Consider the following 57,671-nt stretch of genomic DNA (forward strand, 5'->3'; position numbering starts at 1 on the left):
TATACTACGATTCAAGTTATATTCAGTATGGTGTACAATAGAGTGGAAATAAAAGGTATCTCTTCAGAGGTACCTTTTATTAAAAATATACAACTTTTACAAAGTCTATATCGAAACCATAGTATACTATAATAGATATATTTATAAAAAATAATCGAAAATGAAATAAAGGAGTAAAAATATGAATTATGTGCTAATAGGTGCGATTTTAATATTATTAGCTGTAGCATTTGTGCTGTTTTATAAAAATAAACAGCTAGAATCAGAGAGTCAGCAAGTAGAATTTGAAAAGAAACAAGCAATTGAAACGTATGAAAATGAAATTGCAGCTGCGGTTACAGAACATAAAGAGCAGCAAAATACATTAAAAAATATGGAACAGAAAAAATACAATGATTTACAAATAAGTGCAGCTAGAGAACTTGAAAATATGCGTATGATGAAAAATCAATTAGCTGTGCAACATAGTAAAGAACGCAGTGAAATGCAAGAAAAACATAGTAATGAAATACATATGTTTCAAAAGTTAATTGCAGATTTGAGAGAGTATACGAAAAATGGAGCTGAAATGAGTACACACGAAACATTACAATATATGAAGCGTGGTTTCGTAGAGCAAGGCATAATACAAGATCATGAATTTCATATTATGCCGAATGTTTTTATTAAAAATCAACAAGGTGGAAATGATTTTCGAATTCATCATCTTGTTTTAAGTAAAACGGGTATGTATGTACTTGAGACGAAAGAATGGACAGGGAAATTAATTCATGGCTTAACGAAAGAAAATGCTAGTACATATTCATTTATGATTGATGAAATTGGCAAGTATCAAAAAGAGATAGAGAAAGAAGAGACGTTTGAATATATTACAGGTGAAGATTCATTAACGATACAAGTGAAAAATGAAGGGAACCCAGTATATAGAGCGAAGAAACTATCTCATATTCTATACAATTGTTTGAAAGAAATGCAAGTTGATATTGTAAAGGAAAACATAAAACCGATTGTATATTTTTATAATGAGAATGGGAAAGAAGTGCTAGATCTTTCTAAAGAAAAAACGCCGAGATTAAAAGATAGAGAGCAAATTGTATCGTTCTTCAGAAATGAATTCTTAACGGGGAAAGTAATATATACAGGTCAAGAGTTAGAAAAACTTCGAGAAACCATTAATCGAATGAATTATATAATGAATTAAAAAGAGGTGGGCTTTCTGAGTGCTATATTAAGGGGTATTTTGTATGTTTATATTTGTTTGTATATACTCATGTATCTTGCTTTTATGTTTATTATTGGTATGGCTCATACGTCATTAAGTGTAACGAGCATTTTTATAATAGTCATGCCATTTGTTTTATTAGTTATGATTCAAAAGTCGATCTTATATGTTGCTAAAAATCGTAATGAAGAAAAGAAGCAAATGTCGGGAGTGTTAATAGTAGCACTTATTCCATTAGTAGTATGTACGGCACAATTAAGTATGAATACGTACACTTCCAAGTTTAACCAAGATCGGTGGTTACATGCTGAAGATAAACGGGTACATATGGTAGATGATCTATTGCAAAAATATAAATTAACAGGAAAATCAAATGAAGAAATTACACAATTATTAGGAACGCCTACTGAAACGAGAAATGGAGAAAACGGGGTTATCACTTCGTACTATCTTGGAACTGAACGTGGCTTTATTCCCATAGATAGTGAACATCTTGTTTTACAATTTGATAGAGATGGTAAAGTTGTGGAATATAAGGTGCATAACGATTGAAGAAACGTAGAGAGAAGCTATATATTATAGCTTCTTTTTATATTCCAATATAGTAAATGTAGGCAAATAGTAGTCATTCCTATCTATACGAATTGAAAGGAGTCTGTTATATTGTATATGGTTATGTTGCTTAATAGTTTAGTAGATAATCTATATTTTGGTTGAGGAGGGGAATTTTAACACGAATTTAATGATATGCGTGTTAAGTATTTATGATGAAAAAAGGATTTTATAATGTTTTAGCTGCATCAATTGTATTTAGTATGGTAACGATTCCAAATTATTCCTATGCTAATGAGCTTGGAAAAACTGTTACAGTTTCATCTGATGAACAAGCTTTAAAAAGTATTGAAAACCATATGAAAGATGAAGATGGTCGAGGGGAAGATAAAGGAGTAAAAAGTGAAGTGCAAGGTGAGTTTCTTGTACATATAGTGAAAGAAGTACCTTTATACGATTCTAGTAATTTTCAAAAAGCGACAGGGATTCGTATTTCGAATCAAGTCGTAAAAGCTGAGAAGAGAAAAGGAAACGCTTACTATGTTCAAACTTCATCGGGAACGGGATGGATACAAAATAGTGATGGAAATGTAGAGGTTAAAGAAATTCACCCGTTATTAAGTGAAAAGTTAGTTATTAATGAAGAAAGCTCTACTTACTCTGAACCATTTACTTCATACAAAGAAGAAAATGTACTGGAGCCGCAAACTATTCAAGCAATTGGACAGACGGGAGAATGGTTCCAAGTAAAAATAAATAATGAGATAAAATGGATTCATTCACCTTCAGCAAAATTTGAAGGAACAAAAGCTTCACTTTTACAAGATGCAGCACCAATACGTACAAAACGTGCAGCAGCTATGTATGCAGCGCCAATAGAAGAGAAAACAACGGATATTTATGGTGTACCTTTAAAAGAAATGATTGTACCAAAAGGAAATGAAAATATTCGTCCAGGTTATGCGATGAACCCGAAGTATATTACGATTCATGAGACCGATAATTATAGTGTTGGGGCAAATGCTAGAAACCATGCGATATATTTATATAACCAAGCAACGGGAACGGAAGATCGTTCAGCCTCTTGGCACTTTACAGTAGACGATAAAGAGATTTATCAACACCTGCCATTAAACGAAAATGCTTGGCATGCAGGAGATGGAGCAGAAGGAACTGGGAATCGAGAGTCAATTGCGATTGAAATTGCTGTAAACGAAGATGGTGATTATAATAAAGCTGTTGAAAATGCTCGTAAACTAGCAGCTTATTTAATGGGGGAATTAAATATCCCTTTAGAAAATGTGAAGAAGCATCAATTTTGGAGCGGTAAAAATTGTCCAGCCATTATGATTAAAAACAATGGTTGGGAACCATTCTTACAAGGAACAAAAGTTTATTATGATGCGAACCATAAAGATGATATAACGGGTGGTTGGTATGAAGCAGACATTCGTGAATTAGATAAGCGCGGTATTATGGTTGGAGATGGAAAAGGTTCTTATTGGCCAGAGCGCCTTGTGACACGTGGTGAATTTGCAAATTTAATATCAAGATCATTGCAGCTACCTGAAGGATCATCGAATTTTAATGACTTAAATACAGCACATCCATCGCTAATAGATGGTATTAATCGTGCAGCAAGTGCTGGGATAATAAGTGGTAGAGGAAATGGTATATTTGCTCCAAACGATACGATTAAACGAGATGAAGCTGTTATTATGATTGACCGTGCACTACAATATAAAAAAATTAAAGGTAACTTAGTCTCGTTACCATTCTCAGATCAAGATTTAGCATATGATAAACAAGCTGTACAACGTGTTTATGGATTAGGTATTGTAAAAGGAAATGAAAATAATGAATTTATGCCGAAAGGTTCTGCAACGCGTGGAGAATCGGCAGCATTTATTAATAGAATGTTAAAAGTAATAGAAAGTAAATAATAAAAAAGCATTCGCGATTGCGAGTGCTTTTTTATTTTTCAATACGTTACGGAAGGGAGATAAGGGTTTTGAAGGGAATAAGGAATGAAAGCGGAGGTGATGCATATATATAGATGCGTTAAGTTGTTTTTGGCATATTGTATAAATGAAAAGGAGGTAAGACGGTGAAAGCTATACCGACTGATGTCCTGAGTAAAGAATTGATGGAAAGAGAAGGCGTTATATCTATTACAGTAAAGGAATTTGAAAAAATCGAAGTAGCTGGAGTAGTAGTCGCTGGCCCCGCGGTTATTTTGATTAATCAAGATTAAGTACATAGTATTGAAATAAAAAGTATCCTAGATGGATGCTTTTTATTTGTGTAGAAGAAAGAATATGGTGGATAATTGCCTTACTGGAGGGAGAGTATGTGGCAATTATTATAACGATGTTAGTAATGGGAATTTTATTAGGGTTTGTTGGAGCTGGGGGAGCCGGGTTTATTATCGCGATACTCACTTTAGTATTCCATATTCCTATTCACGTTGCACTTGCAACGTCTTTAACTGCTATGGCATTTACGACATTATCTGGGGTTATAAGTCATTATCGTGAAGGAAATGTAGTACTTACTATAGGCGGGATTGTTGGGGGATGTGGAGCGCTTGGTTCTTATATCGGTTCAAAAATTGGTTCACTTATACCAGGACATCTTCTTCATTGGTTTACAGCTGGGATGTTATTTTTATCTGCAATTTTTATGTTTATTAAATTAATTAAGTTTCAAAATAGGGAAGAGTTACTTTTAGCAGAGATTAAAGATTTTTCGAAAGAGAACATAATGAAATGTATATGTCTTGGATTAGTCACTGGAATGATGGCTGGTTCATTCGGGATTGGTTCTGCACCATTTATTCAACTTGGATTAATGGTTCTATTAGGATTAACGATCCAGCAATCTGTAGGAACAACAATGCTGGTTATATTGCCAATTGCGATTGGAGGTGGGCTAGGATATAGTTCAGAAGGCTACCTAGATCATATATTATTATTGCAAGTATTAATTGGGACGATGTTAGGAGCGTATATTGGGGCGAAGTTTACAAATTATGCACCAAGTATGCTTTTGAAGTTTTCAATGATTATGACACCAGTTCTAGCTGGATGTATGTTATTCATGGAATAAAAATAATATAGCAAACTAATATGTTTTACGAATGAATTATGTAAGTAATTCATATTTCCCATATAAAAGGATTTGCTTTAATATAATGAGTGTAAAGTTCGAGTATTCGAAGTACTACTTGAATTATATCCCTATCCCTTTTCTAAAAATGCGAACAAGTTTTGCCCTATTCTATTCAATATTTAATTGTATAGAAATATATTGTTCGATGACCATTATGGAACGTACATAATGGGAAAATCCCGATCCTTAAAGAGGATGCCCCTAATCTTCATGTGAAAATATGATCGGATATGAAAGCTGACCAATTTATGGTCAGCTTTCTTTTTGTTCAAAAACTATTTCTTCTTTAATTTCAGTTTGTAATAATAAAGCTTTTCCGAAACGACGTTTACATTCTGCACGCACTTTTTCAATAGCTAGTAGCTGAGTAGTAGCTGGAACTGTGACGATAGCCTGGCGAGGTTTTCGATTTTCTTCGCAAAAGACACATTCCACAACATATTTAGAAATCATGCTTTCATCCTTCCGTTTTTAATTTCTAAGAAGGAATTGCCTATGAAGTTGATGTAAATTTTCGTCATCGTTTTCCTTTTTCCCTCTTTTTTCAAGGAGAAAAGGAAAAAAGAACCGAATAGTAGTAGGGGAGGGATGTATATGGAAAGATGGATAGGCTGTGCAGCAGTATGTGTAAATGAAAGAAATGAAGTTTTAATGGTATTACAAGGACAAAAGGATGAAGAAAAAAGGTGGTCCGTCCCAAGTGGAGGACTTGAAAAAGGAGAAACATTAGAGGAATGTTGTATCTGAGAGGTTTGGGAAGAAACAGGCTACAATGTGGAAGTTGTAAGTAAAATATACGAAAAAGAAGCGATTACATATGGGGTTCCTGTATACGTTCATTATTATGTCGTAAAAAGAATAGGCGGTAGTATGAAAATCCAAGATCCTGATGAGTTAATACATGAAATTGCTTGGAAGGGGATAGATGAAATGAAGGAATTAACGCTATCTTTCCCGGAGGATTATGAGATTTTAAACAAATACATTGAAAAAGCGAGTGTGTAAACACTTGCTTTTTCAATGTATCCACGATAAGAAAAGCGGAACGATAACTAAACTAGCTCCTGCAGTTAAAAGCATAGATAAACTTGCGATCGTTCCCTCTACAGGACCGATTTCGAATGCTTTTGATGTGCCGGTTCCATTTGCGCTTGTTCCTAACATAATACCTTTTGCAATTGCTGTTTTAATACGGCATATACGAATGAGAGAAGGTCCGAGCAATGCTCCTGTTAACGCAGTTAAAACAACAAATACTGCTGTTAATTGTGACATACCACCAATCATTTCTGAAATGGCCATTGCAATTGGCGTCGTTACAATATGAGGTGCTAAACTATGTTCTAACGATGAATCAATTTGAAAATAATTTGCTAGTAGTGCTGAAGTGATAACTGATAGAAACGAACCGACAATGACATTAAGTAAAATAGCCATTCCATGTTTCTTGAGTAAATCAAAGTATTTATAGATTGGCCATGCAAAAGCAACTGTTGCAGGTTTTAATAATTCTGTTAACCATTGGCCTCCAGTTTCATACGTTTCATAAGATGTGTCTAGTCCGAGTAATAAAGCGATTAAAATAATAGGACAGACGAGAAGAGGAGAGAGTAAGCTCCAATTCCAGCGTTGATACATTTTCTTCGATATCCAATATGTGAATAGTGTTAATAGTAAACAAAGAAAACCGATCATTGCACGGATCCTTTCCGCTTTAGTAGCAATTCTGTTAAGAGTCCTGTAACGAGAGTGACACAAAGTGTACTAATCATAATAATTAAGATGAGATCGATTCCATATTGTGATAGTGTATCTTTGTAGCGTATGACAGCGACTGCAGAAGGAATGAAAAATAAAATAAGTTCTTTTAATAAAAAGTCTGCACCGTCCTGTATCCACTCTTTTTTCACTAGGTTAAATTTTAATGAAATTAACAATAAAAAAATACCGATAATACTTCCTGGAACTGGGAGGTGTGCCTGTTTTGCAATCCATTCACCTGTCCAAGCGAAACAAAATAATAGTAAAATTTGTCCGCTTAATTTCCACCATTTCATACAGTAACCACCTCTTTCTTTTTTTACATAAAAATTGTAAAAAAGAATTAACAATTTCTACTATACGTTCATTCAAAAAATTTGTCTAATATATAAATTATATGTTATTAATATATTAGACGTATTAATTGAAATGGAAAAGGGTGTCCAAAATGGAATTACGGCATTTGCAATATTTTGTTGTAGTGGCAGAGGAGTTACACTTTGGACGGGCGGCTGCTCGTTTACAAATGACACAACCACCGCTTAGTCAACAAATTCAGCAATTAGAAAAAGAAATGGGAGTTATGTTATTTTCAAGAACGAAGAGAAAGGTTGAATTAACAGAAGCTGGAGAAATGTTTTTGAAAGAAGTAAAAAAAGCGTTCGAACAAATTGAAAAAGCGGTAGAAATTGCACAAAGTGCCCAAAGGGGAGAAGTGGGCTCACTTTCAATTGGTTTTGTAGGTGCGGCGATATATGATATTTTACCATCTATCGTAAGGGAGTATAGAAAGAAATTTCCGAGGGTGTCTGTTGCATTACATGAATTATCTACTCCAGATCAAGTCCATGCGCTTCATGATAATCGTATTGATATTGGATTTTTACGTCCACCAATCCCAACACAATTATTAGAGTTAGAGCCAATACAAAAACTATCTTGTACTTTATGTTTACCGAAGGCTCATCCACTTGCAGAGAAAGATGAAATACATATAGAAGATTTACGGGATGAACCGTTTGTATTTATTACGAGACCAGTATGGCCAGCGTTATACGATACAATTTTATCACTTTGCCGCGACGTCGGGTTTAGTCCGCGTATCGTACAAGAAGCGACGGAATATCAAACAGTTATGGGACTTGTAGCAGCGGGGATTGGAATTACAGTCATACCCGTATCGGCAAATAAATTATATAAAACAGAAGTTGTATATAAAGAGCTATATGATTCTAATTTTGTTGCAGAAATGTCAGTAGCTTACAAAAAAATGAATAGCAATCCAGAGCTACTAGAGTTTTTAAAAATTGCAAGAGAGAAGAAAAGAATAGAAGTTGAGGATGAGATTAATTAAGTTATTAAAAAGTACACCTCATTAAACACTAAAGCGGAAAGGCAATACTATTGCCTTTCCGCTTTAGTGTTCTTTTTTTAGTTCTATACTAAAGATATAAACATGTTCATTTTTGTTTTCTAGGACTAAAGACTTAGAGGAAATTCCGATTGTAGTGCGATGTTTAAAATGTCATATTTTTATACACTAGTAGTATAGAATGCGTATGTAATAAGGTAGGGGAAGAATTTTATGTCTTTATGTCGGTTAGCGAGAAAAAATATAAGAACATTTGCTGCCAAAAGGATGAAGCAATTCATGTGGGTTGCTATAAGTACTATGATTTTGTTTTTTATGGTATCGCTCCAGTGTAATAAAGGAGCTATTGGGGAGTTAGGGACTATACTTTTATTTCAAATATGTTTTTACACGCTGTTTATTTTACTTATTTTTATATGTATTTTTACTACATATAAAATTACATTTTCTCTTCTGCAAGTGAGGAAAGAAGAAATGAAATCTCATGTAGCAGAGAATATGAAGAGAAATGATGTACTATGTTTATTATGTCAGGAGCAATTATTTATTTATGGAGCAGCGTTTGTTTTTGGATTAGTTAATGGGATGTTATTTTTAAAATTATTTACGATTATCTTTATAAGAATAGCAGGAATACAAGGGATAAATAGTGCACCGATTACAATATATGCAATCGTAGTCGTTAGTATAATTATGATCGTTATCCTTCTATTATCGATGGTGCAATGTTTTCGATTTGTTCAAAGTTTACAAGATAAAAATTCGTTTCATTTCAAGGAAAAGGCATGAGGAATCATGCCTTTTTCTATCATGCCTTTCGAGAGGACTCCCACCTCTAAACGTAAGTGAAGGTGGTGAGGTGAATCGAAAGAAATATTTTACGAAAAGTAATCCCAAATGCATGGACAAATGGGATAGAGGGGTTAAGCGTGAAACAGCTCGCTAATGTGTTAACTTCCCTGACGTTAATCGTCCGTTAGGTCGAAACGTTAGAAACCCCCACTTCAAGCTTTGCTAAGTGAGGGAGTGTTCATTTTACACAGAAAAATAATCATGTTACAGTGTAAAGACCTGACAAAGAATGGGAAGGAAAGGTTGTATAGAATGACAAATGAACAATCAATTGTAAAGGTCGAGCGGTTAACGAAGCGAATCGGTTCAAAGACACTTGTAGAAAATATTAGTTTTGAAGTTAAAAAGGGTGAAGTAGTTGGTTTGCTCGGACCAAATGGCGCTGGAAAAACGACTTTAATGAGAATGATGGTCGGCATGATTCGTATGACAGAGGGCGAAGTTTGGATTGATGGTCAATCTGTAAAACAACAATTTGAAAGTACTGCTTCGAAAATTGGAGCAGTAATTGAGGCACCGGAATTTTATCCTTTCTTGAGTGGCTATGAAAATTTAACATATTTCGGACGCATGAATGGGAACGTGACAGAAGAACGTATCGATGAAGTAGTGAAATTGTTAGGAATGGGACAAGTAATTGACCGCAAAGTAAAAGCATATTCACTCGGCATGAGACAACGTTTAGGAATTGCTCAAGCGCTTATTCATGATCCGGATGTATTAATATTAGACGAACCAACGAATGGATTAGATCCTAGTGGAATACATGAAATGAGAATGTACATAAAGAAAATTGCACATGAACAAGGAAAAGCTGTTCTTGTATCTAGTCACTTACTTTCAGAAGTTGAATTAATGTGTGATAGAGTTATCATTATTCAGCACGGAGAATATGTCGCGACGCAAAATATTCAGCATAATCAAAGTGAAGAGATGGAGACAATCCGTATACGCGTAGATGATGCGAATAAAGCGGCAGAAATGTTAGACCAAGATGTTTTAATAAAAGGTAATGATTTACTTATTCATGTAAAAGATGAAGAAATCCCAAATGTTATTCGTACATTGCTTGAGAAAAACATTCAAGTGTATCGTGTATATGAAGAAAGAAAAACGTTAGAAGAGCAATTTTTAGAATTAACAGGGGGAAAAGATATTGTTTAATTTAGTGTATAACGAATTGTATAAAATATTTAAGCGAAAGCGAACGATTATTCCATTTGCAGTTATTGCAGTATTAATAATCGGATTAGGATGGGTTACTGTAAAGTATTTGGAGCCGGAAACAAAAGGATGGAAAGCTGATTATACAGAACGAACTGTAGAAATTGAGAAAAAGCTAGGTATGGAAAAAGAAGCAATTTTAGCGGAACGATCTGGGGATGAGCTTGTAAAGGAATATCAACTTAAGATGAAGCATTTAGATAGGGATACAGCACCGGCAAGTAGTTCTCCACTTTCTTTCATGAGAGATACAGGCTTTATCGTATTTCCAATATTACTTCCGTTTATCCTCGTGTATGCAAGTACAATTTTTGCGAATGAATATAGCTGGGGAACATATAAATTTTTAACAATACGACCAGCGAGTCGCTTTAAAATTTTGACAGCTAAGTTTTTAGCAATTGTCATATTTGCAGCGTTATTGTTTATATTTAATATGATTTTTTCCATTTTATGTGGGCTTGTTATTTATAAATTCCAGCAGCCTGCATGGAGCGAATTTATTTTCCAAGATGGAAATATTATAAAACAAAATATTTTTGTAGAGGCTAGTAAGTATTATATTTTATCGTGGTTGCCAACGATTGTGTATGCAGCGTTTGCATTTATGATTTCTGTGCTAACAAGATCTAGTGGAGGTGCGATTGGTATTTCACTGTTTCTTGCTTTATCAGGGAATATTGCATTACTAGCAGCAACTAGATATGATTGGGCGAAATATTTATTGCCAGCAAACACAGATTTATACAGTATTTCAAAGAATGGAAGTTTTATTGATGGAGTAACGTTCCCGTTTGCATCATGTATGTTATTACTGTATTTATTTGTATTTTTAATCATTTCCTATACAGTATTTTTAAAACGTGATTTAACTTAAAAAAGGAGCCGTTAAGCATTTCTTAACGGCTCCTTTTTTTAGGAAAAGTGTTTAAGTGCTTTTTCAGCTAATAAAGCGAAGTATTCTGCACTTATAGGTAACGCTCGCTCATCTACTGTAAAGCTTGGATGATGCCATTCATGTGTACCACTCGTTCCCATAAAAATGAATGATCCTGGTATGTGTTGTTGATAAAAAGAGAAATCTTCGCCAGCCATGGAAGGAGTAGGGGTAATCACGTCTAGTGACATTTCCTGTGCAGTTTGTGTACATAAATGAGTAAGAATTTCATCATTATGAACGGCAGGAGGACCTGAATGAAAATGGAATTCTGTTTTTACACCTAGTGCATCAGAAACGCCCTTAATGATACGTTCCATTAAGGCTGGAATTTTTTCGCGTGTTTCAGCTTGGAAAGTACGAACAGTACCTTCTAATATTGCTTTTTCAGGAATAACGTTCCACGTATTTCCTGAATGGATGTTTGTGACGCTAACAACTGCATTATGAGATGAACTTATATTTCGGCTTACAATAGTTTGTAGTGCCATCACAATTTGAGAGGATGCGACAATTGGATCGACCCCAGCATCTGGTACAGCTGCATGTGTACCAACTCCGTGAATTTCAATTTCAAATCGATCAACTCCGGCCATAAGTGGACCATCTTTAATACCGATTGTACCTACTGGTAAATCGGGTTTGTTATGCATACCGAAAATAGCTTGTACGCCATGTAAATGCCCAGCTTCAATAACTTTGCAAGCGCCATTACTACTCTCTTCAGCCGGCTGGAATATAAAGCGAACAGTTCCATTTAGGGAAGGTTCTCTTTCTTTTAATAAATAAGCGGCACCTATAATAGCAGCTGTATGAAAATCATGCCCACAAGCGTGCATTTTTCCATGGATTTTTGAAGCGTAGGATAAATTTGTTTCTTCCTGAATAGGAAGGGCATCAATATCAGCACGGATTGCTATAAGCGGTCCGTTACTATTCCCCGAAATTTCAGCAATAACGCCCGTTTCTAAACTAGAATTGATAATTGTAATGTTTTTTTCTTCTAACCAATTCTTTATAGCTTTCGTCGTTTCGAATTCTTCGTAGGATAATTCTGGATTCTCATGTAAATTTCTACGAATAGAAATAAGTTGATCAGTTAACTGTTCTAGATTTGATGCCACTTATAATGCCCTCTTTCTTAAATAAAGTATTTACTATAAGTATACAATAATAAAAGAGAGGATTCTCAAATGAAAATCCTCTCTCGTTTATCTTGTATAAGTCTTCACTTTATGCAGCAACTTTTTTATGTGTATGATGTTTACGATAACGTCCACGCATTGCATAGGCAATTTGCGGGATTGCAATGCCGATTAAAATAAGTGATACACCGAACCATTGTGAAGATAGTACAGCTTCTTTTAAAACGAATACAGACATAATTGTTGTAACTGGTAGTTCCGCAGCGCCAAGAATAGTCGCTAAGCCAGAACCAATCTTTGGAATACCAATTGTAAAGGCGATAGAAGGAATGACGATACTGAATGTTCCTAAACCTAAACCGTATTTCCAAAGTCCTTCAGAAATGGCACCGTTAAAAATAAATGTTGGAGGGAATACGATCATTACTAAAGTTAAAGCACCAGCCATTAAAAGAACACCGCGTGGTAATGAAGGTACTTCAACAGCAACTTTTCCGCTCACGAAAATGTATGTTGCAAATGTAACAGCAGATAATAGGCCTAATATAATTCCAGTCGTATCGAAATCACCTGCTGATTTTTCTAGTAAACCACTTGATAAAAATGTACCTGCAAGTAAGAGGATAACAGAAATAACTTTTTCTCTTGAAGGAAAAGTTTTTGTTGCGACTGCTTCAATAATAATTCCGACCCAAACGAATTGGAATAAAAGTATAATGGCGATAGATGCTGGTACAGTTTTTAATGAAGCATAATAAAAAATTCCAGTGAAACTTGCAGATGTACCTGCAACGAATAAAATTAAAGCTTGTTTTAATGGAACACGATGTCTAGAAAATAGAAGTGTAATAGCAAGCAAAATAATCCAACCGAACAAATATTGGCTGCCAATTACCTCTCCAAGTGAAAATCCTTCTGCATATGCAAGTTTAACGAAAATAGCTAAAATCCCATAACTACACGCTCCTAATAAAACTAAAAGAGAATAACGAAGCATGAAATATTCCTCCCATCTATATGAAATTGTTCCGTAACGGACATATATAACTAGAGGGAAGTATACAAAATTAAAAATGGAGGGTCAAATAAAAGAAAAGTGTGACATTTTATAGAATAATAATAAAAGTATGATATTTATGCATAATCTTGAAATTAGTAATAATAGAAGTATTGTAAAATCAAGTTTGTATTGTATAAAGACAGCATTTGAAAAAAATATTTTTTAATCAATATGTATATAAACATACGAATAACATGCTAATCATTTGAGAAACTATATTACCTTTGTTATGTTAATAACATTAGAGAGGTTTTGTAGTGTAATTGAGATTTTTCTATATAAATAGAAGGAAATGAAAACGTTTTTTAGAAAAAGTGTGAAAGGGTAGTTTTTCTTATTATCACGTTGGAAAAGTGATTTCACGAATTGTTCATAGTATTTTTATATGTTTTTGCTACAATATGTAAGGAGAGGAGTGGAATAATGCAAGATATTAGTATTTTTTTAGCGTTTGGTGCTGGGTTTTTATCATTTATTTCCCCATGTTGCTTACCGCTTTATCCGGCATTTTTATCGTACATAACAGGTATGTCGGTTTCTGAGTTGAAAGAAGAAAATGCAATGCTTCGGAAAAGAAGTATGATACATACAGCGTTTTTCTTACTTGGATTTTCAATTATATTTATTGCAATTGGATTTGGTACAAGCTTTATTGGAGGTATCTTTACAAATTATAAAGATTTAATTAGACAGTTAGGTGGTATATTTATCATCGTATTCGGTTTAATTATTGTCGGTGTATTTAAGCCGAAGTTTTTAATGCAAGATCGTAAATTCACGTTTAAAAATCGTCCGAGTGGTTATTTTGGATCTGTTCTAATTGGATTGGCATTTGCGGCAGGATGGACACCTTGTACAGGACCTATTTTAGTATCGGTTATTGGATTAGCGGCAACAAATCCAGAATCAGCAATGATTTATATGATCGCATACATACTTGGATTTGCTATCCCGTTCTTCGTACTATCATTCTTTATTACGAAAATGTCTTGGATTAAAAGAAACAGTATGAAGTTCATGAAAATCGGGGGATACATTATGATTATCATGGGTATCTTCTTATACTTTAACTGGATGACAAAAATTATCGTATATTTCTCAAGTTTATTTGGTGGTTTTACGGGTTTTTAGTATTATTCTGTGAAAATGTTGGAAATACTAACGGAAAAGCATATAATGAAAGTATATTTTGCATATAGCCACAAAAAAGGATGAGAAAATATGAACATAGTTGTTTTATCCAGTATCGTTGCTGTTTGTATGGCTGTTGGTGCGATGTTTATTCGTTTAAAAGCAGCTAAGAAACCTGCAACATTGAAAAAAATTATACTTCCACCATTTTTTATGAGTACGGGAGCGTTGATGTATGTTTTTCCTGAATTTCGATTAACTCTAGCAGAAATGTTAGAAGCAATTGGCGTCGGTTTGTTTTTCTCTATTTTTCTTATTAAAACATCTAAATTTGAAATTAGAGGACAAGAGATTTATTTGAAGCGTTCCAAAGCATTTGTTTTTATATTAATTGGATTACTTGTCGTGCGGATTGTATTTAAAACATACTTAAGCCAATCTCTTGATTTAGGACAACTTAGTGGTATGTTCTTCTTACTGGCATTTGCGATGATTGTGTCATGGAGAATTGCGATGTACCGTTCCTTTACGAAATTACAGAAGGAAATGGAAAAAGAAGATGGGTTTTATAATGAAAAAGATATGAAATTAACTTAAAAACTGTATATGTATAAAATAAAAAGACAGCGTCAAAGGCGCTGTCTTTTTATTTTATATTGCTAACATCTTCTATTCCAACCGCGCCGGATAAAACGTTCCCCATTAAAGAAACAATTTAAATTTGGCGAGACGAACGGACCGATAAACGGAATAATGTTTGGCTCTGAAGTTTCATCAACGGAAATCGGTGGTTTAGTAGGATCTGGTCTGAGTGTATAGCGAATGCGGGCGGTATTTCGAATGAGACCATTTCGTGGCTCTGCTGTTACTTGAACGATAAAACGAACAACAACGGATTCACTTGGATTAACAGTATTGATAAGAATACCGATAGTCGGGTTAGTTCCGGGACGTGCTACTCCATTTACTGTTACTGAATTTAGATAGAAAGTAACTTCAGGAGGAAGTGGGTCGGTAATGAGTACGTTATTTACTGGGATGGTGCCATTGTTAGTAAAGGTAAGTGTATATGTGATGAAATCACCGAGATGGGCGCTATTTACATTTGCGGTCTTAGTAAATGTGTTTGGCTCATTAGGGTTTACTTCTATCGTAATTGGTGGTGTTGTAGTCGTTGTTGTGATAGGTGGTCTAGTCGGGTCGGGTTGAGAAGTATACGTAATGGATGCGATATTTGTAATCATTCTATTAGCTGGAAGTGTAATAACCTGTACTTGGAATGAAATAGTTACGGATTCTGTTGGATTAAGAGTTCCGACTGGAATGCCTGTGGATGGATTTGCGTTTGGAACGGGAATGTTATTAATTGTGACACTATTTGGAACGAATGATGTGCCGACAGGAAGTGAGTCTGTAACAGAAATGTCAGTGACAGGAATCGTACCTTCATTTTGGAATGTGATAGTAAATGTAATCGTATCACCTACTGAAACGATGGATTTATCAGCGGTTTTTATCGGATTAATAGTCCCAACGTTTACAGGAGTAATTGTAGTAGGTGTAGGCGTAGTAACGGATACAGGTGGTTTAGTAGGATCGGGTTGGTACTGGAAGGAAACGTTACCTTGGTTTTGAATTTCTCCGCTTGGTGGAATTGAAGTAACTAGGACACGGAAAGAAATCGTTGCGGATTCAGAAGGAGCAAGTGTTGAAATTGGGATGCCTGCTGATGGATTTGCAGTTGGTTGCGGCACGTTGTTAATTGTTACACTATTTTGGATGAACGAAGTACCGATAGGAATTGTATCAGTTACAAGTATATGATTAGCAGGAATGGTACCTGTATTTTGGAGAGAAATCGTATACGTAATGATATCACCTAAAGTAACTGTTTCCGGCGTGGCTGTTTTTTTCGGATTTAATATAGCTGTATTTACATTCGTTGTGTTAATTGGAGTAGGGTCTGTAATTGTAATAGGAGGTTCACCAGGACCTGGTTCATATGTGAAAGTAACAGTTGCTTGATTTCGAATAATACCACCAGGTGGTACACTTGTGACTCTTGCTTGGAATTGAACAGTAATTGTATCGTTTGGATTGACTGTTCCAACAGGTATACCTACAACAGGATTTGCTCCAAGATCTGGAATGCCATTTATTACAACAGTACCTGGAAGAAACGTTAACCCATTTGCTAACGGATCAGTAATGATAACGGAAGTTGCAGGGACTGATCCGCGATTTTGGAAGGTTACAGTATACGTTATGATTTCATTTATATCTACAATTTGTTTGTCTGCTAGTTTATTTGGGTTAGGTGTAGGTGTAATAACGGCTACTTCAACAGTTGGAGTAGGATCTGTAATAGTAATAGGGGGTTCGCTAGGGTTTGGCTGGAATGTGTAAGTGACAGTTGCAGTGTTTTTAATAATACCGTCTGGTGGGAGTTCAGTTACAGTAACTTGATAAGTTAATGTAACAATTTGTCCTGGAGTTACAGTCCCAACGTTTACACCATTATTTGGATTTGTTCCAGGTTGCGTGACGCCATTAATCGTAACGCTGTTCGGAATGAAAGTAGTACCAGATGGAGTAGGGTCTGTAATAATAACATCTGTCGCATTAATATTCCCGACATTTTGGAACGTAATTGTATATGTGACAGTATCACCGAGATTAATAACTTGAGGGTTAGCTTGTTTGTTAGGATTAATAGTAACTTCACTTACTTGCGTCTTTGTAGTAGGTGTAGGTGTAGTAACAGATACAGGCGGTCTAGTAGGGTCTGGCTGATATTGGAATGAAACGATCCCTTCATTTTCAATAAAACCTGTCGGTGGTATCGAAGTTACTTGAACTTGGAAAGTTACGACGGCTGAAGTGTTAGGTTCTAATGTACCGATAAGAATTCCGGAACTAGGAACGATATCTGGTTGTGGAATGCCGTTTATCGTAACGCTATTCGGAATGAAAGTAGTACCAGCTGGAATAGGATCGGTTACAAGTACATTTGTTGCAGGGACAGTTCCTGTATTTTGTAAGGAGATTGTATAGGTGATTGTGTCACCTAATAAAGCAAATACTTTATCAGCGGATTTTGTAGGGTTCGTTGTTGCGGTATTGACATTTGTAGTAGTAGGTGGAGTCGGTGTAGTTACTGTTACTGGGGGTTCTCCAGGATTAGGTTGGAATGTGTAGGTGATAGTAGCTTCATTTATAAGAATTCCGTTTTGGGGTATTGAAACAACACGAACTTGGAAAGTTACAATGATCGAATCACTAGGGTTTAATGTGCCAAGAGGTATGCCAAGAGCTGGATCTACATTACTAGTTGGAGTGCCGTTAATTGTAACGCTATTTGGAATGAAAGTAGCCCCTGTTGGGATTGGGTCTGTAAAAACGATGTCTGTCAGTTGTACTGTTTGTAAGTTTTGGAATGTAACAGTGTACGTAATAATATCACCTATATCAACATTGTTACGATCAGCTGCTTTTGCTGGATTAATAATGGTGTTAATGATTTCAGTATTAACTGGTGGTGTTTCTTCTGTTTCTGTAATAGGAGGTTCATTTGGATTAGGCTGAGAGGTAAAGTTGATTGAACCAACATTTGTAACAACTCCGTTAGGGGGTATATTCGTAATCGTTACTTGGAACGTAATGGTTATTATTTGATTTGGTTGTATTGTACCAATGAGTATCCCAATGCTTGGATCAACACCTGGTTGTGAAAGGCCATTTACTGTAACAGAATCTACAATAAATTGTGTGCCTACTGGTGATTGATCAATGACAGATACATTTGTCATAGGAATATTTCCAGTGTTTTCAAGGGTGATTGTATAAGTGAGTGCATCGCCAATGTTAGCGATTGGCAAATCTACTGTTTTTGTTGACTCTAATTCTGCATTTTGTACAATTGTTTCTGCGATTGGAGTCGGTGTGGTTGTTGTAATAGGCGGGAGTGTCGGATCTGGTTGAGATGTGTAAGTGACATTTGCTTCATTTGAGATAATGCCATTTGGTGGTAAAGCTGTTATTTGTACTTCTAAAGTAACAGTCACTATTTGTCTAGGGGTTAATGTGCCAACTGGGATTCCTGTTTCAGGGGTCAAATTAGGTTGTGGAATGCCATTAATCGTAACGCTACCAAGGATAAATGTAGTTCCAGTAGGGACAGAATCTGTAATAATGACACCAGTTGCAGGTATATTACCAGTATTTTGAAGGGTGATTGTATAAGTGAGCGTATCACCAATGCTTGCAAACTCACGATCCACTGTTTTTTGCGGGTTCGGGTTAGCGGTACGAACAGGTAAAGTTACGGTAGGAGTCGTTTCTGTTGTTGTAATAGGAGGTTCGCTTGGATTAGGCTGAGAAGTGTAGGTAACACTTGCTGTATTTTCTATTTTTCCATTAGGAGGAATAGCGTTTATTTGAATCTGAAATGTAACAGTAACTGTCTCGCCGGGATTAACTGTTCCAACAGGAATTCCAGTGACTGGACTTACGCCGGGTTGAGCGACATTGTTTACAGTAACACTATTCGTAATAAAAGTTGTACCCGGTGGCAAAGAATCTGTAATGGTTACACCAGTAGCAGGTATAGTTCCTTGGTTTGTAAATATGACAGTATAAGTTACAATATCGCCAATTTCTGCAAACGTAAGGTTTGCCGTTTTTGTTGGACTTATGACTACAGTTTGGATAGGAGTCGTTGTTTCAGGAGTTGTTTCTGTTTTTGTGACTGGAGGTAAATTTGGATCCGGTTGATAATTAAATGTTGCACTACCTTGATTTCGGATTTCGCCGCTAGCAGGGATGTTTATTACTCGTACTTGGAAAGTAATCGTTGCGCGTTCGGATGGCGCTAAAGTTCCAAGTGAAATTCCTGATGATGGATTTGTTCCTGCTTGAGGAATGCCATTAATCGTAACACTATCTGGAATAAATACAGTACCGGCAGGGATAGAATCTATTACTGTTATATTCGTAGCAGGAACAGTACCGGTGTTTTGAAATGAGAGAGTATAGGTAATGACATCATTTAATGCAACAAAGGAGCGATCTGCTGTTTTTTGTGGATTTAGTGTAGCGGTATTAACTGCTGTTTCTGTTTCAGGAGTTGTAATAGTTGTCGTAACGGGAGGTTCATTTGGATTTGGCTCGTATGTGAATGTAATATTTGCTTGATTTCTAATAACTCCTCCGGGCGGGATACTATTTACTACACCTTGGAACGTAACTGTAATACTTTGACCGGGATTTACAGTGCCGACGGGTATACCAATTTCAGGGTTTTCTCCAAGTTGTGATGTGCCATTTACGACAACGCTACCTGGAACGAAAGAAACACCAGATGGAAGTGCATCTTTTATAATAACATTTGTAGCGGGGACGGTCCCTCTATTTTGGAATGTTACAGTAAAAGTAATCGTATCCCCTATATCAGCAACTTGTCGATCAGCAGATTTTGTAGTCGTTGGATTAGGATTATTAATTGGAATGTTTACACTTGGAGTGGTAGTAGTTGTTGTAACAGGAGGCTCACTTGGGTTCGGTTGATATTGGTAAGTGAAGGATGCTTGGTTTCTAATTATTCCATCAGGTGGTAAGTTTGTAACGACAACTTGATACGTGATTGTTTTCGTTTCTCCGACAGAAATGGTACCAAGTGGTATGCCAAGTGATGGGGCTGCTCCTGGCGTTGTAATGCCATCGATTGTAACACTATTTGGAACGAAAATAGTCCCGTTAGGTGTAGGGTCTGTAACGACTACATTTGTAGCCGGAACGGTCCCGTTATTTGTAAATGTGACTGTGTAGGTAATCGTATCCCCTAAATCAGCAACTTGTTTGTCGGCAGATTTTGTAGGCGCTGTAATAACGGTCCCAACTTGAGTTTCTGTTTTAGGAGTTGGGGTAGTTGTTGTAACAGGAGGCTCATTTGGATTAACAATATAATTAAATGATACACTGCCTTGGTTTTCTATAATTCCATTTGGTGGGACACTTGTAACTTGAACTTGGAATGTAATTGTTTTTGCTTGATTTGGATTTAAAGTACCGATTGATATACCGTTTTCAGGATTACTGTTAGGTTGTGAGACACCATCAATCGTAACGCTATTTGGAATAAATGTTGTACCGTTTGGAATTGGATCTGTTAGTACAATATTTGTTGAGGGAACAGTGCCGTTATTTTGTAAACTAATTGTATACGTAATAACATCACCAATATCAACGAAAGTACGATTAGCAGATTTTGTAGGGTTAACTGTAGCGGTATTAACAGAGACTGTAGTAGGTGCTGTCGGTTCGGTTGTGGTAACCGGCGGTCTTGTTGGATCTGGCTGGTACGTATATGTCGTTGAAGCTTCGTTTGTAATAAAACCGCCAGCTGGAATTTGTGTAACAAGAACTTGGAAAGATAGTGTTTTGGTTTCACCGGGATTAATTGTTCCAACCGGGATTCCTAGTGCGGGATTTGAATTTGGAACCGGTACATTATTTAAGACTACGCTATTCGGAATGAATGTTGTACCGGTAGGAATGGTATCAGTAAAAACTACATTTGTAGCAGGGATCGTACCATCATTAGTGAAAGTAATCGTATACGTAATAACATCACCAATATCAACAGTAGTTTTATCCGCCGTTTTAACAGGGTTTGTAATAGCGGTGTTAACAGGAGTAGTAGTAGGTGGTGTAGGGTTTGTTGTTGTAATAGCTGGTTTTGTTGGATCCGGTTGATACGTAAATGTTGTGGTTCCGATATTTTGGATTAGGCCATTCTCTGGGAGAGAGGTAACTTGAACTTGGAAAGTGATAGTGACAGTATTACCAGCTGCGATTGTTCCAATTTGTATACCACCAGAAGGGGTTACGCCAGGTTGTGAAGTACCGTTAATTGTGACGCTATTCGGAATAAATGTAGTGCTACTTGGAATTGGATCAGTTACAATAACGTTCGTTGCGGCGATGTTTCCTGTATTTGGAACAGTAATCGTATACGTAATAATATCACCGATATCAGCAATTTGTGGACTAGCAGTTTTTGTTGGATTTACAATTGCAGTTCGTACAGAAGTAGTTGTTGGAGGTGGTGTTATCGTAGTGGTTGTTGGGGGTTCAGCCGGATTCGGTTGCGACGTAAATGTTACATTTGCTTCGTTAGTAATCGTTCCGTTAGCTGGAAGGGAAGTGACTTGGACTTGAAATGTGACAGTTGTAGTTTGACCAGCAGGAATTGTACCTAGCGGAATATTTGTTGGAGTTACGCCAGATTGTGCCGTTCCATTAACTGTAACACTGTTTGGAATAAAAGTAGTGCCAGTAGGGATAGGGTCGGTGATGGAAGCATTTGTTGCTGAAATATTACCGTTATTTGGAACAGTAATCGTATACGTAATGATGTCACCAATATTCACAATTTGTTGGTTTGCACTTTTAGTTGGATTAATGATAGTAGCATTAATTTGTGTTTCAACTATATTACTTGTAGAGTTTCTGTTAATTGGTGGTTGGTTTGGTGGATTATATTGAAAGCTTGAAGTTGCACTATTTGGAATAGGGTTTGGTGTAGGGAGAGTATTAACTTGAACTTGAAACGTAATTGTAGCATTCCCGTTTGCAGCAATCGTTCCTACATTTATTCCAGTAGCAGGATTATCTGTAGTAGAAGTACCATTAACTGTAACGCTACCCGGTACGAACGATGTGCCGGCAGGAGGCGTGTCTGTAATGATAACACTATTAGCAGCTAATGGGGCTTGATTTGTGGCCGTAATTGTATACGTAATCGTATCACCGATAGTAGCAATTGTTTTATCTACTGCTTTTGTTAATGCGACATTAGCTGTGAAAATATCTGTATTAACTATATTGCTTGTTGTTGTACGTGTGATAGTGGGTGCGTTAGGTGCAGGTTGAAATTCGTAACCAAATGATGCTACGTTACTGGCGACAGGTGGGGTAGGAATACTTGTTACATCTACTTGAAAAGTAATTGTAACAGAGCCACCAGCAGGAATATTATTAATAGGAATTCCAGTTGAAGGATTGCCGGCTGTTGGAGTACCATTAACAGTTACACTGTTTGGAACGAAAGTGGTGCCAGCAGGTATAGGGTCTGTAAATGTAACGTTTTGGGCAGGTAGTGTTCCGGTATTTTGGACAACGATTGTATAGGTTAAACGACTTCCTATTGTTGCTATTGCCATTAGATTCGTCCTTTCTAGATGAATTTAAATCCGATCAATAGTTAGGCATTTACAAATAGCATCCATTTAAAATTGAAAGCTGGTTCTATTTGTAAAAAAATATGAAAAATGAGCTCGTCATTGCATCCTATTCAAATATAAATGAATAGGAATAGGCAAAGGCTTTTTTTTTGCCTAAATTAGCTCGTACGTATATAAATGGAACTTTTTCGTTTTGCTCGCATTAAATGAAATAGCGAGAAAATATTACTTTTAATAGAAAGGAAGTGAGGCTGTTGGCCTTTGTACAAACATATACAAAAACAGATTCGCTATTTATGGTGCATACAGGAAATACGTTAGGGATGCGCGGTATTACGACAGCTACTGCATATCAATATAACGCATTAATTTCCACAAATACAAATTTGAGTTTTGCTGGGGTGCCGTCTTCCACAGATGCGAATACCTTTGCAGGAACGACGAATGATTGGACATTAAATGGTTCCTGGGCAAGGTTAAATCCTTCACTAACAGACGTACCAGCAACAGCAACTGTAGATTTTGCGATGTTAGTTTGGCAAGGAACATTGGGAGGTACTGTTACAGAAGCGGTAGTAAATGCGAATACTCCAACATTCAGAACTCCGGATGATGTGACTCACACTATTACAAGTACGCCTGCGTGGGGAGAAACAAGGTCGAGTGGGACATTTCAAGGTACGATTTATACACGTGTAGCTAATGTGACGAGTATTCTTCAAGGACTTCCTAATCGTGCTGTAGGTGATTATTTTGTAGAACGTGTTCCAACGGCAAATCCACCTTTGCAAGGAACGGGAGTAGGGTGGGCACTAGTTGTTGTGTATCGTGATAATTCATATCCTGTTAGGAATGTTAGTTTATATACTGGGTTACTCATTTCTACATTGGGTGAGACGGCGACGATTTCAAATTTTATCACTCCTGCTGTAGCACCAGTTAATGCTCGTGTATTTACAATGGCGATAAATGGTGATACAGATGCGACAGGTGATAGATTTAACTTAAATGGTACGGGACTTTCAGGACCTAATAATTTAATAAACAACTTTTTTGCTTCACAAGTAAATAATTATTTGGGGAATTTAAATACAGTCGGAAGTTTTGGGGATAGAAATATGCCCATTGGTACTTCTGCGACTAATCGGCGTGCAGAATTTGATGTGACAAATGTACCTGCAAATGGGGTGTTAACAGCTGGATCAACTTCTACGACAGTGAATATCCCAAATACATTTGACTATCTTTATGCTGGTGCTGTAGGTTTGCAAATAGATTTAGGAGAGGCACGTCTAACTGCTACAAAATCAGTAACTGTAAGTTAAATTGATAGAAAAATTCTCGTAAATTAATAGGGAGGAATTCTTTTGGCTTTCGTTCAAGCTTACGGTAAAAATGATAACTTATTTATGATGCATACGGGTAATACGATGGGAATGCGCGGTACTGCAAATACAAACTTTGCTTACAATGCACTTATAACATTAAATACAGATTCTACTTTTGGAGGAGTTCCTTCATCGACAGATCCGAATACATTTGGAGGTACAACAAATGATTGGACATTAGATGGCTCATGGGCTGAATTAAATCCATCGACTACTATCGTTCCAGCTACGGCGGTTGTAGATTTTGCGTTACTTGTTTGGTCAGGTGGATTGGATACGGCTGTTACAACCGCTGTTGTTGATGCGAATCCTCCAAATTTAGTTACGCCTGATGGAACGAGTACACAAGTGACAATTAATTCAGCATGGTCATCAGAAGGGACAAATCTCCCTTTTATAGCAAATGTTTATAACCGAGCAGCAGACGTCACGTCTTTACTACAAGGTTTACCGAATCGAGCGGCAGGAAGATATAGTGTAACGAGATTACCTACGCGTCAGCCAGTTGGTTATGGTGCTGGATGGTCTTTAATTGTAGTTTATCGTGATTCCTCCTATCCAATGAGAAATGTAAGCTTATTTCCGGGTTTTTTATTATCAGGTACACCACAAACCGTTTCAGGATTTTTTACGCCAGCCACAGGAACAGTGACAGCGCGAGCCTTTGTAATGGCAGTAAATGGTGATCCGAACTTTACGGGTGATAATTTTCAGTTGAATTCTGTGACATTAACGGGACCGAATAATCCATCAGGGAATTTTTTTAGAGGGCAAGTGAATGATATTAACGGAAATTTAAATACAATTGGTAGTTTTGCGGATCGGAATTTTTCAGGAACAACTACAAATGCAAATGCAAGAGCTGAATTTGATATTACAAATGTAAATGCAACAGGTTCTATTGCACCGAATACGACATCTACGCAAATAAACATTACAGGCACAGGCGATACGATTTATACAAGTGCGGTTGGATTACAAATAGACTTAGCAGAAGCTAGATTAACAGCGGTAAAATCAGTAACTGTAAGTTAAAAAAGATTGCTATAAGTTAGCAATCTTTTTTATGAGAGGTATTTTGTTAGTAATGATTGATAGTTAGAATAATCAATCTCTTTTTCTTGTAGTTTTTTCACTAAAAATTTATGGTCGCGTTTTGGTGTAGCGATAATATATCCTTTAATAATTAAATCTTGTGTAATTTGAGAGGCTTTTTCTTGTAATGCAAGTTCTCCGATTTTGCCAGCAATTTTTGATTTAGCAACATCGCGAAATAGTTCGGGAACAGGACTTACGAGCTCTTCTAACAATTGTTTTTGTTCGTCATCCCACAAATGTCTAGTTTTATTAATATAGTGCTCTTCCCAATCTAAAATGGACATACCATCTTCTTTTGGTAATCGTTTCAGGAATTTTCTGAACATAAAATATCCACCGATAGACATAAGCCCTAATAAAATAACAGTCCATAGCACAATAAACCAACTGAACCATCCTTCGAGCAAATATATCCCCCCTTAATGATTGCGGTTTTCTATTATTCATATTATAAACAGTGAGATTCATAGAAAGCAAGAACGCTTGGTCATTTTGACCAAGCGTTATCATTTAAACAAAGTATAGTTGTTCCACACATAAATTATTATTATCATCTTCTACATATTCAATGATTAATGTGCCAACTTTACGATCTTTATCTTCAGTTGTGAAAATAGAGTAAGAAGTAAAACGTGCTGTTGATAGGCCGCTTATATGTGTAGGTAAAGAAATGTAGTCGTTATCGCGGAAGAATTCCATCAGTTCAATATCCTCAAATTCTTTTCGGTCAACTTGTTTGTTTGTATAGCGGCGTTGAAGTTGTTTTAAAGACTCATTCCAAGAAATTGCTTTTGTATCGTATACCATTGTCTTATCTCCTTACTGTATGTAATCATTAAGAACATACGTTCTAAACTAGTATACTCTTTTTATTAGAAAAGGGAAAGCAAAAAATAATGTAAGCTTGGATTTCCAAGCTTACATTATTTATGCGTCCGTTATAATCTCTATTTTTTATTATAAGTTACATAAGAATAAGAAACAAGATGATATATATTTTGTTGATGGTTTTAAAAATTCTGTATATTATAAATGTACTAAAGTGCAAGGGAATGAGAGGGATGGCATATGTAATTTCACTCCAAGGACCGATGGCAAGTGGAAAAACAACATTGGCTAAAAGATTAGAACGATATGGGCTTTCAGTTATATATGAAAATCCTTATCCAATTGTAGAAAAGCGAAAACAATTAAATTTGGATATGAATTCAAAAGAAGGGTTTATAGTAAATCAAAAAATGTTTATAGAAGCTAAAATAAAGGAGTTTCAAAATGCGAAGGGTTCAGTCGTTATTTTTGATCGTGGACCTGAAGATATTGAATTTTATACACTTTTTTATCCAATGATTATAGGGAAAGAATGGGATATAGAAACTGAATTGAAAGATGAATTATATAAATTAAGAGAATGCCGTTCGGATGATATTTTTTATTTAGATGTGACGAAAAAGAATGTATATGATAGAAAAAATAACGATAGAACAAGAAAGCGAAGTACATTTGAGGAGCAATTTAAATTAGTAGAAACTGAAAAAGACTGGTATAAACAATTTCCTGTAACTAATGTGGACACGAATAGATTAACAGCAGAAAAATTAGAGGTATATTTTATGGAATGGTTAAAGGAGAGAGGGCTATGAAAAAAATACTTTTATTTGTATACCCAACATTTGCAGAGTTTGAAATAACAGTAGCAACGGCATTGCTGAAAAACAAATATGAAATCATTACAGCAGGTTTAACAAAAGAATTGATTATAAGTGAAACGGGTTTGCAAGTGCAACCACATATAGAATTAAGAGAAGTGCGTGTAGAAGAATATGAGGGAATTATTATTCCAGGCGGAGATGCGATACATATGAAGGATGCGGCAGGACTCTTTGCAGTCATCCGTCAATTTCACGAACAAGAAAAATTAGTAGCTGCTATTTGTGCTGGACCGTATGTGCTAGCAAAAGCAGGCTTATTCAAAGAAAACTCGTATACAGTAACTATGGATTATAGAAAATTAGATTGTTTTCCAGTAGAAAATTTTGTGTATAAAGAAGTTGTGCAACATTCAAATATTATTACAGCACAGGGGCATGCATTTGTGCTATTTGGAATAGCGATTGCCTCTTATTTTGGGGTAACAAACGAACATAATATAAATTTTTACAGCGGTAAGGGGAATGTGATGATGGAGGAGCTTTTACTTAAAAATATGTAAAAGCTAGCGAATGCTAGCTTTTTTCTTTTTGACATCGATAAATGGCTAACGTTTTTGGATCGCGCCATATACCGTTGTGAAGAGATAGTTCATTTTTTACTTCTTCTTTTAGCCATTCCTTCATTTCCTCATGAAGAAGTGTATTATCAGGTATATTTAGCGACGGAAACATGCTAGAAATATAGTTTACAATTGGAGTAGCATGATGAAAAACGAGAGCATTATGAATAACTGCTTCTTCAACAGTTGGGAAAACAGACTGTAATATCTCTTTACCATTTTCCAAACAAAATGGCGTGACTGAAGATGTTGTTTTCGGTAAATCAAATGCGTCTAACATGCGGTTACACATTTCAACTATACGAGGTAATGTAACGTCAGAATTTGTTGTAGCTAAAAGTGAGCCGCCAGGACGTATTACTTTATGGAACCCTTGGATGGTTTTTTCAACATCTTTCATGTGATATAACATATGTCTTGCGACGATCCAGTCGTAGCAATTGGCTTCAAAAGGAAGTTTTTCAGCGTCACCTAGTCTCCATTCAATTAAAGTATTCGTTTTAGTGGCTTCAGAGAGCATGGCTTCTGATTGATCAAAACCTGTTAATTGACCTTTATGGCCATTCGCTTGCAAAAAGGAAAGAAATTTTCCGTTAGCGCATCCAACCTCTAATATTTTCTCGTCTCCTTGAAGTTGTAAATGATCCATGACGACTTTATCTAAATTCACATGTTTTTCTTCATAATGTTTATGCGTATCGATACGAGTTTGTAAATGGTTGCTTACGTTGTATTGGCGTTTTACATCATTCATTTTTTCACATTCCACCTTCGTGCAAAATTGCTGAATTGCGTGCGTTAATACGTCGGTTTTCTTTAAGCCTTCGTAATGGAGTGCAGCTTCAAACCTTTCAAGTAATTTTTCTTCAATTCGAAAATGAATATCTTTTCGCTTTGTCACTGAAATCTCTCCCCTTTGTATCGGTTAGTGAGACTATAACACGCCTGAAAAATTTGTTTGAATGTGAGTTTAAACTATTGACGATTTAACCGTTTTCATATATTCTTAAATTAAGAAATATTCAAATAATTAAAAGAAATGAGAGAGTCACATGCTTCTTCAAGGAACACATCGAATTGGTCGTATGGCCATGCTGTTGGCACTTGCGGATGAGAATGAAAGCCCTGTATTATCTATCCCAAAAGGTTGGAAGTATTGTACGGGGAAAGTGGGTTCGATGAATTCGCAAAAGGTTGTCGCAGCAATGGAAACAGCGGCTAAGAGCAACCAAGTTATTGAAACAGACGTTTACAGAGAAACACATGCACTTTATCACGCAATTATGGAAGCTTTGTACGGAGTGACGAGAGGTCAAATTCAGTTAGCAGACGTTCTTCGTACAGTAGGACTTCGCTTTGCGATTGTGCGCGGTACACCATACGACGGAAAAAAAGAGGGCGAATGGGTTGCTGTTGCATTATATGGAACGATTGGTGCACCTGTAAAAGGATCTGAGCATGAGGCGATTGGTTTAGGAATTAATCACATATGATTTGCCCATAGTCTATTAGTTAGAAGGGGGCCTTACTTTTTTAGGACAGAAGTCTGTCTTAAAAAGATAAGGTCCCCTTTTGCCTTTTTAAGGAGGAAAAACAATGATTACGTTAACAGGACACACATTGACAATTGAAGAAATGAAGAGGTTGTTACTTGAAGGAGAAGGTGTAACAGCTTGTCCAACTAGTATGCAAAAGGTGGCGGAGTGCCGCGAAGTAGTTGAGAAAATTGTAGAGGACGGAAAAGTCGTTTACGGTATTACAACTGGATTTGGAAAGTTTAGTGATGTGCTAATTCAAAAAGATGATGTAAAGGCACTTCAACATAATTTAATTCAGTCACATGCATGTGGGATAGGCGAGCCATTCCCTGAAGAAGTATCACGCGGTATGTTAATTTTACGAGCAAACACGATGCTTAAAGGAGTATCTGGTGTTAGACCGCTCGTTGTAAATATGCTTCTTGAGTTTGTAAATCGTAAAATTCACCCAGTTGTTCCGCAACAAGGATCACTTGGTGCGAGTGGCGATTTAGCACCTTTATCTCATCTTGCGCTCGTATTATTAGGCGAAGGTGAAGTGTTCTATAAAGGAAAACGCGTTCATGCAATGGTCGCTCTTACAGAAGAAGGTCTTGAGCCAATTGAACTTGAAGCGAAAGAAGGTCTAGCGTTAATTAATGGTACGCAGGCGATGACAGCGCAAGGAGTTCTTTCTTATATAGAAGCAGAAGCAACGGCTTATCAAGCTGAATTAATTGCATCTATGACAATTGAAGGTTTACAAGGCATTATTGATGCATTTGATGAAAATGTTCATAAAGCACGTGGTTATAAAGAGCAAGTGGAAGTAGCGAGCAGAATTCGTGACATCCTTCATGATAGTAAATTAACAACAAAACAAGGAGAACTACGTGTGCAGGATGCATATTCACTTCGCTGTATTCCGCAAGTACACGGTGCTTCTTGGCAAGTTTTAAATTATGTGAAAGAAAAATTAGAAATTGAAATGAATGCAGCAACGGATAATCCGCTAATCTTTGATGGTGGGGAAAAAGTAATTTCAGGTGGTAATTTCCACGGTCAACCAATTGCATTTGCGATGGACTTCTTAAAAGTAGGAATGGCAGAACTTGCAAATATTTCAGAGCGTCGTATTGAGCGTTTAGTGAATCCGCAATTAAACGATTTACCACCATTTTTAAGTCCAGAACCAGGACTTCAGTCTGGTGCAATGATTATGCAATATGCTGCAGCGTCACTAGTTTCTGAAAATAAAACGTTAGCACATCCGGCGAGTGTTGATTCAATCCCGTCATCAGCTAACCAAGAAGATCACGTAAGTATGGGAACAATCGCTTCACGCCATGCACATCAAATTATTCAAAACGTAAGACGTGTTCTTTCAATTGAGATGATTTGTGCGATGCAAGCTGCAGAATATCGCGGTATTGAAAACATGAGTACAGTGACGAAAAGTTTCTATCATCAAGGTCGTCAGCAAGTGCCTTCTATTACAAATGACCGTATATTCTCAACGGATATTGAAAATATTGCGCATTGGTTAAAAACGAATTATTCGATTAAAGAAAGATTAGATGTAAACGCAGCACTATAAAATGAGAAAAGGGAGAGATTGAAATGGAAAAAGTTAAACAAACAATTCGCGCGCCAAGAGGTACGGAGTTACAAACGAAAGGGTGGGTGCAAGAAGCTGCACTTCGTATGTTAATGAACAATTTAGATCCGGAAGTTGCTGAAAAGCCAGAAGAATTAGTTGTATATGGTGGAATCGGCCGTGCAGCTCGTAACTGGGAAAGCTACAATGCAATTGTAGATTCATTAAAAACGTTAGAAAGCGATGAAACATTACTTGTTCAATCAGGAAAACCAGTTGCAATCTTTAAATCACATGAAGATGCACCTCGCGTTCTTTTAGCGAACTCAAACTTAGTACCGAAGTGGGCGAACTGGGATCACTTCCGTGAACTAGAGAAAAAAGGTCTTATGATGTATGGACAAATGACAGCAGGTAGCTGGATTTACATTGGAACACAAGGTATTTTACAAGGAACATATGAAACGTTTGGTGAAGCCGCACGTCAACATTTCGGTGGTTCATTAAAAGGTACATTAACACTTACTGCTGGTTTAGGTGGTATGGGCGGTGCACAACCTCTTGCTGTAACGATGAATGGCGGTGTTGTTATCGCTATTGATGTTGATAAGCGCAGTATCGATCGTCGTATTGAAAAGAGATACTGTGATATGTATACAGAATCATTAGAAGAAGCATTAACGGTTGCGAACGAGTATAAAGAGAAGAAAGAACCGATTTCAATTGGTTTATTAGGAAATGCGGCAGAGATTTTACCAGAGCTAGTGAAGCGTAATATTACGCCAGATTTAGTTACAGATCAAACATCTGCTCATGATCCATTAAACGGTTATATTCCAGTAGGTTACACGTTAGAAGCAGCAGCAAAACTTCGTGAAGAAGATTCGGAGCGCTACGTACAATTATCAAAAGAAAGCATGACAAAACATGTAGAAGCCATGCTTGCTATGCAAGCAAAAGGCGCAATTACATTTGATTACGGAAATAACATTCGCCAAGTTGCTTTTGATGAAGGTTTGAAAAATGCATTCGATTTCCCAGGATTCGTTCCAGCATTTATCCGTCCATTATTCTGCGAAGGAAAAGGACCATTCCGCTGGGTAGCACTTTCTGGTGACCCAGAAGATATTTATAAAACAGACGAAGTAATTTTACGTGAGTTTGCTGATAATGAGCATTTATGTAACTGGATCCGTATGGCTCGTCAGCAAGTTGAGTTCCAAGGTCTTCCGTCACGTATTTGTTGGCTTGGTTACGGTGAGCGCGCGAAATTTGGTCGCATCATTAATGAAATGGTTGCAAATGGTGAATTATCAGCACCAATCGTTATCGGTCGTGACCATTTAGATTGCGGCTCAGTAGCATCTCCAAACCGTGAAACAGAAGCGATGAAAGATGGTAGTGATGCAGTAGCTGACTGGCCAATTTTGAATGCATTAATTAACAGTGTAAACGGTGCAAGCTGGGTATCTGTTCACCACGGTGGCGGCGTTGGTATGGGTTATTCACTTCACGCTGGAATGGTTATCGTTGCAGATGGAACAGAAGCAGCAGCAAAACGTATTGAGCGCGTATTAACTTCTGACCCTGGTATGGGTGTTGTTCGTCACGTGGATGCAGGGTATGACTTAGCTGTGGAAACTGCGAAAGAAAAAGGCGTTAACATTCCAATGATGAAATAAGGAGGAGAAAAACATGCTGGACACTTTACTAATAAATATCGGTCAATTACTAACAATGGATCAAGAAGATGGCTTGTTAAGACGGGAAGCAATGAACACGCTTCCTGTTATCGAAAACGGTGCGGTTGGAATTGAAAATAGTGTAATCACTTTCGTTGGAACAGCGGAAGAAGCAAAAGGACTTCAGGCGAAAGAAGTTATTGATTGTGGCGGGAAAATGGTTTCTCCTGGCCTTGTTGATCCGCATACCCACCTTGTATTTGGTGGATCTCGTGAAAATGAAATCGCGCTAAAATTACAAGGAGTTCCATACTTAGAAATTTTAGAACAAGGCGGAGGTATTCTTTCAACTGTAAATGCAACGAAACAATCGTCGAAAGAAGAGCTTGTTCAAAAGGCGAAATTCCATTTAGACCGGATGCTATCTTTCGGAGTTACAACTGTAGAAGCGAAGAGTGGTTACGGATTAGATGATGAGACGGAATGGAAGCAATTAGAGGCAACGGCACAATTACAAAAAGAGCATCCAATTGATTTAGTTTCCACATTTTTAGGTGCTCATGCAGTTCCAAAAGAGTATAAAGGTAGATCGAAAGAATTTTTACAATGGATGTTAGATTTATTACCAGAAATGAAAGAGAAGCAATTAGCGGAATTCGTTGATATTTTCTGTGAAACAGGTGTGTTCTCTGTTGAAGAGTCAAAAGAGTTTTTATTAAAAGCGAAAGAGCTTGGATTTGATGTGAAAATTCATGCAGATGAAATCGACCCTCTTGGTGGTGCAGAAGCAGCGGCTGAAATTGGTGCAGCATCAGCGGACCATTTAGTTGGTGCTTCTGATAAAGGAATTGAAATGCTTGCAAACTCTAATACAGTAGCGACTTTATTACCAGGAACAACTTTCTATTTAAATAAAGAAAGCTTTGCACGCGGCCGAAAAATGATTGATGAAGGTGTTGCAGTTGCGTTAGCTACAGACTTTAATCCGGGCAGCTGTCCAACGGAAAACATTCAGCTTATTATGAGCATCGCAATGCTGAAGTTGAAAATGACACCAGAAGAAGTTTGGAATGCCGTAACAGTTAACTCTTCTTACGCAATTAATCGTGGCGATGTAGCTGGGAAAATTAGAGTAGGTCGCAAGGCAGATCTAGTGCTATGGGATGCTTACAATTATGCTTACGTACCGTATCATTACGGCGTAAGTCATGTAAATACAGTATGGAAGAATGGTAATATCGCATATACAAGAGGTGAACAATCGTGGAGCACGGCCACTATTTAAAGAAAAATGCCAAGTTTATCGATCGTGAAGTGACAAAATGGAGTGAAATGATTAAAGATTGGGAGGAAGGCGTGGAAATATTCGGTGCGGCCTTAATTGGAGCGCCCCTTTCTAAACCGTCTATTAGTCATTCAGGAGCAAGTTTTGCTCCAAAAACAATTCGTGCGATGTTAGATGCATATAGCACGTACGCAATTACAGAAGAACATGATATGAAAGAAAGTGTCTTATATGATTGCGGCGATATTATGATGCATGTGACGGATATGAAAGAAAGTCATAACCGAATTGCGAAAACAGTTGGTCACGTAACGAAAGTAAATCCGAACATGATACCAATCGTTCTTGGTGGGGATCACTCGATTAGTTTTCCGAGTATAACAGGATTTGCAAATAGTAAAGGGAAGGTCGGTATTATTCAATTTGATGCCCATCATGATTTGCGCAATTTAGAAGATGGTGGTCCGTCAAATGGTACACCGTTCCGTAGTTTACTAGAAAATGGTGTCATTGCAGGAAAACAACTCGTTCAAATAGGTATTCGTAATTTTTCAAATGCACGAGCGTACCATGAATATGCAAAAGAACATGGCGTGACAGTGTATACAATGAAAGATGTACGAGAGCGAGAAATAAAAGATATTATGACGGAAAGTATTGAAGTATTAAGAAAGCAAGGCGTGACTTCTATTTATATTTCTCTTGATATGGATGTACTAGATCAAGCATTTGCGCCAGGTTGTCCAGCGATTGGTCCTGGCGGAATGGATAGCGCGACTTTACTAGATGCGATTGAATTTCTTGGCAAAGAACCTCTCGTTCAAGGGATGGATATTGTAGAAATTGATCCAACCCTTGATTTCAGAGATATGACGAGCCGAGTAGCTGCGCAAGTGATTATGAGTTTTCTTTTAGCGAGAGAGACAGTCCGTAAGCAGGTTAGTATATAGGCGTGAAATTAATAGGGAATGTTTAACGATTCCGTATAAAAAACACATTACTACTTATATGTAGTAATGTGTTTTTATGTAAAAAGAGAAGGTGAAATTAGAATGTATATATGGGTGGAAAAGTTAATAAGATTGCGGGTTTTTAGTGATGTTTTAAGAATTTATTTTCTTAGTTCGAAAGGATTGACATGAAAAATAATTTTATGATAAAATAAAAAATTTGCTAAAAAAGTAATTGTGTGATAAGATTGAGAAGGTTACCATATATGGAGGTGGATTATTTGTTTCAAATTGGCGATAACATTGTTTATCCAATGCACGGAGCAGGTATAATTAAGGCCATAGAAGAGAAGGAAATCGCAGGAGAAAAACAACAGTATTATGTTATAAAAATGTCGGGTAGTAATATGGAATTAATGATTCCTGCAGGGAGAATATTGAGCTCAAATATACGGCCAGTCACGGATATAACGGCGATAGCACACATATTGGATGTTTTTCAACATGGAGAATCTGATAGATTACTTACGTGGAAACAAAGGTATAAATTGAACACTGATAAAATAAAGACGGGTAAAATACAAGAAGGTGCTGAAGTTGTACGTGATTTATTACGTATGCAGAAAGAAAAAGCCCTTAATGCAAGCGAAAAGAAAATGTTAGATAATGCACACGAATTTTTGATTAGTGAACTGGGATTAATTGAAGGTATCACAGAAAGTCAAATAAAAAGCTTTTGTTAAGATTCATTACAAATAATGTATTAGATCCCAAAAAAGGTTTTGAATTTTTTGGGAACATAATTATAGAAAATTAATCATTTCAAAGACATTCAACTCTTTCAAACCACTTTTAGAGCATTAACCTCTTTTGTTATTACTACAATCAACTCCATTTTTATTTTTTAATTCTTTATGAATTTTCGAAGTTTAATTACACACTTCGATAGAATAGTTACTTGATTTTTGCAATCCTGATTCACACTGGCACGGACGAGGAGCCGTAAGGATGAAAGAGAGGTAGGGCTTTCATTGTTTTAGGTTTATAAGTTATTATTTTTAGAAGAATACTGAACCACTCTCACTTCTGCTGCTAAGGAATTTTTTATATGTGAAGAGATAATAATTGTTTATTTTCTTTATATAAAAGAGATAAACGAATTGTTAGCCATATATGGTCAATTCAAAAAGGTTTCCTGCCTAGGAAACCTTTTTTTTATTTGTATCATTCTATTTTTTAATATTCGAATGTTCGATGGTAAAGGCGTATAAATTGACGTTACTATCTAAAAGTAAGTATGATGCGATTATAGTAAGAATTTTTTAGGGGGAAGAAAAATGACAAGTTCAAATAATAAAGCAGCAAGTATTTATGAAGGAACAAATATAAACGCTGGGGGATCTTTTGAAAATATTGAAGAAACAAAGTTGTTTAATCCGATTCAAATTGGATCTTGGTCTCTTCGTAATCGCATAGCAATGGCACCGATGACGAGATGTTTCGCAAATCATGAAACGGGAGTAGTTGGTACTGATGTAGTTGAGTACTATAGAAAGCGTGCAGCTGATGGAGTTGGATTAATTATTACAGAAGGAATCGTCATTAGCCCAAGAGCAAAAGGTAATCCGGGAGTACCAGGGATTTATACACAAGAACAAATCGACTCGTGGAAGCCTGTTACAGAAGCAGTACATAAAGAAGGCGGAACGATTATTGCTCAAATATGGCATGTTGGCCGTATGAGTCATCACGAGATAATTGGTGGACAAATGCCGCAAGCACCGTCTGCTATCGCTGCAGAGGGAAATGTTCCCCGTTTTCGTAAACCATTTGATACGCCAGAAGCAATGACGTTAGAAGAAATACAAGCAGTGATCGGTCAATACGCACAAGCTGCGAAGAATGCAATCGAAGCTGGGTTTGATGGAGTAGAAATTCACGGTGCACATGGATATTTAATTGATCAATTTACTTATGAGTTTGCAAATAAGCGTACTGATAAATACGGCGGAGACTTAAAGGAGAGGTTAACGTTTATGAAAGAAGTAACGGCGGCTGTAATAGAAGCTGTTGGAGCTAATAAAACACTTCTTCGTTTCTCTGCTTTCAAAGGTGATAATCCTACTTATATGTGGGAAAACCCTGAGCTTGCAATTAAAACGTTTGTAAATATGTTCAAAGAAGTTGGATTAACGATGATTCACCCTTCAACGATGAATTATACGGCAGTTATTGCTGACGGAAAGAATTTTCATCAATTAGTAAGAAAATATTGGGATGGTACGATCGTAGGAGTAGGGAATTTAAATCCGAAAGAGGCTGAAGAAGCGTTGCAAGAAGGAATAATTGATGTAGCGGCATTTGGAAGACCTTTAATTGCTAATCCAGATTTTGTTCATCGAATTAAAAATGCTGAAAGTTTAGTTGAATATGATGCGAAAGAGCATCTTGCTACATTAGTTTGAATAAAGATAAAAGGAGAACACATCGAGTGTTCTCCTTTTATTATGGATTTTCATAGGAGGAAGCGGGATGAGTGAAACGCTACTCGTTATTATTAGTATATTGCTCTTATTAATGCTACTATTAATCATTTTTTTTATTATTACATTTTTTATTAAAAAACGGACGCATCATTCTATATTAAAGCTACATCCATACTTAGGAAGGATGCGTTATTTACTTGAAAAGATAGGACCGGAATTTAGACAATATTGGTTTGATCATGATACGGATGGAAAGCCTTTTTCACGTTATGATTTTCAAAGTGTAATGTTTTTAGCAAAGTACCGTTCTGAAATACTTGGCTTTGGATCAAAACGAGATTTTGATACATCTGGTTACTATATTGCTAATACATTATTTCCGATATTAACAGAAGAATTAAGTGTGAATGTAGCGCAAGAACGTGAAGGAAAAAAGTATGTGATTCATAAAGAAGGGTTATTTTCACGAAGAGAAAAATTGACAGCGGATACAACGAATCTTTGGTTATATGAAGAAGATGATGCGGTTATCGTCGGTGAAAATCGTAAATATCCATGGAAACTGTATGGCATGTTTGGAGCATCGGCAACTTCTTACGGTGCGATTGGCGAAAATTATATTTTAGCGAGTGGGTTTGGCGCGAAGATGGCTGGCGGTTCGTGGATTAATACGGGAGAAGGTGGTGTAATACCAGAACATTTACATACAGGTGCAAATATCGTTGCGCAAATTGGTCCAGGATTATTTGGTTACCGTGATGAGGATGGTAAGTTTTCAATGGAGAAATTTATGGAGAAAGCAAAAGAAAGAAATATTAAAGCATTCGAATTGAAATTTGGGCAAGGGGCTAAAATACGTGGCGGTCATCTAGAGGGACAAAAAGTAAATGAGAAAATTGCTTCTGTTCGAAATGTACGAGAAGGAGAAACGATTAATTCACCGAATCGATTTTCATTTTTAAATAATGCAGCAGATACACTTTATTTTATTCAGCAGTTGCAAGAAAACGGCGGTAAACCTGTCGGTATGAAAATTGTAATTGGACAGCAGGAGCCGTTGGAAGATTTATTCAAATCGATGAAAGAGTTAAACATCTATCCAGATTTCATTACAATAGATGGTTCAGAAGGTGGATCAGGTGCGACGTATAAATCGATGGCAGATAGTATGGGGATGCCGCTTATTCCAGCGTTACTGACATGTATTGATACAGCGAATCATTATGGCGTTCGGGACAAATTCAAAGTGTTTGCCTCGGGGAAATTAATTACACCAGATAAAGTGGCAATTGCTTTAGCTATTGGTGCAGATGCTATAAATTCAGCACGTGGGTTTATGATGGCAAGTGGCTGTATTATGGCGCTCCAATGTAATTCGGGGCAATGTCCGTCTGGTGTGGCGACGACGAATCCTCATTATCAAAAAGCGTTAGATCCGTATGAGAAGAAATGGCGCGTAATGAATTATGTTGTTAGTATGAGATATAGTTTGTTCTCACTTGCGGCAGCAGCGGGGGTAAAGAGCCCGCGTCATTTAACGAGAGAGCATATTGTGTTTAAAGATGAGGTGGGGCGGATAGTTCCTCTTTCAGAATTGTTTCCTACTAGTAAATAGAAGATAAGCTATGTTTAATAGACTAAAAGTCATACATTTGTATGGCTTTTTTCTTTTAAAATTCAACTAATAAACGAATGAAAATAAGGTGTGAAAAAACGTCTTTTTATTTTCTGAATATTTTTACTTTAATTTATTTTGAAACCCGGGTAATCCGCTGGGATAAAGGCGTTTATGAAGGTTTTCACATGCAGTAAAAAACACCTGTTCACTTGAAAGAACAAAAAATGTTTGTTAAGGTAGGGAACCATAAGCGAAAACAAGAAAATAGAAAAAGTCATTTTTCGAAATTTTGAATGGCTTATGTAACTAAGGGAGAGATTTGGTGAAGATTGAGATTATGGTTTCGCTTGCTATTTATATGGCAGGTATGTTGTATATCGGTTATTGGTCTTATAAGAAGACATCCGATTTATCAGATTATATGTTAGGCGGAAGGGGACTCGGTCCAGCAGTTACAGCTTTATCAGCTGGTGCTTCTGACATGAGTGGTTGGATGCTAATGGGATTACCTGGTGCGATGTATGCGACAGGGTTATCAAGTGTGTGGATTGCGATAGGTTTATTAATAGGTGCTTATGCAAACTATTTAATTCTTGCCCCGCGTTTGCGAACGTATACAGAAGTGGCTAATGATTCAATTACGATTCCAGACTTTTTAGAGAATCGATTTAAAGATCGTACGAAAATACTTCGTTTTGTCTCCGCTATCGTCATTTTAGTATTTTTCACATTTTATGCGTCGGCTGGTTTAGTATCAGGTGGACGTTTGTTTGAAAATTCTTTCAACCTTGATTATAAAATTGGTTTATTTGTAACTGTCGGTGTCGTAGTTGCTTATACACTATTCGGTGGTTTTTTAGCAGTAAGTTGGACCGACTTTGTGCAAGGGTGTATTATGTTTATTGCTCTCGTATTAGTACCAATTGTTGCTTTTACAGATGTCGGTGGTATAACAGAGACATACAATACGATTAAGCAAGTTGATGCATCGCATTTAGATATGTTTAAAGGGACCACAATTCTTGGTATTATTTCCTTTTTAGCATGGGGTCTTGGGTATTTTGGTCAACCACATATTATTGTCCGCTTTATGGCAATTACCTCTATTAAAGATTTGAAAACTTCTCGTAGAATCGGTATCGGTTGGATGGCGATTTCCATTATAGGTGCAATGCTTACTGGCTTGGTTGGTATCGCCTACTATGCTAAAAATAATGGGACATTACAAGACCCAGAAATGGTCTTTGTAACATTCTCAAACATTTTATTCCATCCGTACATTACCGGGTTTTTATTGTCAGCTATATTAGCTTCTATAATGAGTAGTATTTCCTCGCAATTACTTGTTATTTCAAGTGCAGTAACGGAAGATTTCTATAAAACATTTTTCCGTCGTAACGCAAGTGATAAAGAACTTGTATTTATCGGTAGACTGTCAGTTTTAGTAGTAGCTATGATCGCAGTTGTTTTAGCGTATCATCCAAGTGATACAATTTTAACACTCGTCGGTTATGCTTGGGCAGGATTTGGTTCAGCATTCGGACCTGCCATTTTATTAAGTTTATATTGGAAAAGAACGAACAAATGGGGCGTTCTTGCTGGGATGATTGTTGGTGCAGTAGTTGTAATTACTTGGGTACAAATTCCAAGTTTAAAAGCGACTATGTATGAAATGGTACCTGGATTCTTCTGTAGCTTATTAGCTGTGATTGTTGTAAGTTTAGTAACGAAAGAACCAGTTAAAGCAATTCATCTTGAATTTAATGAGATGGAAGCAGTGCTGGAAGAAGAAACGAAATGATTTGAAAAGGGAGTAAACGGTGAATAGCGTTTGCTCCCTTTTCATTTTAAATGAAATAAGTAATTTGTTGACAAAGAAAAGTAAGTAACTTATAATAAGTGTTAAGTTTGAGGTAAATGATATTCTAAATCACGTTTTATCCCACTTTAATGGGCAGTAAAACCCCCACTGATTATGGTATTAAAGTGAGTAAATGTTTTTTGGAGACTATCTTGAAATCGAGATAATTTCGATAAGTTAAACGTTAATGTGTAATTTTATAATTAATATCTCGAATTCGAGATAAAATTATCATGACGGATTTTACTTTCTAGTATGGACAAAATGAATAATGAATTTTAATGTAAAGCAATTTTTATAATGAATTAAAAAGGAGTGGACGAAATGGAAAAGAAAACAATGGGGATACATCACATTACAGCAATTGTAGGACATCCACAAGAAAATGTAGATTTTTATGCTGGTGTATTAGGTTTACGTTTAGTGAAACAAACAGTAAATTTTGATGATCCGGGTACGTACCATCTTTATTTTGGTAATGAAGGAGGAAAGCCTGGAACAATTATTACGTTTTTCCCATGGGCAGGTGCTCGTCAAGGAGTTATTGGTGACGGTCAAGTAGGGATCACTTCTTATGTTGTACCAAAAGGTGCAATGGAGTTTTGGGAGAATAGATTAGAAAAATTCGATGTTTCATATACAAAAATGACTCGATTTGGAGAGCAGTATTTAGAATTTGATGATCCACATGGTTTGCATATAGAATTAGTAGAAAGAGAAGAGGGTGAATTAAATAATTGGACTTTTGGAGAAGTTACGCCAGAAGTAGCAATTAAAGGATTTGGTGGTGCGGTTCTATTATCGGCACAGCCTCAAAAAACTGCTGAACTGTTAGAACATATTATGGGTCTTGAGAAAATTGGAGAAGAAGGCGAATTTGTTCGATTCCGTTCTTCTGCTAAGATTGGAAATATTATCGACTTGAGGTTATCAACAATCGGTCGTGGCCAAATGGGCGTTGGTACAGTGCATCATATTGCTTGGAGAGCGAGTGACGATGCTGATCAGCTAGACTGGAAAGAGCATGTGTCCCGTTTTGGATACCACGTAACTCCTGTACAAGATCGTAATTATTTTAACGCAATTTATTTTAGAGAACATGGTGAAATTTTATTTGAAATTGCAACAGATCCTCCTGGTTTCGCTCATGATGAATCGTTAGAGACGATGGGTGAGGAATTAAAATTACCGGAACAATATGAACAGCATAGAAAACAGATTGAACAAACGCTTTTGCCGTTTGAAGTGAGACATTTAGATTAAAGTGATTGAAAGGGGAAAAGGATTATGATGAAACATGTTTTTCAAAAAGGAAAAGATACGTCAAAACCAGTGTTGTTATTACTTCATGGTACAGGAGGAAACGAATTAGATTTATTACCACTTGCAGAAATAGTTGATCCGGAAGCATCTGTATTAAGTGTTAGAGGAAATGTATTAGAAAATGGCATGCCACGTTTCTTCCGTAGATTGGCAGAAGGCATTTTTGATGAAGAAGATTTGATTTTCCGTACGAAGGAATTAAATGAGTTTTTAGATGAAGCTGCAAAAGCATATGAATTTGATAGAAATAACATTGTAGCTATCGGGTATTCAAATGGAGCAAACATTGCGGCAAGCTTATTATTCCATTACGAAAATGCGTTAAAAGGTGCTGTGCTTCATCACCCAATGGTGCCTAGAAGAGGAACACAATTGCCTAATTTAGCTGGGAAATCCGTGTTTATTGCTGCTGGGACAAATGATCCAATTTGTTCATCTTCTGAGTCAGAGGAATTGAAGCTACTATTAGAAAATGCAAACGCTAATGTAACAATGCATTGGGAAAATAGAGGACATCAATTAACGATGGGTGAAGTAGAAAAAGCAAAAGAATGGTATGGAAAAACAGTTCTATAAGTATAAATAATAAAAGAAGCATCTGCTAATCGTTAGCAGATGCTTCTTTTATTATTTAAGACTGGATTGCAAGGTGGGGTGAAGAAAGTGGTAGGTGAATATCGACGACCGTACCTTTATTTAATTCACTTGAAATGTGTAATTTACCATGATGTTCTTCAATTATTTTGTAACACATCATTAATCCTAGCCCTGTGCCTTTTTCTTTTAAACTATAAAACGGTTCGCCTAAACGGGAGATACGCTCTTCTGGGATACCGCAACCTTCATCGATAATCCGTATTAAGATGAAATTACCCTCTAATGGTTTTGTTTGGATGAAAATATTTCCGCCATTTGGCATTGCTTCAATCGCATTTTTTAATATATTTATAAAAACTTGTTTTAATTGGTTACCGTCACATTGAATGTCATATACGTAATCAAAATGATCCATAATGATATGAACGCTATGCATAATTGCGGTTGGTAAAATAAATGTAACTACCTCTTCAATTAAAGTTTGTATGTTACAAGTTTGGATTGCTAATACTTGTGGTTTAGACATCGCCATAAATTGACTCGTGATAGATTCCATCTGTGAAATTTCACTTAACATAACATCGATATACCACTTCTGCTCCTCATTTATTTCAGGGAGTAGCAATGTTAGAAAACCTTTTAGAGAAGTGAGTGGATTTCGAATTTCATGAGCAATTCCAGCTGTCAGTTGTCCGACTACTGCCAGCTTTTCAGATTTTCGTAATAACTTTTCCGTTTCCTTTAGCTCAGTAATATCTCTTCCCATTACGATAAGACCTTTACGGGAGCCGTCAGGGTGATAGAGAGGAACTTTCGATATACTTAAGATTAGGTCGAAATCATCTCTGTGAATAATAAATTCTTCACCATGAAGAATTTGTCTTTGTTGCCATGCTAATTCATCGACTTCTTCACAATGTAAAAAAGCTTCTCGGTACGCTTCATTATATTGAATGAGTTCACTATCTTTTTTTCCGTGGTAAGGTACATGATGGAAATTGAAGCAAGAAAGTGCGTAGTCATTTGCTTCAAGCCAGCGCCCTTCATGATCTTTAAATATAACAAACGCAGGCATGGAGTTGACTAATGTACGTAACCTCTTTTCACTTTCTTTCAGCTTTTTCTCAATTCTTTCTGATTTTTCAAGAGGCTTCATAATGGCATATACGCCAGTTAGACGATTTTGGACAAAAATAGGAACTAGTTTTGTCACGACGTCTAATAAGAATCCATCTTTATGATAAATAGATAAAATATACTCTTGTTGATTATCCGCTTCCGTATTCTTTATATTTTGTAATACTTGCTCAGAAATATGAGCTTCTAAAATAGAGGTAATGCTTTTCCGCTCTAATTCTGAAGAAGTGTAACCTAGTATTCTTTCAGCAGAAGGATTAGTGTGTATAATAATTCCCTCTAAATTTAATGAAATAATACCATCAGGGTTGTGTTCGAACAGAGATGCGTACATTTCTGTTAATGAACAATCTTGTATATGGTTGCGTAAACGTCTAGAAATGTTCGGATGACGTTTTCTTTCAGTTGATGAATATTTTTTACGACTCATAATAGTTCCTCCGTACAAATAGCATCTAAAAAGATTTGTCTATTCATAACTATAATATAGATGTAATGTGTATTTCTATAAAAAATGGAAGTTATAGAATAAATTTTGTTTTCTTTATTTTTGCAAAGTGAGTGCAAGGTGATAATAAGGGGGGCTTATATTATTTTATAAATTATTTGTAAGTTACAGGAGTAGGTTTTCCTTATAACATTAGGGTAGAAGAGGAGGAGAGAAAATGAGAAATTATATTCAAGGGATCGATCATGTACAAGTAGCTGCGCCTGTAGGGTGTGAAGAAGAAGCACGAGAATTTTATGGTAAAAAAATAGGTATGGAGGAAATCCCGAAGCCAGAGGAATTAAAGAAGCGTGGTGGATGTTGGTTTAAGTGTGGAAATCAAGAGATTCATATCGGAGTTGAGCAAAACTTCAATCCAGCAAAAAAGGCGCATCCAGCTTTTTATGTTTTAAAAATTGATGAATTTAAACAAGAGTTAATAAAGCAAGGTATGGAAGTAATAGATGACCATGCACGTCCAGATGTAATTAGATTTTACGTATCAGATCCGTTCGGAAATCGAATTGAATTTATGGAAAATAAAAACTAGGTGGAAATCCACCTAGTTTTTTAACCTTTTCTAAACAATCCTAATACTTCAACCGTTTCGGTAATGTTAACGAATGCATGAGGGTCAATTTCAGAAATTGTTAATTTCATACTTGCTAATTCTTCTCGAGAAACAACGGTCATAAGTACACGTTTCTTTTCGCTAGAATAAGCACCTTCGCCATCAAGTAATGTAATTCCACGTACAACAGTTGAAAGAAGTTGTTTTTTCATTTTTTCTGCTTCATTTGTTACAATCATAAGTGTAACCTTTCGATGTTTCGTATGAATAGCATCGATAACTTTACCAGTTACATAAATGGAAAGTAAGCTTGTAAGAGCAACATCCCAAGTGAAGAAGAATCCTGCAATAATAACAACGACTGCATTTAAAATAATAAGGAATCCACCAAGTTTAATGTCTCTTTTGCGAGACAACAACATACCGATAATATCAAATCCACCAGTTGATCCATTACAGTTAAAAACAAGACCGATACCAGCTCCGGCAATGACACCACCAAAGATAGATGATAAAAGCGGATCTGTTGCGACGACTTTCACTGGAACATAGTATAATGCAACAGATAATACAATAACAGAGATAATCGTGTTAAAAATTACTTTTTTTCCAAGACCTATGTATCCTAAAATAAGGATAGGTAAGTTTAATACAAAGTTAATAATACCTGTGTTTACAGGAGTTACAATCCCTAAAATAATAGCAATTCCGCCAATTCCACTACTTAAAATTTTGTGGGGGATAAGGAAAAGATTAAAGGCAATCGCAATAATAATAGAACCAATAATAACACCAAGAAATCTGACCATCTCTTTCCCGTCCTTCACTAAAAAATTCATATTATTTCAAGATTATATATGATATTGAAAGTTTTGGGTAAAAACAGTTTATTTCGGGAAATTTGATTAATCAAAAGAATTTGAGTATTTTATCATTTGAAAGGGGATACAGTTGTGAAGATAAAAACATATCAACAGAAAAGCCCGTTGAAGCAAGAATGTGAGGATTCTTATTTTTGTAATGAAGAAAAAAAGATGTATGGTGTATGTGACGGTGCAACACCACTCGTCCCATTTCGTGATGAACAGGGACATAATGGAGCATACATCGCTTCGCATTTATTTGCAAGTTATTTTGCTTCATTACGTGAAAATCATAGTTTACCAGTTGCAGTTGCAAAAGCAAATGAAGCATTGCAAAGAAAAATGTTAGAATATAAGGTAGATACGAGAAAAAAAGAGCATTTGTGGTGCACATGTATTGCGGCAGTTCAAATAGGAGGAGAGAAAATTGAATACGCACAGTTAGGGGACTGTATGATTGTCGCAATACTTCGAAATGGAACAATACAAGTATTAACGAAAGACACAATTGAAGGAATTAACAAACGAGCAAAAAAGAAGAGAGAAGAAGATCGTAAACAAGGGTTATCTGTACTAGAAGAACATGTTTTTCAAGATGTGCGAGAACAGTTAAAATATAATCGTTATCTTGCAAATATGCAGGGCGGGTATTCCGTTGCAAACGGAATGAAAGAAGCGATACATTATTTACAGCATGGTGAATTACATATAGATGAAGTGAGCGGGATTTTTATTTGTTCAGATGGATTATTCCACCCAGATTGGTCGCTCGAACAAGCTGTTGCATATATAAGAAAGAATAGTATAAGTGAATATGTAGCAATTATCGAAAAGCTAGAAGGAGAAAAGAGAATAAGACCAGATGATAAAACAATGATGATGATTGATTTTTAAGGGAGGATGTTCAAATGGAAATTAAATGTGTTAATTTAACATTTCAAGATGAATTAGTTCCTTTAGAAAAAGTGAATAAACTGATTATCCACCATACATCCGAAGATGGATGGGATGTATATCAAACACATGAATTTCATCAAAAAGTAAGAGGGTGGAGCGGGATTGGTTACAATTATTTTATTGAAGAAGATGGAACCATAGTTGAAGGACGAGGTTTACATATTGGAGCACATGCGAAAGATAATAATAGGGATACAATTGGAATATGTATGACGGGTAATTTTGATAAATATGATCCAACCCCTGCACAAATGAATGCAGTATATTCTTTATGTAAAATATTTATGAAGCAGTTTGCTATAGAGAAAGAGAATGTACTCGGTCATAGAGAGCTAGAAGGAGTTACAAAAACTTGTCCTGGAAAGCGTTTTTCTATGGTAGAGTTAAGAAACGTACTATCATAAATATAGAGGAGTAACAAATGATGATGAATATAAAAATACCAAATGATAAAAAAGAAGCGCTAGTAGCACAAATTCAGCAATTTTTCGTTGAAGAAGATTTAGATGAAATTGGACGCTTCCAAGCAGAGCGTTTAATAGAAGAAATGATTAAATTAGTAGGACCATTTGCATACAATCAAGCAATTGGAGATGCTAGAAAGCTTGTAATAGAGAAATTATCTAATATTGAAGAAGATTTGTATGTGTTAGAGAAGAATGAAGGGAAATAAAAAAGACTAGAAATTCTAGTCTTTTTTTTATTTGATTGATAGAAAAAACATGGAGAAAACACGGGAAGGACATTGAAAATACACCTTTTGTTTTTAGAATGTTCTTAGTTTTAAAATAATTCAGAAAGGGAGAGTGTAATGAGATTAACGCCAAGAGAAATTGATAAACTGCTAGTAGTTGTTGCGGCTGATTTAGCTTATCGACGAAAGGAGAGGGGGCTTAAGTTAAACTATCCAGAAAGTATCGCTATTATTACGTATGAAATTTTGGAAGGAGCAAGAGATGGTAAAAATGTGGCGGAATTAATGGAGCTTGGAAAAAATATTTTAAGTGCTGAAGATGTTATGGATGGTATTGCAGACATGATATCAGATATTCAAGTCGAGGCAACTTTTCCTGATGGAACAAAATTAGTAACTATTCATCAACCAATTCATTAAAGGAAGTGAATGTTATGATTCCAGGGCAATATATTCTTGCGAAAGAAGACATAGTATGTAATGGAGATAAAAAAGTAACGAAAGTTAAGGTGTTAAATCAGGGAGATAGACCTATTCAAATTGGATCTCATTACCATTTTTATGAAGTGAATGAGGCATTAAAATTCGATCGTAGTGTAGTAATTGGACAACACTTAAATATTCCAGCGGGTACAGCTGTAAGATTTGAACCTGGAGATGAAAAAACGATTGAATTAGTTCCATATTCCGGGGAACAAAAAGTGTATGGATTTAAAAATAAAGTGGATGGCGATATTCAATCTTACACAAAAAGAGGGAGATAGCATGAGTTTTAAGATGTCACGTAAACAATATGCTGATTTATACGGTCCAACTACAGGAGATTCTATTCGTTTAGCGGATACACAATTATTCGCACACATTGAGCGAAATGCCACTGTATATGGTGATGAAGCTGTCTTTGGCGGAGGAAAATCAATTAGGGATGGTATGGGACAAAATTCTCAACTTACAAGGGAACAGGGGGTTGTGGATGTTGTTATTACGAATGCAATTATTATTGATTATACGGGAATATATAAAGCGGATATTGGTATAAAAGATGGGAAAATTTCAGCAATTGGTAAGAGTGGTAATCCTTCGGTTATGGATAATATTGATATCATCATTGGAACATCGACGGAAGTAATTTCTGGTGAGCGAAAAATCGTTACAGCTGGAGGTATCGATACACATGTACATTTCATATCCCCACAACAAATTGATACAGCATTAGCTTCAGGTATAACAACTTTAATTGGTGGGGGAACAGGACCGGCAGAAGGGACTAAGGCAACTACAATAACACCTGGATCTTGGAACTTAAGAAAAATGCTAGAAGCAGCAGAAGCTTTTCCAATAAACCTTGGATTTTTAGGGAAAGGAAATAGTTCAAGTCTACCTGCCTTGGAAGAACAAATATTTGCAGGGGCTATCGGATTGAAAATTCATGAAGATTGGGGAGCGACTTCTTCCGCAATTAATCACTCGTTACAGATTGCTGATAAATATGATATTCAAGTCGCTATTCATACCGATACGTTAAATGAATGTGGTTTTGTGGAAGAAACGATAAAAGCTATTGATAATCGTGTTATTCATACGTACCATACTGAAGGGGCTGGAGGTGGGCATGCACCAGATATTATAAAGATTGCTGCACTAAATAATATTTTACCATCTTCAACGAACCCGACCTTGCCATATACAGTGAATACGCTGGATGAACATTTAGATATGCTTATGGTATGTCATCATTTAAAAGCCAATATTCCAGAAGATGTAATGTTTGCAGATTCAAGAATTCGAAAAGAAACAATTGCGGCAGAGGATATTTTGCAAGATTTAGGGGTTTTCAGCATGATTAGCTCTGACTCACAGGCGATGGGAAGGGTTGGAGAGGTTATTATTCGCAATTGGCAAACCGCCGATAAAATGAAAAAGCAGATTGGTAGTTTAGAGGGAGATAAAGAATATAACGATAATAATAGAATTCAACGCTATATAGCGAAGTATACAATTAATCCAGCTATTACACATGGGATTTCAGAATATGTCGGCTCTATTGAAGTAGGAAAGTACGCTGACCTTGTAATATGGGATCCGCAATTTTTTGGTGTTAAGCCAGATATGGTTTTGAAAAACGGGATGGTGGTGATGGCATTAATGGGAGACGAGAATGCTTCGATTCCTACACCACAACCATATTATGAAAAAAAGATGTTTGGTGCATATGGAAAAGCAGTACAGTCCAGTTCGATTACATTTGTATCGAAAGTAGCTTATGAGAATAATATTAAAGACAAATTAGGTTTAAATAAAGTTGTATTACCTGTTAAAAATACGAGAGAGATTTCGAAGCAAGATATGAAGCTAAATAATGCAACACCAGAAATTGAAGTGGATCCGCAGACATATGAAGTTAAAGTTGATGGAAAAGTAATCACGTGTGAAGCAGTAGATGTACTACCTATGGCTCAAAGATATTTTTTATTTTGATATAACGGGGGAGATAAAATGATTATTGAAAAAATTAATAACAACGTATGCAATATGGATGATTTTTCAAATACAAAAAAGCATCTTGATAAAATATTGATTTCTAGTGAGCTTTTACTAAAGAGGGTTCAGAAACTATATTCAGAATCTGGTTTTGAAATTGGGGTGTCTTTAGGTAGTGGAGAAACATTAAAGAACGGTGATATTTTATATGAAGATGAAAATCGAATTGTATATATTGAAGTATTACCAGAAGAAGTAATTGTAATTACTCCAACATCAATAAAAGAAATGGGAATTATTGCTCATAACTTAGGCAATAGACATTTACCAGCACAATTCGATGAAGGGTGCATGATTTTGGCGAATGACTACTTAGTAGAAGATTTACTTAAAAAGGAAGGTGTTCCTTATCAAAAAGAAAATAGAGTATTACCAAAACCGTTCAAGCATGCTTCACACAAACATATTTAACCTACTTAACCTACTCCAAATTAGTGATTCTAACTTCCCAACAGGAAGTTTTAGTCACTCTTTTGGATTAGAAACGTTTATTCAAGAGGGACAAGTTACAAATAAAGCCGGATTTTTCAAATGGATGAATCGATATATAAAAGTGCAATTAACATACACGGACGGCTTAATTTGCAAATATACTTACGAAGCAATTAAGAATAATGAGGGAGAACAAATTATATTTTTAGATGATTTAATAACAGCACAAACATTGCCTTTTGAATGTAGAAAAGCAAATAGAATGATTAGTAAAAGTACTTCTAAATTATTGTGTGAATTGTTTTCATTTGTAAATTTAAATATATATAAAGAAAATATTATAGGTAATAAATTACAAGGTCATCCGAGTATCGTATATGGAATATTAGGAGCGGAATTGAAAATGACAATAGAAGAAACCCTCTTAGTTTTCTTATACTCAAGTGTTGGAAGTATAATTCAAAACGGTGTGAGAGCCATTCCTCTTGGACAAACAGACGGTCAAAAACTATTACAAGAATGTCATGGATTAATCTGTGAATCTATTGATAGAATTCAAATACTTTCATTAGATGATTTTGGATTGAATGATCCTGAATTCGAAATAAATCAAATGCAACATGAAGATGTAAATGTAAGGGTCTTCATGTCATAGGGAGGAAAAATAAAATGATAAAGCCTATTAAAATTGGTATCGGTGGCCCGGTAGGTGCTGGGAAAACAATGTTAGTTGAAAAGTTAACAAAACATCTAAATACAGATTATGAAATTGCAGCAATTACAAACGATATTTATACGAAAGAAGATGCAAAGATTTTATTGAAAACAGGTGTTTTACCAGAAGATAGAATTATTGGTGTAGAGACAGGAGGGTGTCCACATACAGCAATTCGAGAGGACGCTTCTATGAATTTTGAAGCAATTGAAGAACTCATGATTAGACATAATAATTTAGATATTATTTTTATTGAAAGTGGGGGTGATAATTTAGCTGCCACATTTAGTCCGGAGCTAGTGGATTTTTCAATTTATATTATTGATGTGGCGCAGGGAGAAAAGATTCCACGGAAAGGTGGGCAAGGAATGATTAAATCTGATGTATTTGTAATTAATAAAACGGATTTGGCACCTTATGTAGGGGCAGATCTTGGAGTTATGGAGCAGGATACAAAACATTACCGACATAATAAACCATACTTTTTTACAAATTTGAAGGATGAGGAAGGTTTACAAGAATTAATAAATTGGATGCGACAAAACATTATGTTAGAAGGATTGAAAAAATGAAATCTCCTACAGGTGTCTTAAACATTGATGTGATGGAAAAGAGAGATAAAACCGTACCTATTAAGGTTTATCATAAAGATGCCTTAAAAGTAACGCAGCCGATATATTTGGACAAGTATGGTAGAGCATATTACTATATTATGAATTCTGGTGGAGGCTATTTAAAAGGAGATTTCTATTCTATAAATATAAATGTTGGTAAAGATGCGAAAACATATATAACAAGCCAATCCGCAACGAAAGTTTACAAGACTCCAAATAGTTATGCTTTGCAAGAATTGAATTTTTATATTGGTCAGAATGCTGCTATGGAATATCTACCAGACCCGTTAATTATGTACAAGGACGCAGCATATAAGCAAAAAACAAATATATATATGCAAAATAATTCTACATTGATTTTATGTGATTCAGTTACGCCTGGCTGGTCGCCGAATATGGAGAAGTTCACATACCAATATTTTGATTCGCTAACAAAAATATATATGGAAAATAAACTTGTAGTATATGATCATTTATTGCTAAACCCTTTTAAAGAGTCATTAGATCAAATGGGAATATTAAATCAATATTCCCATTATGGTACTTTCATAGTTATTAATGAGAACGTTACAAATGACTTAATTGCAGCATTAAAAACATCGTTTTCTAACACTAACAATATGAAGATTGGAATAGCTTCTACGACATGTAAAGGCTTTGTCATACGCATACTTAGTCATAATACAGAGGATATGGAGTCTATATTTTTTCAGTGTCATCGTTTTGTTAGAGAAAATTGTCTGCATGAAGAATTAACATCCTATCGAAAATATTAAGTAGGAGAAGGGGATACTATGACTAATGTGGGATTATTATTTGTTGGTGCAGTTCTATTTATGAATTCACTAGCAGCTTTTAAACTCATTGATAGCAAAAGTGTAGGGTACTTTAATTTATTTGTAGGGGCACTACAAACTTTGACACCATTATATTTATTATTTACAGGAAGTCAATCCGATGAGTGGACTATCCTATCTAATGGAACTATCTTTTTATTTGGTTTTACTTATTTATATGTTGGTCTTACAAATATACTAAAACTTGATTCTTCAGGTGTAGGTTACTATTCTCTTTGGGTTGCTATCATTGCAACGGTTATGGGAATAGTGAATCAATTACATGAGAGTGGAGGCCTACAAAGTACAATAATTTGGTTCTTTTGGGCATTCCTTTGGTTTTTATTTTTCCTGCAAGATGGGTTGAAAAAGAAGATTCATATTTATGTAGGAATTGTATGCTTCGTTGAATCTTGGATTACTGCAACAGTACCAGCTCTGTTAACACTTACAAATCATACAGATGTGTTAAATAATTTTGTAATTATTTTAGCGACTATTATAACGATCGTAGTTTTTATTATGGCACTTTTCGTTTTCAAAAGTATTCAATTTAAAGTAGAAAGGGCTAGTAACTATGTGGAAAAGTGAACTGAAGAAGGCAACTAAATTTTTTGTTATTATTATATTTCTTCATGTGCTTGGGATTCTCTTATTATTACCAGCACTGTATAAAGGTAATAGCATAATTGGAATGGCTATTATTGCATATTCTTTAGGATTGCGTCATGCGTTTGATAGTGATCATATTGTCGCAATTGATAATACTGTTCGGAAATTAATTGAAAAAGGTAAAAACTCACAGGGGGTGGGATTTTACTTCTCATTAGGACACTCTACAGTAGTATTTGTGATGATTGTATTAATTGCTTTAATTGGAAAAACGGCAAAACATGGAATGGAGAGTTTTTCTACTATAGGCGGTATTATTGGTACAATCGTTTCTAGCACATTCCTTATTATTATCGGTCTTACCAATCTGTTGTATCTTATTAAAGTGTTACGGAGCCAAGAAGATACGCAACCAGAAAACTTAGGGTTTATATATCGTTTCGCACAACGTTTATTTAGTTTTATTAATAGTCAGAAGCAATTGTATATGATCGGTTTTTTATTTGGGCTCGGTTTTGATACAGCAAGTGAAATTGGATTAATTGCTCTTTCTACAGTAACTGCAACAAGTCAATCTATTCCACTTGTAAGTATATTTGCTTTCCCCATTTTATTTGCTGCAGGAATGTCATTGATGGATACATTAGATAGTACATTCATGAATACGAATTATAAGTGGGCAATGGAAAATAATCGAATAAGAAATTCGTATAATGTATTAATTACCTTAATATCTGTTATAACGGCTTTTTTAATAGGGGGATATCAACTATTATCTTTGCTTATTGAAAGCTATAATTTACAGGGACCGTTTTGGAATCTCATACAGGTAGTTAATTTTGATTATTTGGGTATATGTCTTGTTGTATTCTTTATTATTTCTCTTATTGTTTTTGTTGTATGGAATAGAAATGCCTTTAAAGAGCCACTTACAAAAAGTATAGAGAAATAAAAATATATCATATGTTATGTGGTTCATTATGTATATAAAGTAAAACACGTTAGATGAAAATACATCTAACGTGTTTTTATTATTTATGCTCTTTATATTCATGTACTTTTTCTTTCACATTGCCAACCGTATCTTTAGCAGTGCCTTTAACTTTATCCCATTTTCCTTCAGCTTGTAATTTTTTATTGTCAGTTACTTTCCCGACAACTTCTTTTACTTCACCTTTTACTTTATCGATGGCGCCTTCTACTTTTTCTTTTAAACCATGATCATGTTTAGTCATACATTTCTCCTCCTTGTAGTTTGATTAGAATTTTCTTTTCATATTGCAAGTTGAATGATGTATCTAATAATAGCGTAACAAATACAGTTTGAATATTCAAATGATTAATGGTATAGAAAAAGAATTGTCATAGAATGTATAAAATTGTAATGCAAGGAGAAGGAATGTTAATTATATGTCTTTTGCAGTCCATATTGATTTCGTATAAGCGATTTTCATATGGGCACGTTCCATATTATTTTGACTGCCGCTACCGAACCTTGCTTGTCCGACTATTAAATGACAATTGGATTTAATAGCTGTCTCAATTCGCTTTTGAATTAAGGCAGTATGACAGCCTTTACGCTGAAATTCTGGAAAAGTAGCAGAAGCGGCTAATGAGGCAACACCGTTATTTATATAGAGAACTCCTATACTAGCAGGAGTGTTTTGAATTTCAGCTATGAAAAAATGCCATCCTGGTTTATTGTAAAGAATTTCGTTATTTTGGCGCACGCCATCTTTTGTAAAGGATGGCATGTTAAAACCACGTACATATATGTCAGCAAAAATATGAAATTCATTTTCTTTTAGTTGGCGTACTGAAATGTTAGGAGGAAGAAGGGATGGATTTTCTCTCGGTATACTATATAAAGTGGTATGGAAGCTAGATTGATAAAAACCTTTTTCAGATAAGTAATGAAATAGTTCAGCTGTACCTTGAGCGGGTGTAATTTCAAAACGACAAGGGATTTGTAGTGATTGATAATAAGAGATAATTTCATCTAACTCATCTGTATTTGTAAATGTAATACCTTTTACCGTATTAAAAGCCGGACCAGCGATTACTTTTGATGAAAAAGCAGTGGCACTACCGAACTTTTTCATTTGTACTTGCATTGGATTTCCGTTTATTGCTTGTAATAGCGTTAATCTAGAAGAGAGCATATGTATTTCTGCGTTTTCAATTTCTTGAGCTGTATTAAACGTCATAATCGTACTCATAAAGTTCCTCCGTCAATAAATATATTTCATAGTACATATACGATGTTTGTTCTGAGATTCCTGTTGAAATGTAAGAGAATAAGAGGTTTTTTGGAAGGGAAATGGAAGTGAACTGTCGAAGGGAGTAGAAACAGATTAAAGGTGGTGCTCTCATGAAACAGAAAGACGTGCAGACATGCTCTAATTGTGGTTCTCAAAATATAGGAGAAGGTGAGTTTGTCGGTTATGCACAAATACGGAAAAAGGAGACGATGTTCACATCTTCACCGGTAGATGCTTATATTTGTACAGATTGCGGGAATGTCCTTTTATTAAAAGTACGACATTATGAAAAGTTTAAGCAGAAGCCGTTATGATTATTGAGAAGTGGTTTTATTAGAGAAATTAATAGGAGTAATATTTTACATATATATGAATACGCCTTATATAAAGAGATGACAACATATACTGTGTGGGATGCTTATTAATCGTTGCACAACATGCAAAAATGTATAGAAGAAATTGTGAATTAATATGAGAAAGAAAATTAGCCCTTCTTGGAATATTTCATATTAAAAACTCCTTTAAATGAATAAGGGAGTTTTTTATTTTTTTATAACAATAATTACCTTTAATTGTTATAATTGGTTATTAAGGGAGAATGATTTATTAACGCCACAATCTTAGAAGAAAAATAGCTAAATCGTATATAAAACCGCTATATAACACAATCGCAACCGTAAGTTGACAAAGTGCAACCACAGGAAGATAGAGATAAGTGCAATGTTTACATACAATTTAGGTAAGAAAACAAAGGGGGACACACAAATGGGATTTGGTGAGAAGCTTTTTAAATTAAGAAAAGAAAAAGGTCTTTCTCAAGAAGCATTAGCCGAGAAATTAAACACAACAAGGCAAGCGGTTAGTAAATGGGAAAACGGTCAAGGTTTTCCTGAAACTGAAAAGTTAATAATGATTGGAAATGTATTTGAAGTATCACTTGATTATTTATTAAAGGAAACTGCTGAGCAAAGTAATGAAAATGTAGATGGATATTACGTAAGTCAGGAAATGGCAGAAGGGTATGTAGTGTATGGACAAAAAATTTCTAAATATATTGCGTTAGGATTTAGTTTGCTCATTTTATCGACAATACCGTATTTATTATTTAAAGAAAATGCAACAATGTCGACATTCCTTGTCATTATTATTGCTGTTCTTGGAATTGGAGCAATGATGGTACCTGCAACGATAGAAGAGAGTCGATACAATGTATTGAAAAAAGAAGAACTATTATTTGATCAAAACTTTCTAAAAGAATTGACAAAAAGATATGCGGTTATTAAGAAAAAGTATGCAGCAGTAATGATCATTGGATTTTGTTTTATAGCCGCAGGCGCAATACCGTTTGTGTTTGAGAAAAAGCATATCACTTCAGGAGAATTAGTGCAGTATTACCCTTACTGTGTTGTACTTATTGCAATTGGAGTCTATCTTTTTGTTCGTGTGTTAGGAGTATTAGAGGTGTATCGAATTTTAGTAGAAAATAAAGAATATAGTAATCGTCTTATTTTTAAACTGAAAAAGAAAGTGAGAGAAAAAGTGGATAATTTTTAATAGGAAAAAACATACTTTTATGAAAAGTTAAGATAGGAGTGTAATGATGTCAAATCTTCTAGAAATTGAAAATTTAAGTAAATCATTTGGAAACAAAGTTGTTTTAAGAGATGTTTCTTTCAATGTGCCGTCTGGATCAATTGTTGGATTCATTGGTGACAATGGGGCAGGGAAATCAACAACTTTTAAAACAGTACTACAATTAATTTCTAAAGATAGTGGTACAGTCAAAATATTTGGTAAAGAAAATATAAATAAAGATGCCAAGAATAAGGGGAAGATTGGAGTCGTATTTGATGCTATGAATCTCCCGGCTCATCTTACAATAAAACAACTAAATAAGGTTTTTGAAAAGATGTTTGACTCTTGGGATAGAGAAAATTTTTACCGATTAGTTCATTCTTTCTCTTTACCTATTTATGAAAAAGTAGGTAGGTTTTCCCGTGGAATGTCGATGAAAGTATCTATAGCTGTTGCATTATCACATAATGCCAAATTATTAATTCTAGATGAAGCGACGGGAGGTCTTGATCCTTCATCTAGGGAGCAGGTGTTAGAGGAATTAAAAAGTTTTGTGAATAAAAGTAATGGTGGTATATTACTTTCTTCACATATTATGAGTGATGTAGAAAAAATAGCTAGTCACCTTATTGTGATAAAAGATGGAGAAATTTTATTGAATGAAGAAAAGGATAAGGTTTTAGACAATTATGCCATTGTAGATGTTGATGAGGAACAACTAACTTTAATCAACAAAGATATAGTTGTGGTGAAAAGGAATAATGGTTCTTATTTCAATGTACTTGTATCAGATGTGCATAAACTACCAAATGGGATTGCTCATAGAACCATTTCGATAGAAGAAATAAGTGTTTTATTAACAAGGAGTGAAAAATAAATGAAAGGTTTATTATTGACAAACTATTATCTAGTGTATCGAACTTTCTTTACGTTCATGGGGATAGCGATATTAGGATCGGGATTTGTTTTTTATTTTGGTAATGCTTCAATGTACCGTTTAATTGCTACATTCATTATCTTATTTGCTGCAATTCC

The 57,671-nt window shown here is 35.6% G+C and carries 56 protein-coding genes and 2 pseudogenes (1 of these 58 running past the window's edge); 45 read left to right on the forward strand and 13 right to left on the reverse strand.

Going from position 1 to position 57,671, the window contains the following annotated elements:
* The first annotated feature begins 181 nt into the window (after positions 1 to 181).
* From MR079_RS07090 to MR079_RS07110, 5 genes are all read left to right on the forward strand, one after another.
* A complete protein-coding gene (locus MR079_RS07090) occupies positions 182 to 1,201 on the forward strand; it encodes a nuclease-related domain-containing protein (RefSeq protein WP_242293759.1) in 1,020 nt (339 codons plus the stop codon).
* 6 nt (positions 1,202 to 1,207) lie between these two features.
* Positions 1,208 to 1,774: a hypothetical protein gene (locus tag MR079_RS07095; protein ID WP_242293760.1), complete on the forward strand. Its 567-nt coding sequence runs from the start codon at positions 1,208 to 1,210 to the stop codon at positions 1,772 to 1,774.
* 215 nt (positions 1,775 to 1,989) lie between these two features.
* The gene (locus MR079_RS07100; RefSeq protein WP_242293786.1) at positions 1,990 to 3,717 is read left to right on the forward strand and encodes an S-layer homology domain-containing protein; all 1,728 of its coding nucleotides are present in this window, start codon (positions 1,990 to 1,992) and stop codon (positions 3,715 to 3,717) included.
* A 164-nt stretch (positions 3,718 to 3,881) separates the two neighbouring features.
* A complete protein-coding gene (locus tag MR079_RS07105; protein ID WP_000644411.1) occupies positions 3,882 to 4,028 on the forward strand; it encodes a BC1881 family protein in 147 nt (48 codons plus the stop codon).
* Positions 4,029 to 4,126: 98 nt separating this feature from the next.
* Complete coding sequence (locus MR079_RS07110; RefSeq protein ID WP_139866365.1) at positions 4,127 to 4,882, forward strand: sulfite exporter TauE/SafE family protein; 756 nt, start codon at positions 4,127 to 4,129, stop codon at positions 4,880 to 4,882.
* A gap of 315 nt (positions 4,883 to 5,197) precedes the next feature.
* On the opposite strand, the gene MR079_RS07115 is transcribed toward MR079_RS07110, so the two are convergent.
* Entirely contained in the window at positions 5,198 to 5,398 is a 201-nt protein-coding gene (locus tag MR079_RS07115) for a DUF3903 domain-containing protein (protein ID WP_000624205.1), read from the reverse strand.
* A 141-nt stretch (positions 5,399 to 5,539) separates the two neighbouring features.
* Here MR079_RS07115 and MR079_RS07120 point away from each other — a divergent pair.
* Positions 5,540 to 5,950, forward strand: a pseudogene (locus MR079_RS07120) (NUDIX hydrolase).
* A 12-nt stretch (positions 5,951 to 5,962) separates the two neighbouring features.
* Here the strand turns inward: MR079_RS07120 and MR079_RS07125 are convergent.
* Both MR079_RS07125 and MR079_RS07130 read right to left on the reverse strand, forming a co-directional pair.
* Entirely contained in the window at positions 5,963 to 6,640 is a 678-nt protein-coding gene (locus MR079_RS07125) for an LrgB family protein (protein WP_000578959.1), read from the reverse strand.
* Positions 6,637 to 7,002, reverse strand: coding sequence for a CidA/LrgA family holin-like protein (locus tag MR079_RS07130; protein WP_000872364.1), 366 nt, complete (start codon positions 7,000 to 7,002; stop codon positions 6,637 to 6,639). The genes MR079_RS07125 and MR079_RS07130 overlap by 4 nt, the downstream gene beginning before the upstream one ends.
* 152 nt (positions 7,003 to 7,154) lie before the next feature.
* Here MR079_RS07130 and alsR point away from each other — a divergent pair, with 152 nt between their 5' ends.
* The 4 genes from alsR (at position 7,155) to MR079_RS07150 (ending at position 11,031) form a co-directional block, all read left to right on the forward strand.
* Positions 7,155 to 8,060, forward strand: a complete 906-nt coding sequence (gene alsR, locus MR079_RS07135; RefSeq protein WP_000423223.1) for an acetoin biosynthesis transcriptional regulator AlsR — start codon at positions 7,155 to 7,157, stop codon at positions 8,058 to 8,060.
* Between the two features lie 231 nt (positions 8,061 to 8,291).
* Positions 8,292 to 8,867: an FtsX-like permease family protein gene (locus MR079_RS07140; RefSeq protein ID WP_139866363.1), complete on the forward strand. Its 576-nt coding sequence runs from the start codon at positions 8,292 to 8,294 to the stop codon at positions 8,865 to 8,867.
* 315 nt (positions 8,868 to 9,182) lie between these two features.
* Positions 9,183 to 10,094: an ABC transporter ATP-binding protein gene (locus MR079_RS07145; protein ID WP_113710956.1), complete on the forward strand. Its 912-nt coding sequence runs from the start codon at positions 9,183 to 9,185 to the stop codon at positions 10,092 to 10,094.
* Positions 10,087 to 11,031: an ABC transporter permease gene (locus MR079_RS07150; RefSeq protein ID WP_139866362.1), complete on the forward strand. Its 945-nt coding sequence runs from the start codon at positions 10,087 to 10,089 to the stop codon at positions 11,029 to 11,031. Before MR079_RS07145 ends, MR079_RS07150 begins: the two co-directional genes overlap by 8 nt.
* 38 nt (positions 11,032 to 11,069) lie before the next feature.
* On the opposite strand, the gene MR079_RS07155 is transcribed toward MR079_RS07150, so the two are convergent.
* Complete coding sequence (locus tag MR079_RS07155) at positions 11,070 to 12,215, reverse strand: M20 peptidase aminoacylase family protein (RefSeq protein WP_242293761.1); 1,146 nt, start codon at positions 12,213 to 12,215, stop codon at positions 11,070 to 11,072.
* A gap of 109 nt (positions 12,216 to 12,324) precedes the next feature.
* Entirely contained in the window at positions 12,325 to 13,233 is a 909-nt protein-coding gene (locus MR079_RS07160; RefSeq protein WP_139866360.1) for an EamA family transporter, read from the reverse strand.
* Between the two features lie 326 nt (positions 13,234 to 13,559).
* On the opposite strand from MR079_RS07160, the pseudogene MR079_RS29340 reads away from it, so the two are divergent.
* From MR079_RS29340 to MR079_RS07170, 3 genes and pseudogenes are all read left to right on the forward strand, one after another.
* Positions 13,560 to 13,703, forward strand: a pseudogene (locus MR079_RS29340) (peptidase T).
* Between the two features lie 16 nt (positions 13,704 to 13,719).
* Positions 13,720 to 14,427 (forward strand): cytochrome c-type biogenesis protein CcdA, encoded by a 708-nt coding sequence (gene ccdA / locus MR079_RS07165; protein WP_001152681.1) that lies wholly within the window; start codon positions 13,720 to 13,722, stop codon positions 14,425 to 14,427.
* A 90-nt stretch (positions 14,428 to 14,517) separates the two neighbouring features.
* Positions 14,518 to 15,024 (forward strand): CcdC family protein, encoded by a 507-nt coding sequence (locus tag MR079_RS07170; RefSeq protein WP_242293762.1) that lies wholly within the window; start codon positions 14,518 to 14,520, stop codon positions 15,022 to 15,024.
* A gap of 62 nt (positions 15,025 to 15,086) precedes the next feature.
* On the opposite strand, the gene MR079_RS07175 is transcribed toward MR079_RS07170, so the two are convergent.
* Positions 15,087 to 22,649, reverse strand: coding sequence for a DUF7507 domain-containing protein (locus MR079_RS07175; RefSeq protein WP_242293763.1), 7,563 nt, complete (start codon positions 22,647 to 22,649; stop codon positions 15,087 to 15,089).
* Between the two features lie 275 nt (positions 22,650 to 22,924).
* On the opposite strand from MR079_RS07175, the gene MR079_RS07180 reads away from it, so the two are divergent.
* Together MR079_RS07180 and MR079_RS07185 are read left to right on the forward strand one after the other, a co-directional pair.
* Entirely contained in the window at positions 22,925 to 23,995 is a 1,071-nt protein-coding gene (locus MR079_RS07180) for a hypothetical protein (protein WP_242293764.1), read from the forward strand.
* A gap of 42 nt (positions 23,996 to 24,037) precedes the next feature.
* Positions 24,038 to 25,093, forward strand: coding sequence for a hypothetical protein (locus tag MR079_RS07185; protein ID WP_242293765.1), 1,056 nt, complete (start codon positions 24,038 to 24,040; stop codon positions 25,091 to 25,093).
* 29 nt (positions 25,094 to 25,122) lie between these two features.
* Here the strand turns inward: MR079_RS07185 and MR079_RS07190 are convergent, their stop codons facing one another.
* Together MR079_RS07190 and MR079_RS07195 are read right to left on the reverse strand one after the other, a co-directional pair.
* Positions 25,123 to 25,563 (reverse strand): DUF2621 domain-containing protein, encoded by a 441-nt coding sequence (locus tag MR079_RS07190; protein WP_044793439.1) that lies wholly within the window; start codon positions 25,561 to 25,563, stop codon positions 25,123 to 25,125.
* Between the two features lie 103 nt (positions 25,564 to 25,666).
* On the reverse strand, positions 25,667 to 25,963 hold the full coding sequence (locus MR079_RS07195; RefSeq protein WP_000262403.1) for a hypothetical protein: 297 nt from the start codon (positions 25,961 to 25,963) through the stop codon (positions 25,667 to 25,669).
* Positions 25,964 to 26,208: 245 nt separating this feature from the next.
* Here MR079_RS07195 and MR079_RS07200 point away from each other — a divergent pair, with 245 nt between their 5' ends.
* Positions 26,209 to 26,796 (forward strand): AAA family ATPase, encoded by a 588-nt coding sequence (locus MR079_RS07200; protein ID WP_205689049.1) that lies wholly within the window; start codon positions 26,209 to 26,211, stop codon positions 26,794 to 26,796.
* Positions 26,793 to 27,365, forward strand: a complete 573-nt coding sequence (locus MR079_RS07205; RefSeq protein ID WP_139866354.1) for a DJ-1/PfpI family protein — start codon at positions 26,793 to 26,795, stop codon at positions 27,363 to 27,365. The genes MR079_RS07200 and MR079_RS07205 overlap by 4 nt, the downstream gene beginning before the upstream one ends.
* 13 nt (positions 27,366 to 27,378) lie before the next feature.
* Here MR079_RS07205 and MR079_RS07210 read toward each other — a convergent pair whose 3' ends face one another.
* A complete protein-coding gene (locus tag MR079_RS07210; protein ID WP_242293766.1) occupies positions 27,379 to 28,326 on the reverse strand; it encodes a class I SAM-dependent methyltransferase in 948 nt (315 codons plus the stop codon).
* 151 nt (positions 28,327 to 28,477) lie between these two features.
* Between MR079_RS07210 and hutP the strand changes: the two genes are divergently transcribed.
* The 11 genes from hutP to MR079_RS07265 all read left to right on the forward strand — a co-directional run bounded on the left by hutP (position 28,478) and on the right by MR079_RS07265 (position 42,320).
* Entirely contained in the window at positions 28,478 to 28,918 is a 441-nt protein-coding gene (gene hutP / locus MR079_RS07215; RefSeq protein WP_000926516.1) for a hut operon transcriptional regulator HutP, read from the forward strand.
* Between the two features lie 103 nt (positions 28,919 to 29,021).
* On the forward strand, positions 29,022 to 30,539 hold the full coding sequence (gene hutH / locus MR079_RS07220) for a histidine ammonia-lyase (protein WP_000631849.1): 1,518 nt from the start codon (positions 29,022 to 29,024) through the stop codon (positions 30,537 to 30,539).
* 23 nt (positions 30,540 to 30,562) lie between these two features.
* The gene (gene hutU, locus MR079_RS07225; protein WP_139866351.1) at positions 30,563 to 32,221 is read left to right on the forward strand and encodes a urocanate hydratase; all 1,659 of its coding nucleotides are present in this window, start codon (positions 30,563 to 30,565) and stop codon (positions 32,219 to 32,221) included.
* A gap of 13 nt (positions 32,222 to 32,234) precedes the next feature.
* A complete protein-coding gene (gene hutI, locus MR079_RS07230; protein WP_139866350.1) occupies positions 32,235 to 33,506 on the forward strand; it encodes an imidazolonepropionase in 1,272 nt (423 codons plus the stop codon).
* The gene (hutG, locus tag MR079_RS07235; RefSeq protein ID WP_242293767.1) at positions 33,485 to 34,456 is read left to right on the forward strand and encodes a formimidoylglutamase; all 972 of its coding nucleotides are present in this window, start codon (positions 33,485 to 33,487) and stop codon (positions 34,454 to 34,456) included. Before hutI ends, hutG begins: the two co-directional genes overlap by 22 nt.
* A 281-nt stretch (positions 34,457 to 34,737) precedes the next feature.
* Positions 34,738 to 35,199 (forward strand): CarD family transcriptional regulator, encoded by a 462-nt coding sequence (locus tag MR079_RS07240; RefSeq protein ID WP_205689052.1) that lies wholly within the window; start codon positions 34,738 to 34,740, stop codon positions 35,197 to 35,199.
* A gap of 594 nt (positions 35,200 to 35,793) precedes the next feature.
* Complete coding sequence (locus MR079_RS07245) at positions 35,794 to 36,921, forward strand: alkene reductase (RefSeq protein ID WP_242293768.1); 1,128 nt, start codon at positions 35,794 to 35,796, stop codon at positions 36,919 to 36,921.
* A gap of 67 nt (positions 36,922 to 36,988) precedes the next feature.
* Entirely contained in the window at positions 36,989 to 38,557 is a 1,569-nt protein-coding gene (locus tag MR079_RS07250) for an FMN-binding glutamate synthase family protein (RefSeq protein ID WP_000005191.1), read from the forward strand.
* Between the two features lie 325 nt (positions 38,558 to 38,882).
* Positions 38,883 to 40,361 (forward strand): sodium/proline symporter PutP, encoded by a 1,479-nt coding sequence (gene putP, locus MR079_RS07255; RefSeq protein WP_242293769.1) that lies wholly within the window; start codon positions 38,883 to 38,885, stop codon positions 40,359 to 40,361.
* Between the two features lie 384 nt (positions 40,362 to 40,745).
* A complete protein-coding gene (locus MR079_RS07260) occupies positions 40,746 to 41,684 on the forward strand; it encodes a ring-cleaving dioxygenase (RefSeq protein WP_242268605.1) in 939 nt (312 codons plus the stop codon).
* A gap of 24 nt (positions 41,685 to 41,708) precedes the next feature.
* Complete coding sequence (locus MR079_RS07265) at positions 41,709 to 42,320, forward strand: alpha/beta hydrolase (protein ID WP_139866344.1); 612 nt, start codon at positions 41,709 to 41,711, stop codon at positions 42,318 to 42,320.
* A gap of 55 nt (positions 42,321 to 42,375) precedes the next feature.
* Here the strand turns inward: MR079_RS07265 and MR079_RS07270 are convergent, their stop codons facing one another.
* The gene (locus MR079_RS07270) at positions 42,376 to 43,908 is read right to left on the reverse strand and encodes a BA3702 family sensor histidine kinase (protein ID WP_242293770.1); all 1,533 of its coding nucleotides are present in this window, start codon (positions 43,906 to 43,908) and stop codon (positions 42,376 to 42,378) included.
* 235 nt (positions 43,909 to 44,143) lie between these two features.
* Here MR079_RS07270 and MR079_RS07275 point away from each other — a divergent pair, with 235 nt between their 5' ends.
* Positions 44,144 to 44,515: a VOC family protein gene (locus MR079_RS07275; RefSeq protein ID WP_139866343.1), complete on the forward strand. Its 372-nt coding sequence runs from the start codon at positions 44,144 to 44,146 to the stop codon at positions 44,513 to 44,515.
* 20 nt (positions 44,516 to 44,535) lie between these two features.
* Here the strand turns inward: MR079_RS07275 and MR079_RS07280 are convergent, their stop codons facing one another.
* Positions 44,536 to 45,345: a YitT family protein gene (locus MR079_RS07280; RefSeq protein WP_087967243.1), complete on the reverse strand. Its 810-nt coding sequence runs from the start codon at positions 45,343 to 45,345 to the stop codon at positions 44,536 to 44,538.
* Positions 45,346 to 45,471: 126 nt separating this feature from the next.
* Between MR079_RS07280 and MR079_RS07285 the strand changes: the two genes are divergently transcribed.
* The 12 genes from MR079_RS07285 to MR079_RS07340 all read left to right on the forward strand — a co-directional run bounded on the left by MR079_RS07285 (position 45,472) and on the right by MR079_RS07340 (position 53,752).
* Positions 45,472 to 46,293 carry a protein phosphatase 2C domain-containing protein gene (locus tag MR079_RS07285; RefSeq protein WP_242293771.1) on the forward strand — a complete coding sequence of 274 codons (822 nt, stop codon included), beginning with the start codon at positions 45,472 to 45,474 and terminating at the stop codon, positions 46,291 to 46,293.
* A gap of 14 nt (positions 46,294 to 46,307) precedes the next feature.
* On the forward strand, positions 46,308 to 46,760 hold the full coding sequence (locus tag MR079_RS07290) for a peptidoglycan recognition protein family protein (RefSeq protein WP_062821818.1): 453 nt from the start codon (positions 46,308 to 46,310) through the stop codon (positions 46,758 to 46,760).
* Positions 46,761 to 46,777: 17 nt separating this feature from the next.
* On the forward strand, positions 46,778 to 47,029 hold the full coding sequence (locus tag MR079_RS07295) for a DUF2164 domain-containing protein (protein WP_242293772.1): 252 nt from the start codon (positions 46,778 to 46,780) through the stop codon (positions 47,027 to 47,029).
* A gap of 138 nt (positions 47,030 to 47,167) precedes the next feature.
* On the forward strand, positions 47,168 to 47,470 hold the full coding sequence (locus tag MR079_RS07300; protein WP_001241327.1) for an urease subunit gamma: 303 nt from the start codon (positions 47,168 to 47,170) through the stop codon (positions 47,468 to 47,470).
* A 14-nt stretch (positions 47,471 to 47,484) separates the two neighbouring features.
* Positions 47,485 to 47,814 (forward strand): urease subunit beta, encoded by a 330-nt coding sequence (locus MR079_RS07305; RefSeq protein ID WP_000612159.1) that lies wholly within the window; start codon positions 47,485 to 47,487, stop codon positions 47,812 to 47,814.
* 1 nt (position 47,815) lies between these two features.
* Complete coding sequence (gene ureC, locus MR079_RS07310) at positions 47,816 to 49,528, forward strand: urease subunit alpha (RefSeq protein ID WP_000008663.1); 1,713 nt, start codon at positions 47,816 to 47,818, stop codon at positions 49,526 to 49,528.
* Between the two features lie 18 nt (positions 49,529 to 49,546).
* Entirely contained in the window at positions 49,547 to 50,002 is a 456-nt protein-coding gene (locus MR079_RS07315; protein ID WP_000582801.1) for an urease accessory protein UreE, read from the forward strand.
* Complete coding sequence (locus tag MR079_RS07320; protein ID WP_139866339.1) at positions 49,980 to 50,678, forward strand: urease accessory protein UreF; 699 nt, start codon at positions 49,980 to 49,982, stop codon at positions 50,676 to 50,678. Before MR079_RS07315 ends, MR079_RS07320 begins: the two co-directional genes overlap by 23 nt.
* Before the next feature lie 14 nt (positions 50,679 to 50,692).
* Complete coding sequence (ureG, locus tag MR079_RS07325; RefSeq protein WP_000594924.1) at positions 50,693 to 51,310, forward strand: urease accessory protein UreG; 618 nt, start codon at positions 50,693 to 50,695, stop codon at positions 51,308 to 51,310.
* Positions 51,307 to 52,128 (forward strand): urease accessory protein UreD, encoded by an 822-nt coding sequence (locus MR079_RS07330; RefSeq protein ID WP_000841917.1) that lies wholly within the window; start codon positions 51,307 to 51,309, stop codon positions 52,126 to 52,128. The genes ureG and MR079_RS07330 overlap by 4 nt, the downstream gene beginning before the upstream one ends.
* Positions 52,129 to 52,146: 18 nt before the next feature.
* The gene (locus MR079_RS07335; protein ID WP_000185992.1) at positions 52,147 to 52,779 is read left to right on the forward strand and encodes an AmiS/UreI family transporter; all 633 of its coding nucleotides are present in this window, start codon (positions 52,147 to 52,149) and stop codon (positions 52,777 to 52,779) included.
* The gene (locus MR079_RS07340) at positions 52,766 to 53,752 is read left to right on the forward strand and encodes a HoxN/HupN/NixA family nickel/cobalt transporter (RefSeq protein ID WP_139866338.1); all 987 of its coding nucleotides are present in this window, start codon (positions 52,766 to 52,768) and stop codon (positions 53,750 to 53,752) included. The genes MR079_RS07335 and MR079_RS07340 overlap by 14 nt, the downstream gene beginning before the upstream one ends.
* 79 nt (positions 53,753 to 53,831) lie before the next feature.
* Here the strand turns inward: MR079_RS07340 and MR079_RS07345 are convergent, their stop codons facing one another.
* A complete protein-coding gene (locus tag MR079_RS07345) occupies positions 53,832 to 54,035 on the reverse strand; it encodes a CsbD family protein (RefSeq protein ID WP_000160408.1) in 204 nt (67 codons plus the stop codon).
* A 171-nt stretch (positions 54,036 to 54,206) separates the two neighbouring features.
* The gene (locus MR079_RS07350; RefSeq protein ID WP_242293773.1) at positions 54,207 to 55,019 is read right to left on the reverse strand and encodes a GNAT family N-acetyltransferase; all 813 of its coding nucleotides are present in this window, start codon (positions 55,017 to 55,019) and stop codon (positions 54,207 to 54,209) included.
* Positions 55,020 to 55,171: 152 nt separating this feature from the next.
* Here MR079_RS07350 and MR079_RS07355 point away from each other — a divergent pair, with 152 nt between their 5' ends.
* The 4 genes from MR079_RS07355 to MR079_RS07370 all read left to right on the forward strand — a co-directional run.
* A complete protein-coding gene (locus MR079_RS07355) occupies positions 55,172 to 55,375 on the forward strand; it encodes a hypothetical protein (protein WP_000810212.1) in 204 nt (67 codons plus the stop codon).
* A 451-nt stretch (positions 55,376 to 55,826) separates the two neighbouring features.
* Complete coding sequence (locus MR079_RS07360; protein WP_139866336.1) at positions 55,827 to 56,615, forward strand: helix-turn-helix domain-containing protein; 789 nt, start codon at positions 55,827 to 55,829, stop codon at positions 56,613 to 56,615.
* A gap of 46 nt (positions 56,616 to 56,661) precedes the next feature.
* On the forward strand, positions 56,662 to 57,513 hold the full coding sequence (locus MR079_RS07365) for an ABC transporter ATP-binding protein (protein ID WP_242293774.1): 852 nt from the start codon (positions 56,662 to 56,664) through the stop codon (positions 57,511 to 57,513).
* Positions 57,514 to 57,671 carry the start of an ABC-2 transporter permease gene (locus MR079_RS07370; protein ID WP_242293775.1) on the forward strand. Its footprint extends 493 nt past the window's final position, so the window shows 158 of its 651 coding nt (coding positions 1-158); it begins with the start codon at positions 57,514 to 57,516; its stop codon lies beyond the right edge, outside the window. It abuts the gene before it with no gap.

This window comes from Bacillus cereus group sp. BfR-BA-01381, from assembly GCF_022663555.1.
GTDB classification, from domain to species: domain Bacteria; phylum Bacillota; class Bacilli; order Bacillales; family Bacillaceae_G; genus Bacillus_A; species Bacillus_A pacificus.

Bases quoted from the DNA above. Each gene is read 5' to 3' on its own strand.
- MR079_RS07265 (WP_139866344.1), top strand. From the start codon at position 41,709: ATGATGAAACATGTTTTTCAAAAAGGAAAAGATACGTCAAAACCAGTG.
- ureG (WP_000594924.1), top strand. From the start codon at position 50,693: ATGATAAAGCCTATTAAAATTGGTATCGGTGGCCCGGTAGGTGCTGGG.
- ccdA (WP_001152681.1), top strand. From the start codon at position 13,720: ATGCAAGATATTAGTATTTTTTTAGCGTTTGGTGCTGGGTTTTTATCA.
- MR079_RS07350 (WP_242293773.1), bottom strand. From the start codon at position 55,019: ATGAGTACGATTATGACGTTTAATACAGCTCAAGAAATTGAAAACGCA.
- MR079_RS07320 (WP_139866339.1), top strand. From the start codon at position 49,980: ATGCTTCACACAAACATATTTAACCTACTTAACCTACTCCAAATTAGT.
- MR079_RS07160 (WP_139866360.1), bottom strand. From the start codon at position 13,233: ATGCTTCGTTATTCTCTTTTAGTTTTATTAGGAGCGTGTAGTTATGGG.
- MR079_RS07115 (WP_000624205.1), bottom strand. From the start codon at position 5,398: ATGATTTCTAAATATGTTGTGGAATGTGTCTTTTGCGAAGAAAATCGA.
- MR079_RS07140 (WP_139866363.1), top strand. From the start codon at position 8,292: ATGTCTTTATGTCGGTTAGCGAGAAAAAATATAAGAACATTTGCTGCC.
- MR079_RS07200 (WP_205689049.1), top strand. From the start codon at position 26,209: ATGAGAGGGATGGCATATGTAATTTCACTCCAAGGACCGATGGCAAGT.
- MR079_RS07195 (WP_000262403.1), bottom strand. From the start codon at position 25,963: ATGGTATACGATACAAAAGCAATTTCTTGGAATGAGTCTTTAAAACAA.
- MR079_RS07275 (WP_139866343.1), top strand. From the start codon at position 44,144: ATGAGAAATTATATTCAAGGGATCGATCATGTACAAGTAGCTGCGCCT.
- MR079_RS07270 (WP_242293770.1), bottom strand. From the start codon at position 43,908: ATGAGTCGTAAAAAATATTCATCAACTGAAAGAAAACGTCATCCGAAC.
- MR079_RS07360 (WP_139866336.1), top strand. From the start codon at position 55,827: ATGGGATTTGGTGAGAAGCTTTTTAAATTAAGAAAAGAAAAAGGTCTT.
- hutP (WP_000926516.1), top strand. From the start codon at position 28,478: ATGCTTCTTCAAGGAACACATCGAATTGGTCGTATGGCCATGCTGTTG.
- MR079_RS07090 (WP_242293759.1), top strand. From the start codon at position 182: ATGAATTATGTGCTAATAGGTGCGATTTTAATATTATTAGCTGTAGCA.
- MR079_RS07345 (WP_000160408.1), bottom strand. From the start codon at position 54,035: ATGACTAAACATGATCATGGTTTAAAAGAAAAAGTAGAAGGCGCCATC.
- MR079_RS07245 (WP_242293768.1), top strand. From the start codon at position 35,794: ATGACAAGTTCAAATAATAAAGCAGCAAGTATTTATGAAGGAACAAAT.
- MR079_RS07300 (WP_001241327.1), top strand. From the start codon at position 47,168: ATGAGATTAACGCCAAGAGAAATTGATAAACTGCTAGTAGTTGTTGCG.
- MR079_RS07170 (WP_242293762.1), top strand. From the start codon at position 14,518: ATGAACATAGTTGTTTTATCCAGTATCGTTGCTGTTTGTATGGCTGTT.
- MR079_RS07250 (WP_000005191.1), top strand. From the start codon at position 36,989: ATGAGTGAAACGCTACTCGTTATTATTAGTATATTGCTCTTATTAATG.
- MR079_RS07315 (WP_000582801.1), top strand. From the start codon at position 49,547: ATGATTATTGAAAAAATTAATAACAACGTATGCAATATGGATGATTTT.
- alsR (WP_000423223.1), top strand. From the start codon at position 7,155: ATGGAATTACGGCATTTGCAATATTTTGTTGTAGTGGCAGAGGAGTTA.
- MR079_RS07335 (WP_000185992.1), top strand. From the start codon at position 52,147: ATGACTAATGTGGGATTATTATTTGTTGGTGCAGTTCTATTTATGAAT.
- MR079_RS07365 (WP_242293774.1), top strand. From the start codon at position 56,662: ATGTCAAATCTTCTAGAAATTGAAAATTTAAGTAAATCATTTGGAAAC.
- MR079_RS07340 (WP_139866338.1), top strand. From the start codon at position 52,766: ATGTGGAAAAGTGAACTGAAGAAGGCAACTAAATTTTTTGTTATTATT.
- MR079_RS07260 (WP_242268605.1), top strand. From the start codon at position 40,746: ATGGAAAAGAAAACAATGGGGATACATCACATTACAGCAATTGTAGGA.
- MR079_RS07280 (WP_087967243.1), bottom strand. From the start codon at position 45,345: ATGGTCAGATTTCTTGGTGTTATTATTGGTTCTATTATTATTGCGATT.
- MR079_RS07125 (WP_000578959.1), bottom strand. From the start codon at position 6,640: ATGATCGGTTTTCTTTGTTTACTATTAACACTATTCACATATTGGATA.
- MR079_RS07290 (WP_062821818.1), top strand. From the start codon at position 46,308: ATGGAAATTAAATGTGTTAATTTAACATTTCAAGATGAATTAGTTCCT.
- hutU (WP_139866351.1), top strand. From the start codon at position 30,563: ATGGAAAAAGTTAAACAAACAATTCGCGCGCCAAGAGGTACGGAGTTA.
- MR079_RS07100 (WP_242293786.1), top strand. From the start codon at position 1,990: ATGAAAAAAGGATTTTATAATGTTTTAGCTGCATCAATTGTATTTAGT.
- MR079_RS07175 (WP_242293763.1), bottom strand. From the start codon at position 22,649: ATGGCAATAGCAACAATAGGAAGTCGTTTAACCTATACAATCGTTGTC.
- hutH (WP_000631849.1), top strand. From the start codon at position 29,022: ATGATTACGTTAACAGGACACACATTGACAATTGAAGAAATGAAGAGG.
- MR079_RS07355 (WP_000810212.1), top strand. From the start codon at position 55,172: ATGAAACAGAAAGACGTGCAGACATGCTCTAATTGTGGTTCTCAAAAT.
- MR079_RS07205 (WP_139866354.1), top strand. From the start codon at position 26,793: ATGAAAAAAATACTTTTATTTGTATACCCAACATTTGCAGAGTTTGAA.
- ureC (WP_000008663.1), top strand. From the start codon at position 47,816: ATGAGTTTTAAGATGTCACGTAAACAATATGCTGATTTATACGGTCCA.
- MR079_RS07330 (WP_000841917.1), top strand. From the start codon at position 51,307: ATGAAATCTCCTACAGGTGTCTTAAACATTGATGTGATGGAAAAGAGA.
- MR079_RS07305 (WP_000612159.1), top strand. From the start codon at position 47,485: ATGATTCCAGGGCAATATATTCTTGCGAAAGAAGACATAGTATGTAAT.
- MR079_RS07145 (WP_113710956.1), top strand. From the start codon at position 9,183: ATGACAAATGAACAATCAATTGTAAAGGTCGAGCGGTTAACGAAGCGA.
- hutI (WP_139866350.1), top strand. From the start codon at position 32,235: ATGCTGGACACTTTACTAATAAATATCGGTCAATTACTAACAATGGAT.
- MR079_RS07295 (WP_242293772.1), top strand. From the start codon at position 46,778: ATGATGATGAATATAAAAATACCAAATGATAAAAAAGAAGCGCTAGTA.
- MR079_RS07130 (WP_000872364.1), bottom strand. From the start codon at position 7,002: ATGAAATGGTGGAAATTAAGCGGACAAATTTTACTATTATTTTGTTTC.